The organism is Paraburkholderia sediminicola (assembly GCF_046027355.1).
Lineage (GTDB): Bacteria > Pseudomonadota > Gammaproteobacteria > Burkholderiales > Burkholderiaceae > Paraburkholderia > Paraburkholderia sediminicola_B.
This window is the reverse complement of the sequence record NZ_JAQQEK010000003.1, coordinates 341335-399005: the sequence shown is the minus strand read 5'-3', so window position 1 is coordinate 399005 and position 57671 is coordinate 341335. Positions and strand designations below refer to the sequence as shown.

Annotated in this window: 37 protein-coding genes (2 of these 37 only partly in view); 19 read left to right on the top strand and 18 right to left on the bottom strand. The window is 63.6% G+C overall.

The features are described from left to right. The 5 genes in view from PQR42_RS07640 to tssJ are tightly spaced (at most 15 nt apart) and all read left to right on the top strand, a layout consistent with a single transcriptional unit that may run on beyond the window. On the top strand, window positions 1-2225 hold the 3' portion of the coding sequence (locus PQR42_RS07640) for an ImcF-related family protein (protein ID WP_408383180.1). It extends 1657 nt beyond the left edge of the window; 2225 of the gene's 3882 nt are visible here — the last part of the coding sequence; its start codon lies beyond the left edge, outside the window; it ends in the stop codon at window positions 2223-2225. 12 nt (window positions 2226-2237) lie between these two features. Beyond that, window positions 2238-3821 carry a type VI secretion system protein TssA gene (gene tssA / locus PQR42_RS07635; RefSeq protein ID WP_408383648.1) on the top strand — a complete coding sequence of 528 codons (1584 nt, stop codon included), beginning with the start codon at window positions 2238-2240 and terminating at the stop codon, window positions 3819-3821. A 15-nt stretch (window positions 3822-3836) separates the two neighbouring features. Next, entirely contained in the window at window positions 3837-5663 is a 1827-nt protein-coding gene (gene tssF / locus PQR42_RS07630; protein ID WP_408383181.1) for a type VI secretion system baseplate subunit TssF, read from the top strand. After that, complete coding sequence (tssG, locus tag PQR42_RS07625) at window positions 5660-6766, top strand: type VI secretion system baseplate subunit TssG (RefSeq protein ID WP_408383183.1); 1107 nt, start codon at window positions 5660-5662, stop codon at window positions 6764-6766. Before tssF ends, tssG begins: the two co-directional genes overlap by 4 nt. Window positions 6767-6781: 15 nt before the next feature. Next, window positions 6782-7321: a type VI secretion system lipoprotein TssJ gene (gene tssJ, locus PQR42_RS07620; RefSeq protein ID WP_408383185.1), complete on the top strand. Its 540-nt coding sequence runs from the start codon at window positions 6782-6784 to the stop codon at window positions 7319-7321. A 113-nt stretch (window positions 7322-7434) separates the two neighbouring features. Here tssJ and PQR42_RS07615 read toward each other — a convergent pair whose 3' ends face one another. Then, window positions 7435-9201: a cyclic peptide export ABC transporter gene (locus PQR42_RS07615; RefSeq protein ID WP_408493602.1), complete on the bottom strand. Its 1767-nt coding sequence runs from the start codon at window positions 9199-9201 to the stop codon at window positions 7435-7437. Between the two features lie 279 nt (window positions 9202-9480). On the opposite strand from PQR42_RS07615, the gene PQR42_RS07610 reads away from it, so the two are divergent. The 4 genes from PQR42_RS07610 (at window position 9481) to PQR42_RS07595 (ending at window position 26640) form a co-directional block, all read left to right on the top strand. Continuing rightward, entirely contained in the window at window positions 9481-19164 is a 9684-nt protein-coding gene (locus PQR42_RS07610; protein WP_408383189.1) for a non-ribosomal peptide synthetase, read from the top strand. 63 nt (window positions 19165-19227) lie between these two features. Further along, a complete protein-coding gene (locus tag PQR42_RS07605; protein WP_408493601.1) occupies window positions 19228-24240 on the top strand; it encodes a non-ribosomal peptide synthetase in 5013 nt (1670 codons plus the stop codon). A 114-nt stretch (window positions 24241-24354) separates the two neighbouring features. Further along, complete coding sequence (locus tag PQR42_RS07600; protein ID WP_408204462.1) at window positions 24355-25725, top strand: lysine N(6)-hydroxylase/L-ornithine N(5)-oxygenase family protein; 1371 nt, start codon at window positions 24355-24357, stop codon at window positions 25723-25725. 72 nt (window positions 25726-25797) lie between these two features. Next, window positions 25798-26640, top strand: a complete 843-nt coding sequence (locus PQR42_RS07595; protein ID WP_408383192.1) for a N(5)-hydroxyornithine transformylase PvdF — start codon at window positions 25798-25800, stop codon at window positions 26638-26640. A 70-nt stretch (window positions 26641-26710) separates the two neighbouring features. Here PQR42_RS07595 and PQR42_RS07590 read toward each other — a convergent pair whose 3' ends face one another. Continuing rightward, window positions 26711-28426: an MFS transporter gene (locus PQR42_RS07590; protein ID WP_408383194.1), complete on the bottom strand. Its 1716-nt coding sequence runs from the start codon at window positions 28424-28426 to the stop codon at window positions 26711-26713. A 127-nt stretch (window positions 28427-28553) separates the two neighbouring features. Here PQR42_RS07590 and PQR42_RS07585 point away from each other — a divergent pair, with 127 nt between their 5' ends. Then, entirely contained in the window at window positions 28554-29492 is a 939-nt protein-coding gene (locus tag PQR42_RS07585) for a LysR family transcriptional regulator (protein ID WP_408383195.1), read from the top strand. Here PQR42_RS07585 and PQR42_RS07580 read toward each other — a convergent pair. Further along, entirely contained in the window at window positions 29489-31672 is a 2184-nt protein-coding gene (locus PQR42_RS07580) for a TonB-dependent siderophore receptor (RefSeq protein ID WP_408204466.1), read from the bottom strand. The genes PQR42_RS07585 and PQR42_RS07580 overlap by 4 nt on opposite strands. A 411-nt stretch (window positions 31673-32083) precedes the next feature. Here PQR42_RS07580 and PQR42_RS07575 point away from each other — a divergent pair, with 411 nt between their 5' ends. Further along, window positions 32084-34312, top strand: a complete 2229-nt coding sequence (locus PQR42_RS07575; RefSeq protein WP_408383197.1) for an NADP-dependent isocitrate dehydrogenase — start codon at window positions 32084-32086, stop codon at window positions 34310-34312. 91 nt (window positions 34313-34403) lie between these two features. On the opposite strand, the gene PQR42_RS07570 is transcribed toward PQR42_RS07575, so the two are convergent. From PQR42_RS07570 to PQR42_RS07545, 6 genes are all read right to left on the bottom strand, one after another. Beyond that, window positions 34404-34634: a hypothetical protein gene (locus PQR42_RS07570; protein ID WP_408204468.1), complete on the bottom strand. Its 231-nt coding sequence runs from the start codon at window positions 34632-34634 to the stop codon at window positions 34404-34406. Window positions 34635-35028: 394 nt separating this feature from the next. Further along, window positions 35029-35847: an alpha/beta fold hydrolase gene (locus PQR42_RS07565; RefSeq protein WP_408383199.1), complete on the bottom strand. Its 819-nt coding sequence runs from the start codon at window positions 35845-35847 to the stop codon at window positions 35029-35031. A 202-nt stretch (window positions 35848-36049) separates the two neighbouring features. Next, on the bottom strand, window positions 36050-36643 hold the full coding sequence (locus PQR42_RS07560; protein WP_408383201.1) for a hypothetical protein: 594 nt from the start codon (window positions 36641-36643) through the stop codon (window positions 36050-36052). A gap of 139 nt (window positions 36644-36782) precedes the next feature. After that, window positions 36783-38111, bottom strand: coding sequence for a DUF3443 domain-containing protein (locus tag PQR42_RS07555; RefSeq protein WP_408383203.1), 1329 nt, complete (start codon window positions 38109-38111; stop codon window positions 36783-36785). Window positions 38112-38140: 29 nt separating this feature from the next. Next, complete coding sequence (locus PQR42_RS07550; protein WP_408383204.1) at window positions 38141-38647, bottom strand: DUF2844 domain-containing protein; 507 nt, start codon at window positions 38645-38647, stop codon at window positions 38141-38143. 158 nt (window positions 38648-38805) lie between these two features. Next, window positions 38806-39699, bottom strand: a complete 894-nt coding sequence (locus PQR42_RS07545; RefSeq protein WP_408383206.1) for a LysR family transcriptional regulator — start codon at window positions 39697-39699, stop codon at window positions 38806-38808. A gap of 99 nt (window positions 39700-39798) precedes the next feature. On the opposite strand from PQR42_RS07545, the gene PQR42_RS07540 reads away from it, so the two are divergent. The 3 genes from PQR42_RS07540 to PQR42_RS07530 are packed head-to-tail and all read left to right on the top strand — an operon-like array spanning window position 39799 to window position 42803. After that, window positions 39799-41103, top strand: a complete 1305-nt coding sequence (locus PQR42_RS07540) for a CitMHS family transporter (protein WP_408383208.1) — start codon at window positions 39799-39801, stop codon at window positions 41101-41103. Between the two features lie 25 nt (window positions 41104-41128). Continuing rightward, window positions 41129-42487: an acyclic terpene utilization AtuA family protein gene (locus PQR42_RS07535; RefSeq protein ID WP_408383209.1), complete on the top strand. Its 1359-nt coding sequence runs from the start codon at window positions 41129-41131 to the stop codon at window positions 42485-42487. Window position 42488: 1 nt separating this feature from the next. Further along, a complete protein-coding gene (locus PQR42_RS07530) occupies window positions 42489-42803 on the top strand; it encodes an AtuA-related protein (protein ID WP_408383211.1) in 315 nt (104 codons plus the stop codon). 25 nt (window positions 42804-42828) lie between these two features. Here PQR42_RS07530 and PQR42_RS07525 read toward each other — a convergent pair whose 3' ends face one another. Next, window positions 42829-43257: a substrate binding domain-containing protein gene (locus tag PQR42_RS07525; RefSeq protein ID WP_408383213.1), complete on the bottom strand. Its 429-nt coding sequence runs from the start codon at window positions 43255-43257 to the stop codon at window positions 42829-42831. Here PQR42_RS07525 and PQR42_RS07520 point away from each other — a divergent pair. Both PQR42_RS07520 and PQR42_RS07515 read left to right on the top strand, forming a co-directional pair. Continuing rightward, complete coding sequence (locus PQR42_RS07520; RefSeq protein ID WP_408383215.1) at window positions 43242-43610, top strand: MFS transporter; 369 nt, start codon at window positions 43242-43244, stop codon at window positions 43608-43610. The genes PQR42_RS07525 and PQR42_RS07520 overlap by 16 nt on opposite strands. 230 nt (window positions 43611-43840) lie before the next feature. Further along, window positions 43841-44950 (top strand): alkene reductase, encoded by a 1110-nt coding sequence (locus tag PQR42_RS07515; RefSeq protein ID WP_408204479.1) that lies wholly within the window; start codon window positions 43841-43843, stop codon window positions 44948-44950. Between the two features lie 124 nt (window positions 44951-45074). Here the strand turns inward: PQR42_RS07515 and PQR42_RS07510 are convergent, their stop codons facing one another. The 5 genes from PQR42_RS07510 to PQR42_RS07490 form a co-directional block, all read right to left on the bottom strand. Next, window positions 45075-46091 (bottom strand): LysR family transcriptional regulator, encoded by a 1017-nt coding sequence (locus tag PQR42_RS07510; protein WP_408383216.1) that lies wholly within the window; start codon window positions 46089-46091, stop codon window positions 45075-45077. A 13-nt stretch (window positions 46092-46104) separates the two neighbouring features. Then, on the bottom strand, window positions 46105-46689 hold the full coding sequence (locus tag PQR42_RS07505) for a TetR/AcrR family transcriptional regulator (RefSeq protein WP_408204481.1): 585 nt from the start codon (window positions 46687-46689) through the stop codon (window positions 46105-46107). Between the two features lie 78 nt (window positions 46690-46767). Beyond that, window positions 46768-47889 carry a Gfo/Idh/MocA family protein gene (locus tag PQR42_RS07500; protein WP_408383218.1) on the bottom strand — a complete coding sequence of 374 codons (1122 nt, stop codon included), beginning with the start codon at window positions 47887-47889 and terminating at the stop codon, window positions 46768-46770. An 81-nt stretch (window positions 47890-47970) separates the two neighbouring features. After that, window positions 47971-48717 (bottom strand): SDR family oxidoreductase, encoded by a 747-nt coding sequence (locus PQR42_RS07495; protein WP_408204483.1) that lies wholly within the window; start codon window positions 48715-48717, stop codon window positions 47971-47973. Window positions 48718-48975: 258 nt separating this feature from the next. Then, the gene (locus PQR42_RS07490; RefSeq protein WP_408204484.1) at window positions 48976-49686 is read right to left on the bottom strand and encodes a FadR/GntR family transcriptional regulator; all 711 of its coding nucleotides are present in this window, start codon (window positions 49684-49686) and stop codon (window positions 48976-48978) included. A 425-nt stretch (window positions 49687-50111) separates the two neighbouring features. On the opposite strand from PQR42_RS07490, the gene PQR42_RS07485 reads away from it, so the two are divergent. The 3 genes from PQR42_RS07485 to kdgD all read left to right on the top strand — a co-directional run bounded on the left by PQR42_RS07485 (window position 50112) and on the right by kdgD (window position 53920). Beyond that, entirely contained in the window at window positions 50112-51443 is a 1332-nt protein-coding gene (locus tag PQR42_RS07485) for an MFS transporter (RefSeq protein WP_408204485.1), read from the top strand. A 132-nt stretch (window positions 51444-51575) separates the two neighbouring features. Then, window positions 51576-52925, top strand: a complete 1350-nt coding sequence (gudD, locus tag PQR42_RS07480) for a glucarate dehydratase (protein ID WP_408204486.1) — start codon at window positions 51576-51578, stop codon at window positions 52923-52925. 77 nt (window positions 52926-53002) lie between these two features. Then, window positions 53003-53920, top strand: a complete 918-nt coding sequence (gene kdgD / locus PQR42_RS07475; protein ID WP_408383220.1) for a 5-dehydro-4-deoxyglucarate dehydratase — start codon at window positions 53003-53005, stop codon at window positions 53918-53920. A gap of 152 nt (window positions 53921-54072) precedes the next feature. Here the strand turns inward: kdgD and PQR42_RS07470 are convergent, their stop codons facing one another. From PQR42_RS07470 to PQR42_RS07460, 3 genes are all read right to left on the bottom strand, one after another. Then, window positions 54073-55581 (bottom strand): MFS transporter, encoded by a 1509-nt coding sequence (locus PQR42_RS07470; protein ID WP_408383650.1) that lies wholly within the window; start codon window positions 55579-55581, stop codon window positions 54073-54075. A 301-nt stretch (window positions 55582-55882) separates the two neighbouring features. Beyond that, a complete protein-coding gene (locus tag PQR42_RS07465) occupies window positions 55883-56338 on the bottom strand; it encodes a type II 3-dehydroquinate dehydratase (protein ID WP_408383222.1) in 456 nt (151 codons plus the stop codon). A gap of 61 nt (window positions 56339-56399) precedes the next feature. Beyond that, window positions 56400-57671 carry the 3' portion of an MFS transporter gene (locus PQR42_RS07460; protein WP_408204489.1) on the bottom strand. The gene runs 105 nt beyond the window's last position, so the window shows 1272 of its 1377 coding nt (coding positions 106-1377); its start codon lies beyond the right edge, outside the window — the gene reads right to left on this strand; its stop codon occupies window positions 56400-56402.

The following is a 57671-nucleotide window of genomic DNA, read 5'->3' as shown; positions in this document are numbered from 1 at the left end:
ATGCAACCCTGAGCGAGGGCGCGTGGCAGGACCTCCGCCAGCGTCTGATCACGTTCTACGCAAACCACCTCGCACAACGCGAGGCAGCAAACGGCCCGTCGCTCGCGATCACTCCCGACGCGGGACTCGTCGCTGGGGCACGCCAGACGGTGATTAGCGTGAGAGGCATCCAGAACTCGACCGATTCGACCTATCAGCAAATTCTTGACGACGCAAAACCCAAGTATCCGCCGGTCTCGCTCGCGACACTGCTGGCAGACACCAGCAGCCGGGGCCTCTTCAACACGACGGCCACGGTGCCCGGCGTCTTCACGCGGACCGCCTGGGAAGAGCGCATGTCAAAGGCAATCGACGAAGCGGGCGAACAGCGCACCGTCGCTGGCGACTGGGTGCTGTCGGATACCAGAAGCACAGCAACGCCAACTTCATCGCTAAAAGCCGAACTGCAGCAGCGCTACTTCGACGACTACGCCCGCGCATGGGAGCAGTTCCTCAACAGTGTCCGCTGGCAACCCGCCACGACGCTTTCGGGCACCGTCGACCAGTTGACGCTGCTGGCCGATCCTCAGCGCTCGCCGCTCGCATCCCTGATGAATGTGGTCGTGTATCAGGCAGGAGCGGGCGCGACTACGCAGTCGCTGTCCGACACGCTGATCAACAAGGCGCAGCAATTGGTCGGCGCCGCCGAATCCGCCGCCGGGGCGAAAACCCCGTCAAAAGCGGCCCAGCCGCAGAACACCGCGCCGCTTGCGTCCGCATTCGGTCCGCTCCTGCGCCTGGCCGGCAGTGATCTGGTTGCTCCGATGAACACCCACGGCAACACCACAGCCGCAGCACAAGCGGCCACCACGAGCGAACTCAGCGTGCCACGCTACATGGAACGCGTCACCGCGATGCGCCTGAAGCTGCAGCAGATCATGATGGGCAATGATCCGGACGCGATGTCGCGTGCGGCCGCACAGGCGGTGCTGCAGGGCAGGACCTCGGATATCGCCGACAGCCGCGACTACGCGAGCCGCGTGGCCGCGAGCCTCGGCCAGCAATGGGCGGGCTTCGGTGACCTGTTCCAGCAGCCGCTCGACCAGACGTGGCAGGTCGTGCTGCAGCCGGCGGCGTCGAGTCTGAACGACACGTGGCGCACCGGCATTGTCGCCGACTGGAACCGGAACTTCGGTGGCCGCTACCCGTTCGCCGACTCCGACAACGACGCATCGCTGCCGGAAATGGGCCGCTTCATGCGCCCCGACAGCGGCGTGATTACCCAGTTCGTGACGACGCAGTTGGCGGGCGTCGTCGAGCGGCAGGGTGACCGCTGGGTGCCCGCGCAGGGATCGGGCCATCACTCGCTAACCATCGACCCGGCCTTCCTCACCGCGTTGAACGCACTCATGCGCGTTTCGACCTCGCTCTTTCCGTCTGGCGATGCGCGCGTGCGCTTCGAACTGCGGGCGGTGCCGACGCCGGGTGTCACCGATATGACGTTCGTGCTGGCAGGCCGGGAACTGCATTACTTCAACCAGAAGGAAGAATGGACGCCGTTCATCTGGCCGGGCGATGCGCTGGAGAACTTTTCGCGGATCGAATGGCAGACGCAGGAAGGTGGACTGCGATCGGCGCTCGATAAGCAGGGCCGCTTCGGGCTGATCCGGCTGCTCGAACGCGCGACGGTCACTCCGCAGGACAACGCGCGCTACCTGCTTGCCTGGACACCGGATCAGAGTCAGGGCCTTCCGCTGACGGTGCAGTTGCGCAGCGAAGCGGGCGAGGGGCCGCTCGACATGCTCGCGCTGCGGCATTTCTCCTTGCCGCAGCGGATTTTCCTGACGGGTTCGTCGCAAGGTGCACGTAGCCAAGCACTCGGCGGCCCGCCGCCGCTGTCCGCCGCGATGCTGGAATCCGCAAGGCTTGCGGAGGTGCCGCTTCCTCTTGGCATTCCCGGCGGCGCCAGCCAAGGCAGCCATGTAGACACCGTCTTCACGGATGCAAGTGCCCGTCAACCTGCAGCGGCCAGTGCTCCAGCGCAGACCCGGCTGCTCACGCCCAAAGTCACGGAAAGCCAGGCGAAGCCTGCGGCCAGCGAGGCAGCGGCGACGTCGTCGACGGCGGCGTCGACGGAATCCAGCGAGGGAAGACCGCTGTCTGATTCGAAACCGCCTCGGGTCGGCCAGCTTAAAGCGGGGCGGAGCAATGCGAGTCGCCTGCTGGCCGATGCGTTTGCTTATTGAGGTCAATCGGTGCTGACTCATTTCGTCAAGAATCTGCTGGGTACGAACCCAGCTCCTTCGTCGCCACCCGCACGAGCCGATGTCTGGTCGTCGTGGCTCGTGCCATTTCCCGGTGAGATTCCATGCGGGCGCGATCCCGGCTACGAGGATGCGTTCTTCAAACTGAAGGACGAAGCAGCGAAGCTCACGGGCATCGATGACGCCCTGATCGTGCGTTCGTGCGAGCAGCTGATCAGGGAAACGGGCAAGGATCTGCGCGTGGCCGGCTACTACACGTTCGCGCGATTGCGCCAGGATGGGCCGGCAGGCTTTGCGGACGGACTGGAATTGATCGCGGCGCTGGCCGGCCGCTTTGGCGTCGCGTTGCTGCCGGCACGTGCCGAAACGAAGAAGGGTGCGCTTGAAATTCTCGCAACCACGCGGATGGTCGATCTGCTCGAAAGCCGAGGCGAGTTCGCGCCGGTGGACCTCGAGCGCGCGATCGCGGCGCTCGATCTTCTCGTCACGCATACCGGAGAGTGGCCTGAAGCAGCGCGCCCGAACTTGCAACCGCTAGTCGCGCGCTTTGCACGACGCAACAGCGAGTCGCCGCGCAGTGCCGATCAGGAGGCGGACTCATCCCAGCAGCCAGCGCAAGGTGCCACGGACAAAACCAGCGGCACCGTGTCTTCGACGCGCGATTTGCTGGATCAGGCACGCACGATGGCGACATGGCTGCGCGATCAGGAAAACGGCTACCTGCCATCAGTGCGGCTCGTGCGCAGCGTGCGCTGGGACACACTGCACGAGGTGCCACCCGCCGACGCGCAGTTCCGCACGCGCCTGCTTCCTCCGCGCACGGAACTGCGTCAGCAGATGAGGCGGCTCGTGCTGCAGAAACATTGGCACGAACTGCTAGAACGCGTCGAAGGGGCATTCACGGAAGGCGTGAATCACCTGTGGTTCGACTTGCAGTACTTCCAGCACGTCGCGCTCGACCATGTCGGCGCACCGTATGACGCCTGGCGCGAACTGCTGCGGGCCGACTTCGCACTCTTCCTCGAACGCCTGCCCGGCATAGAGCGTCTCGCGTTCAACGACGGCACGGCGTTCGCGGATGACGCCACGCTCGAATGGATCGCGCGACACGCGGTCGTACGCGACCTCGAAGCGGGCGAGACCGTCGCACCGTTGCCGGTCTCGGCCGACAGCGACGATGGCGCGACCGGCGACTGGCCCGAGATCGAGGCACAGGCGAGGGATCTTGCCGCACGTCAAAGTCTCGAGGCGGCGTTTGCGTGGCTGGAATCCCTGCCTGGTGTCAAGACCGAGCGTCAGCGCTACCTGCAACGTTTCGTCATGGCGCGCCTCGCCGATCACGCAGGCCGCATCGATGCCGCCCTGCCGTTGCTCGCCGAACTCGACGCCGCGACACAAAACATACCGCTCGTGCGCTGGGAGCCCGCGCTCGCCTTTGAGGTGAAGCACCATCTGATCAAGGCACTCAAAGCCATGAGCAGCCGCAAGGACGCCGACAGGCCGACGCTCGCCCGACGTATCGACCAACTTCGTGGCGAGCTGACCGTGCTGGATCCCGCGCGAACCCTCGCGCTATAACAACAATGAGTTTCCATGGACCAAGACGATTCGATCCTGCGCTACTACGAAGCGGAAATGCGTTACCTGCATGAGGCCGGTAAGGAATTCGCGCGGGCGCATCCCGACCGCGCACGCATGCTCAATCTCGATCGCGTTGGCGATCGAGATCCTTCCGTCGAACGCCTGTACGAAGGCTTCGCATTCCTGACGGGGCGTTTGCAGCAGAAGCTCGACGACGAACTGCCGGAGCTGACCGAGGGGTTGGTGAGTCTCCTGTGGCCGCACTATCTGCGCATGATTCCATCACTGTCGATCGTGGAACTGTCTCCGCTCGCCGAAAAGCTGCAGAAGACCGAAACGGTGGCGGCCGGGGTGCCGGTGCGCTCGGCGCCGATTGTGACGCCGCCGACTGCTGGCATCGCAGGCACGACACCGAAAACCGTGCAATGCCTCTATCGCACGACCCAGGCGGTGACACTCCAGCCTCTACGTCTCACGGACGCGGGACCGGACGTGCGCCACGATGGCTGCTCGGTGATCCGGCTGCGCTTCGGGATCGACCACTCGGCGCGGCGTGAAGCCACCGATCTGTCAAGACTGCGCCTATACCTGAATGCGGATCTGCCGACGGCGTTCGCCATGCACCTCGCGCTCACGCGTCAGGTCGAATCGATTTCCTGGCGCATTCACGAGGCACACGAGAACCGCGCGGCCGGCGAAGCACGACTGCTTGAGGGCGTGAGCATCATACCCGCGGGCTTTTCCACTGAAGAACGCTTGTGGCCAAAAGCCGAGCCCGCGTTTTCCGGCAGTCAACTCCTCCTCGAATATTTCACTTTTCGCGAGAAGTTTCTGTTCGTTGATCTGTGTGGTCTGGATGTCACCAAGCTGCCGGCAAACGCGTCCAGCTTCGAACTGGAGATCGTGCTCAAACACGCTTACCCGTCCGACCAGCGTTTCACCGCGGAGAACGTGCGGCTCTTCTGTACGCCGGTCATCAACCTGTTTCCGCTCGACGCCGAGCCGATCGACGTGAATCACCACGAGACGGAATACCGGGTCGTCGCCGCCGGCCACCAGGGGGCCCATGTCGAAACCTACTCGGTCGACGCGATCGAGTCGTTCGATCATGCCAACGCCGAGCGTTACGAGTATGTACCGTTCGCGACGTTCCGGCACCGTGGCGGGATGTTGCGCCATGAGGCACCGGAGCGGTACTTCCATACGCGCGTCAGGCAGGGCGTGACAGGCCAGCATGACACGTGGGTCATCCTCGGCGGCCACGCGTGGGAGTCGATGGAGGATCTGCCGGCAGAAAACCTGTCACTGCGCGTGTCGGGCACGAACGGCATGCTGCCGAGAAAGGGCCTGCGCGAAGCGAGCATCAACCAACTCGGTGAGAGTACGCCGAACGTGGCGGCCGTGCGTAATCTGGCGGCGCCGACGCTGCCGCTCTATCCGCCTACAGGCGACCGCTTCCAGTGGCGGGTGCTATCGCATCTCGCGCCGAACTTCCTGTCGATGATGGACGCGGAAGTGCTGCGCGGTGCACTGGCGCTCTATGACTGGACCAATGATGAGCTGAACCGCCGCCGCCTCGCGGGCATCCTGCACGTCTCGGAGGAACTACTGGAGGAGGTCTCGGGTGGTTCGGTCGAACGGGGTGTGCTGATCGAGGTCACGCTCGACAGTCACGCGTTCGCGGGCGAGGGCGACGTGATGCTGTTCGGTGAACTGTTGCACCGGTTCTTCGCGCTGTACGCGGAAATCAACCTGTTCACCAAGCTTGCGATTGTGAGCCTGCCGTCGCAGCAACGCACTGAATGGCCTCGCAGCAAAGCGCTGCGCTCCCCGCTATGAAACCGGGAGATCCGCCCAACCTGGAGCCGCTGGTCGCATCGCTGCTCGCACGCGCTCCGTTGATGAACTTCATGCAGTTATGTCAACTGCTCGAAATGCGCGTACCGGAGCAACCGGGCTTTGGGACGCGTGACACGCCGGAGCACGAGCCCGTGAGATTTCGCCCGCGAGCTCGCGTCGGATTTCCAGCCGGCGAAATCGCCTCAGTCGAGTGTGACGAGGAGGGTGTCACGTACGGACCCAACGCCCCGCCGACCGTGCGCACGACATTCATGGGCCTATACGGCGTGGATGCGGCGATGCCTTCGTACATGATCGACGACATCGTGCTGCGAACCGAAGGACACGACGCGCTCGAAGCGTTTCTCGATCAGTTCAATCACCGGATCGTCACGCTGCTGTACCGCGCGTGGAAAAAGTACCGCTATCCGATCGGCTTCCGTCCAGGCGGCACCGATGCGCATTCACGCAAGCTGCTGTCCCTGGCGGGCTTCGGCTGGGGGGAGAAGCCCGCGCGCGCCGGGCTGCCCGACTCGCGCGTGCTGGCGCTGCTGGGGCTGCTGATCCAGCGTACACGTACCGCTGAAGGTCTTGCCGGGGTCATCGCACTCGCCGTGCCCGGTGTCGATGTTCGTGTCGACGAGTTTTTCCCGACCCTTAAGGGCGTCGGCAAGCCTCAACCGCTCACGTCTGCGGGCAGTGCTGACAGCGCACAAAGCGAGGGCCGGCGCCGGGGCCTCGGTGGCGGCTACGTGTTGGGCACGCGCCTCAGGTACCGAAGCCGGGCCGTTCGCGTGACATTGCGGCCAGCGAGCGTGGAGCAGGCCCACGACCTGTTGCCCGGAGCGTGGCTGCACCGCGAGTTGATGGCCTTTATCCGTCTGTACGCCGGGACGAAGGCCGACGTGTTCCTGCGCATGGAAGTGTCGTCGCGAATCGCACCCGCGCCGAGAATCGGCACAGCGGCCGAAGGCCCGGCGCCGCGGCTTGCCTGGACGACGATTCTGCCTTCAGACGAAGAACGTTTGATCACTATTCCGCTCGGTTGCTACGAAGCGTTTCCGGCGCCGGGGCCCAATCCGATCCTCGCGTCGCGTGCCTGATTCTGGAGTACCTCTATGCCTATCCACTTGGCCACGATAATCACGACCCTCCTTGCCGCCAGTCTGCTGCTCAGCGCATGCGGCGCATGGCAGACCGTGTCGGACTCGACTTCGAGCGCGTATCACGCGGTCTTCTACAGACAGGTCAAGGTGCTGAACGTCGATTTGACCGCGCGCGCTTCGGTCAACCCCGATGAAGCAATGCGCTCGACGTCAGTGGCTGTGCGTGTGTACCAGCTCAAGGATCGCAAGCTCTTCGACAAGGCCTCGTATGACGATCTGCTGAAAAACGACAAGACCGTGCTTGCGCAGGATCTGCAGGCCAGCATTGCGACGGTGGTCAGCCCCGGCGCTTCAGCAAGCGTGTCGCAGGCGATGCAGCCCGACACGGAATACGTGGGCGTCGCCGCGTTCTATCGCGCTCCCGATTCGAATGGGACCTGGCGTCGTGTGATCCCGAAGAAGAAGCTGTCGGCGGATGCGCCGCTGAAGCTGGAACTGGTCGGCAGGGAACTGGTTGAAAGCGCTGATCCTGTGAAATCAAGGCCGGAATGATGATTCCCTGGGCGACCGTTCGAGCGCCCTCGCCATACGTTTGCGGCCGAACGGTCTGATGGCGCGCGGTCGCCGGCACCCTGAGCTGCTACCTCGGCCCGGCCATCATCCCATCACCCCATCGTCCCATTAGCCACTACCGGGCTCAGCACCGCTTGCGCCGAACCATGCGTCTCACTGACGATACTGCCATTCTCCAGCTTCAACACCCGATCCGCGAGATGGAAGTACCGGTCGTCATGGCTGATCACCAGCACGGTTTTACCGCGCGACCGCAGTTCCGGGAGCAGTTGTTCATAAAACACCGCTTTGAACTGCGGGTCTTGATCCGCGGCCCATTCGTCGAACAGATAGAACGGCCGATCTTCCAGATACGCGACGACCAACGCCAGGCGTTTGCGCTGCCCGGTGGAAAGCGCTCGCGTGGAGAACGCACCATTCACGACCTGCACCTTGTGATCGAGCGCGAGCTTCGCGACCAGCGCGTTGGCGCGCGCATCCGCCTGCGCGCGCGAGGCGTCGTTCGGATCGACGATGCCGAGCAGCGCGTCGAACAGATGGAAATCGTTGAACACGGCCGTGAAGCGCTGACGATACGCGGCGCGCTCGGCAAAGCCGACCGGCTTGCCGTCCAGTTCGATCGTGCCGTCTTCGGGTTCGTAGAGTCCGGTGAGCACTTTCGCGAGCGTCGTCTTGCCGCTGCCGTTGCCGCCGACAATAAACACCAGTTCGCCCGGCCTGAACGTCAGATTGACTGGCCCGACGCGGAACATCCGCTCGTCACGCTCATGAAAGTACGAGTGCGTGACATTGCTAAGCGTAAGCGTGCGGTACGGCGCATGCGAAGCGTTTTCATCGGGTGGCGGCGAGGTGCGCAGCGCACCGAATTCGCCCATCACCTTCTCGATGCGATCGAGCGAGACGCGCGCCGCATTCAGCGTCGGCACGTTGTTGAGCAAACCGTCCAGCGGCAGCAGCATGAACAGGAACACCACCACGTAGCCCGATGCCGACGGCGCACCGGCGTGCACGCCGAGTGCCGGCCAGAACGCCGCGACGCCCAGAAACACATAAAACAGGAACACGATCCAGCCGACGCCGACCGCATAGGCGCTGAACGCCTTGCGCCGATGGTCACGCACTTCGTCGATGGCCGAGCCCAGCTGGCCGTCCACGAACTGACGCGAACGCGCCTGATGCAGCTTTAGTTCCTTCGCGCCGGTGAAGAGCGCGCCGAGATAGCCGAACAGTTTGTCCTGCGAGCGGCCCGCGGCTTCGAGCGAGGCGATCGCGCGCTTGTCGCTGGCGTGGTAGCCGAGCGAGCCGACCAGGATCGCAGCCACCGCGAGCAGGCAGACCGGCCACGACAGCCACGCCAGATAACCGAGGCAGCCGAACACGATCGAGCCATGCATCACCAGATTGGGCAGCGCGAAGAACAGCATCGATACGTTGGTGGCGTCGTCGGTCAGTACGGACTGCACGGGCGCCGCGCCGATTCGTTCGACATCGCGCAACTCGGCCTCGGCGACGCGCCGCGCGACGTGTTCGCGCAACTGCGCCATCGTGTCCTGCGAGAGGCGCGCGAACAGCACGCCGGTGATCACGCGCGTGACGAGAGCGACGACCGCGCACAACGCGAAACGCATCGCGAGCGACATATCGACGACGCCCGTTTGCGACAGCGCACGGCTCAAGGTCGCCACGAGCAGCACGCTGGCGATGCCGTTCAGCACGCAGGCAGTCAGCGCGATCGCGAAAGAGCCACGAGAACGCTTGAGCAGCGCCACGATCAGGCGCATGGCGGGTTTGCCCGCGGAGTTGGAGGGAGGTGAAGCAGACGAGGGTGGCGCGTCGTAGCGCTCGTTGGCAGCGGTCATCGGCAATGTGTCGCAGTGGGTCGCAATGGATCGGCGAATGGCGGCGCATGCGGGCAGGCGGCCATTCAGCGGGGCGCAAAGACACGCCCCTCGCTTGATAGACGAATGGCCGAAGCAAACATTTACCGTGCGCGTTCATCCGCCACATCAAAAAGATGCAGTCCAAATAAAAACACCTACGCGGTAAAGATTTGCGAGCGCGGATCGTCACACCAATGAAGCGGCCCATTGCGGCCTGCGACTTGGCCAAGGCGGCCAGTTCTAACGGATTTCATGCCCATGACGAACTTCCCGATTGCGTTGCACCACCAGATCCGCGCCATGGCGCGCATCGATCCCGATGCGCCCGCGCTGGCGTCTTTCACGCCATATACCGTGCGGCTGACGCGCGGCGAACTGGATAGCCGCGCGGCGCGGCTTGCCGCGCGACTGCGCGCGGCGGGTGTGACGACTGAAGTGCGCGTGGGGGTTTGCGTCGCGCGATCCTGCGATCTGTTCGTCGCCTTGCTCGCTGTATTGAAGGCGGGCGGCGTGTTTGTCGCGCTCGATCCACGGCATCCGGCGGCGCGCCTCGATTGGGTCGCACGGGATGCGGGGCTCATGCACGGCATCGTCGACGGTTCCGCCGATGCGGCAATGCGCGCGCGTTTCGCGCAATGCTTCGACGTCGCAAGCGCTGCTGCGACAGGTGCGACGGCGCCTCGTTTCGACGGCGATGAAGAAGACACGCCGGTGCATCCGCGCGCGGCGGCCTACATGATCTACACGTCGGGCTCGACCGGCACGCCGAAAGCCGTGGCCGTCGAACATGGACCGCTTGCCGCGCATGGTGAAGCGCTCGCCGACTCGTTGCCGATCGGTGCCAATGATCGCGTGCTGCATTTCGCCTCGGTCAATTTCGATGTTTCCATTGAGGCATGGTTAGTACCGCTTGCCGTCGGCGGTAGCGTGGTGATCAGCGACCCGCCGCCGTTCGCGCCGGAAACCACGCATGCGTTCATGCTGCGTGAAGGCATCACCAATACGACGCTGCCGCCGGCTTATGTGCGCGAGTTCGCGAACGTTTGCGAGCGTCTCGGCGTGCCGCCTTCGCTGCGCACGCTGCTGTTCGGTGGCGAAGCGATGTCGCAAGACAGTTTCGACGAGATTCGCCGCGTGTTCCCGTCGGTGCGTCTTGTCAATGGCTACGGCCCGACCGAGGCGGTGATCTCGCCGATGTTGTGGCCCGTCGATCCGGGCATGAGGCCGGCGCTCGAGGACGGTAATGGTTTTGCGTCGCTGCCGATCGGCTGGCCGATCGGGCGGCGCGTGGCGCGCATCGACGGCGCGGCGCAACAGGGCGAAAGCGGCGAACTGCTGCTCGGCGGCGTCTGTCTCGCGCGTGGCTATCATGGCCGCGCGGCGCTGACGGCTGAACGCTTTCTGCCGGACCCGAGTGGCGAACCGGGCGAACGTATCTATCGCACTGGCGACCTCGCGCGTGAACGCGCGGACGGCTCGTTCGATTATCTCGGCCGCATCGACGATCAGGTTCAGGTGCGCGGCGTGCGCGTCGAACCCGTCGAGATCGCGGCTTGTCTGCTGACGCATCCGGCGGTGGCCGACGCGGGTGTGCTGGCCGAATCTGCTCATGGCCGAACGCAACTGATCGCGTGCGTCGTGCTGCAAGACACTCTCGACGACGCCGCGCTGCAAGCGCATCTCGCCGCGCATTTGCCGCAGGCCTGGATGCCGCATCGTTTGGTGCGCTTCGAGCGTCTGCCGTATACGTTGAACGGCAAGCTCGATCGCGCCGCATTGCGCGACTTCATTGCCACGATGCCGGCTGTCGTCGATGCGAATCACGTCGCGCCTGGAACCGCCACCGAAACGCGCCTCGCCGCGCTTTGGCAAACCCTGTTGAGCGACCCGGCGCCGATCGGCTGCGGCGACCGCTTCTTCGCACGCGGCGGTGACTCGCTCGCGGCGATGCAATTGCAGGCGGCGATCCGTATCGAATGGCGCGTGAATTTGCGGCTCGACACATTGTTCGACGATCAACCGCTCGAAACGCTGGCGCGTCTGATCGACGCCAGTGAGACTGAAACGTCGATGGGTTCGCATGCCATTACGGTGGTGCAGACTGCCGACGCACCGTTCGTCGACCGCGCTGCGTCGTTCGCGCAACAGCGGTTCTGGGTACTCGCACAAACGCAGGACGCTGGCGCGGCCTATCACGTTGCCGTGCAATGGGATGTGCAGGGCGCACTCGATATCGGCACGCTGCAACGCGCGCTCGATTGTTTGATCGCGCGTCATCAGGCGTGGCGCACGACGCTGGTCGAGTCCGACGACGGCATCGTCGTGCAGCGCATTCACGCCCGCTTGGCAGTGCCAGTCGCGCAAATCGATTTGCGTGCCTGCGGGGAGGCCGAGTGCGCGTCGCAACTGGCGGAATTGACCGAACAGCATGTCGGCGCGGCGTTCGATCTGTCGAAAGGTCCACTGGTGCGCGCCGCGCTCGTGACGCTCACTGACGACACGCAACGCTTCCTGTTGACCACGCATCATTCGATCAGCGACGGTTGGAGTTCTCGCTGCGCCTTCGACGAACTGCGGGCCGCCTATGCCGCTTTCGCCATGGGAAGCGAGCCGCAATTGCCCACGTTGACTGTCCAGTACGCCGACTACGCGCAATGGCAACGCGACTGGCTCGCGGCCGGCGAAGGCGAAAGGCAACTGACGTATTGGCGCGCCGCGTTGCGCGATGCACCCGAAGCGCTCGCATTGCCGCTCGACCGGCCACGCTCGCCGGAGCACGACTATCGCGGCGGCCGCCTCGCGCTGCGTTTGCCCGCAGCGCTATCCGAAGCCGTGCGCGACATTGCGCGACGCGCGCAGGCATCGCCATTCACGGTGCTGCTCGCCGCCTTCGACGCCTGGCTTTACCGATTGACCGGCGCGACCGATGTCGTCGTGGCCGCGCCGATCGCGCATCGGCAGCGCGCGGAGACCGCGCCGCTGGTGGGTCTCTTCCTCAACACGCTCGCGCTGCGCGCACGTGTCGCGCCGGACCAATCGTTCGCTGAATTGCTCGACGGCGTGCGCCGTTCCGCGTTCGATGCGTTCGCACATCAGGATGTGCCGTTCGATCAGGTGCTCGACGCCGTCAAGCCGCCGGTGCGGCGCGGCGATGCCTGGCTCAAGGTCAAGTTCGCGCAGCAGTTCGATCTTGAACTGTCGGCTGAGTTGCCGGGCGCTTCGGTACGCATGTCGCCTGGTTTGGATCTCGCCGCCCGTTTCGACTACGCGCTCGATTTCACCGATGACCCGCGCGGCATCGAACTCGTCGTCGCCTATGCGCTCGACGGCATCGACGAAGCGACCGCTCACGCGTGGCTGCACAGCTACGCCGCGCTCGTCGCCGATGCCGTGCGCGATCCGAAGCGCGCGATTGCCGAACTGGATTGCGCGGATAGCGCAGAATATCGAGCCGCGCGACGCGGCCGGCAGTTAAAGCCTGCGGCCGACAACATCCTCGCGCTGTTCGCGCGGCATGCGCGTGAAACGCCGCATCGCGTGGCGCTCGCGGATGCCGACACGCAACTCACTTACGCCGAACTCGATGCGGCGTCGGACCGTATCGCGTTTGCCTTGCGCCAACGCGGGGTGGACGTGGAGCAGCCGGTGGCCATGTGTATCGAGCGTTCGGTGCGCTTTGCCGTCGCGCTGATTGGCGTGATGAAGTCCGGCGCGTACGTCGTGCCGCTCGATCCTGCCGCGCCGCATGAGCGTCTCACTGCTTCAGTCGACGCGTGTGGCGCGCGGTGGTTGCTGACAACGAGTAAGGACGTCACGACTGTAGGCGCAGCGACCGCGCTCGATTTCGATACGCTCACGCAGGCTTCATCGCCAGCGAGCGTGGGTGACGCAACCGCAACCGCATTGCACACGCCGCTATTGGCGAGCCAAGCCACCTACCTGATCTTCACGTCCGGTTCGACGGGCACGCCGAAAGGCGTTGTCATCTCGCATGGTGCATTGGCCGACTACGTCGAAGGCATGCTGGATGAACTCGCATTCGCCGCTGACGCGTCGATGGCAATGGTCTCCACCGTCGCCGCCGATCTCGGTCATACGACGCTATTCGGCGCGCTGTGCTCGGGCCGCACGCTGCATCTATTGCCCGCGCAATGCGCATTCGATCCCGATCGATTCGCCTACGAAATGCGTACGCGCAACGTCGGCATTCTCAAGATCGTGCCGAGCCACCTGCACGCGCTGCTCGACGCGCAGCATCCGGCTGACGTGCTGCCCGCGCATGCGCTGGTGACCGGCGGCGAAACGCTGCCGTGGTCGCTGGTCGAGCGGATCGCGGCACTGAAGCCGGCCTGTCGCGTGATCAATCACTATGGCCCGACCGAAGCAACGGTAGGCGCATTGACGTGCGACACGTCTTCGCCAGCGCAAGCCGCATTGCATGCGCTGAGCGCACACGCCGTGCCGCTCGGTCTGCCATTGCCGAACGCCTATGCCTGCGTGCTCGACAGCCAAGGCGCCAGCGTGCCGCCGGGTGCAATCGGTGAGTTGTATCTCGGCGGACCGGGTTTGGCGCGCGGTTATCTGAATCGCGCCGCCGCGACCGCCGAGCGCTTCGTTCCGAATCCATTCGCGCCGGGCGAGCGTCTCTATCGAACGGGCGACCGCGTGAGACTGCGCGCCGACCGTCGGCTGGATTTTCTGGGCCGGCACGATGATCAGGTAAAGATTCGCGGCTACCGCGTCGAGCCCGGCGAGGTCAGTGCGGCACTGCGAGCGCTCGACGGTATCGCCCAGGCCGAAACGCTTGCCGTGGAGCATGAAGGGCGTTTGCGTCTGGCATCGTTCGTCGCATTGACGAGCGGTGCGCGTTTTGACGAACCCGCGTTGCGCGCGGCGTTGAGCGCGCGTTTGCCGGACTACATGGTGCCGGCCGTGTTGCAGCATGTCGCCGCGTTGCCGGTGACCGCCAACGGCAAGGTGGATCGCGCGGCATTGCGGGCGCTGGCGGCTGCACCGGCGTCGTCGGTGGCCGCGGGCGATGCGCCGCAAGGCGCAACGGAAGAAACCCTTGCCGCCGTCTGGAAGGATGTGCTCAAAGCCGAACGCGTGGGCCGCGACGACAACTTCTTCGAGCTGGGCGGCGATTCGATTCTGGTGTTGCAGGTAATCGCCCGTTCGCGCAAGCGCGGCGTGCGCTTCACACCGAAGCAACTGTTCGATGCGCCCACGCTCGCGCAACTCGCGCGTGTCGCGACGACGGTGGACGTTGCTGCGCAGCCTTCATTGGGCGCATCGAAGGCGCAAGCCGCGCCATCCAAACCTGAGCAAGCCGCCACGCTCACACCCGCGCAACTGCGTTTCTTCGCACTGGATATTCCGCGGCGTGGTCACTGGAATCAATCCATCGAACTCGACACGCAAGCGCCGTTCGACTTCGACGCGTTCGCGCGCGCTTTCGAAACGTTGCTGACGCACCACGACATTTTCCGCCAGCGTTTCATGCGTGTGGGTTCGCAAGGTGAATGGCGGTTGACTCTGGCCGAGCGCGCATTCGACACACTGCCGCTCGCCGCAGTTTCCGCACGCGACGAAGCCGACGCACTGGCCCAATTCGACGCGTTGCAAAGCACGCTCGATCTGACGCACGGCCCGCTCGTCTGCGCATTGGCCGCGCTGCTGCCCGACGGCACGACGAAGCTCTATCTCGCGATCCACCACATCATCGTCGACGGTGTGACGTGGCGTGTGCTGCTGGACGACCTCGACGCCGCCTATCGCGCCGCTTGCGAGCGTCGCAGCGTGCGCCTTGCGTCGACGGGAACGCGCGCGCAGGAATGGGCGGCGCGGCTCGCACGCGCCTCGCTCGACACCGCGAACTCGCCGTTTGCCACCGAAATATCGTATTGGGCCGCGCTCGCCGCGCCCTACGACGATCTGCCGCTCGACCGTCCGCAAGCCAAGGCGGCCAACGCCGACGCGCAATCCGTGATCCAGACCATCGGCGCCGATCTGACGCGCGCCGCGTTGACAGAAGCGAATGCCGCTTACCGCACGCAGATGATCGAACTGCTGATCGCGGCGCTGGCGCAGTCGCTCGACATGCCCGTGTGCCGTATCGAACTCGAAGGCCACGGCCGCGAGGCCTTGTTCGACGACGTCGACGTCAGCCGCACGCCCGGCTGGCTCACGAGTCACTATCCGGTGCAGTTCACGGTTGAAAGTACGCCGGCGGCCACGCTCTGCGCGGTCAAGGACACGCTGCGCGCAGTGCCGAATAAAGGCCTCGGCTTCGGCGTGCTGCGCCACTACGGCGACACGGCGACGCGCGCCGCGCTCGCCGCCGTACCGCGCCCGCATGTGACGTTCAACTATCTCGGCCAGTTCGACGCGCCGCGCGATGCGGCGCTTGTGCCACGTTTCGGCGGCGCGGGACAAGAACGCGATCCGGCGGGTCCGCTCGGCAACGCGTTGGCGATTCACGCCTATATCGACGGCGACGCCACGCGCACGCTCAAGGTCCATTGGGTCTACGGCACGACGCAATTCGAGCGCGCCACGGTGGAAGCCATCGCGCAGCGCTTCGAAAGCGCGCTCGCGAAATTGAACGCCGCATGCGCGGCGCGTCTCGCGCAACGCGGCGGTGGTGCAACGCCAGGCGACTATCCGCTCGCGCGTGTGCGCGGCTTGACGCAGGCCGCGCTGGAGCGCGTGCCGCTCGATTTGCGCACCATCGACGACATTTATCCGCTTTCGCCGATGCAGCACGGCATTCTGTTTCATTCGCTGTTCGCGCCCGAGCAATCCACCTACGTGAACCAACTGGTCGCGACGCTGATCGAGCCGGACGTGGAACGCCTGCGCGCGGCATTCGAAGCCGCCGTGCCACGTCACGACATTTTGCGGACCGGCTTCACGCCGGATGAAGCGACGCCGATGCAGATCGTGCATCGCCAGGCGCGCATACCGGTTGAGATTCTCGATTGGCGCGAGCACGGCACGGACGCGCATGATGCATTCGAAACGTGGCTCAGTGCCGACCGTGCGCGCGGTTTCGATCTGACCTTGCCGCCGTTGATGCGCGTTGCGCTGATCCGCATCACGGACGACGCATGGCGTCTCGTCTGGACGCGTCACCATTTGCTGCTCGACGGCTGGAGCACGGCGCGTTTCTTCGCTGACGTGTTGCGCGACTATATCGAGCCACCGCGTCCGCAACCATTCGCGGCGCCCGCGAAGACGCGCTATCGCGACTTTATCGCGTGGCTGGCCGCACGCGACGCCGACAGCGAACGCGCGTTCTGGCTGCAACGTCTCGCGCTGCTGGACGAACCGACGCTGGTTGCCGAACGTGAGTCCGCAAGCCACCGCGAGCCGCAACATCTCACGCGGCGTAAGTCACTTGATGCGGCGACGATGGCACGTCTCACCGACACCGCGCGCCGTCTGAAGGTCACGGTCAACACGATGGTGCAGGGCGCGTGGGCAATCGCGCTGCAACGGATGACGCATCACACGGCCGTCGCATTCGGCGCGACCGTCGCCGGCCGTCCCGATGCGTTGCCGGACGTCGACACCGTGCTGGGGCTTTTCATCAACACGCTGCCGGTGATTACTGCGCCGCTGCCACAACGCCGGGCATCGGCATGGCTGCATGATTTGCAGCGCGAGAATGCTGCGGCCGCGGAGCACGCGCATACGCCGCTGTACGAAATCCAGCAATGGGCTGGTCAAGGCGGTGGCGCGTTGTTCGACACGCTGGTTGTGTTCGAAAACTATCCCGTGGATGAAGCATGGCAAGGACGTGACGAGCGCGCGCTCAAGCTGCGTGAGTTGCGCAATATCGAAGCGACCGATTTCGCGCTCACGTTGGTGATCGAAGCGGGCACGACCCTCACGATCGATTACGGCTACGACGCCGCACAACTCGATGAAGCCCGCGTCGTCGCGTTACATCGTGCGTTTGCCGCGTGCCTTGCGGGCTTGATCGCCGATCCGGACGCACCGCTCGGCACGATTTCGATTTCCACCGCCGACGAGCTGGCCGCGCTGGGCCGCTTCAACTCGACCACGCAAGCGTGGCCGCACACGCAGCAGCAGGCGCTGCATCGCCAGTTCGAACAGAAGGCGGTGGCGTCACCCGATGCGATCGCGCTCGAATTCGTCGACACGCATGGACGCACGCAGCAGATGAGCTACGGCGAACTCGATGCGAACGCCGATCGCGTCGCCGCTTCGCTGATCGAAGTAGGCGTGCGCGCGGACACGGCAGTGGCGCTGTGCATCGAGCGTTCGTTCGACATGGTCGTGGCGCTGATCGGCGTGCTCAAAGCGGGTGCGGCTTACTTGCCGATCGATCCGGACTATCCGCCGGACCGCATCGCGTATCTGCTTGACGACGCGAAACCCGCAGTCGTGCTGACGCAGCCGCATCTGCTGGAACGCGTCGCGGCAGCGGTCGAAAGCACAAGCGTAAAAATCCTGACCGTCGACGCATTACGCGGCGCCGACTTCACGCTCAGCGCTCCCGTGGCAGTCGCGCCCGATCAGCTCGCTTACCTGATCTACACGTCCGGTTCAACCGGCAAGCCGAAGGGCGCGGGCAATACGCATCGCGCGCTGGCGAACCGCATTGCGTGGATGCAGGACGCGTATCGACTCGACACCAACGACGTCGTACTGCACAAGACACCGTTCGGTTTCGACGTATCGGTGTGGGAGTTTGTGTGGCCGCTCGCGGTCGGCGCGAAGCTCGCGATTGCGGCGCCCGGCGACCATCGCGATCCGGCTCGACTCGTTGCAGCAATCGAAGCACACCGTGTCACGACGCTGCATTTCGTCCCGTCGATGCTCGCGGCCTTCGTCGCCCATCTGGAAGACTTCCGCGCGGCGGCGCGCTGCGCGAGCATCGAGCGAATCATCGCCAGCGGCGAAGCGCTCGCGCCGGAACTGGTGGCGCGCGTCGCCAAACAATTGCCTCACGCGCGGCTCTACAACCTCTACGGCCCGACCGAAGCCGCCATCGACGTTTCGTACTGGACGTGCGATGCGCGCGATGCCGATGCGGCGTCCGTGCCGATCGGTCATCCGATTGCGAATCTGCAACTGCACGTGCTGGACGCGGCGTTGCAACCGCTGCCGCAAGGGGCGATCGGCGAACTGTATCTGGGCGGCGTGGGACTGGCGCGCGGCTACCTCGGCCGCGCCGCGCTGACGGCGGAACGCTTCGTCCCCGATCCGTTCTCGCGCGGCGCGCGGCTCTATCGAACCGGCGACCTTGCACGCCGCCGCTCGGACGGCGCGCTCGACTATCTCGGCCGCATGGATACACAGGTGAAATTGCGTGGCCAGCGTATCGAGCCCGGCGAAATCGAAGCGCTGTTGCGTGCTGCACAGGGCGTGCATGACGCCGTGGTCATCGTGCGTGACGAGCAATTGATCGGCTACGTGGCGTGCGGCGCGGACAACTCGCTCGACACGCAAACGCTGTTCGAGGATTTGCGCGCGCAACTGCCGTCGTACATGGTGCCTTCGCATCTGATCGCGATGGATGCGCTTCCGGTCACGCCGAACGGCAAATGCGACCGTCACGCATTGCCGGCTCCCGTGCGCGGCGCCGCCTCAGAAAATGCCCTTGCGTTACCGGCCACCGACACCGAGCGCGAACTCGCCGAAATCTGGAAACGCGTGCTGCGCGTCGACACGATTAGCCGCGACGACGACTTCTTCGCGCTGGGCGGTCATTCGCTGCTGGCGACGCAAGCCAACGCGCAAGCGAATCTGCACTGGACACTGATCCTGCCGCTACGCACCTTGTTCGACGAACGCACGTTGCAGCGCTGCGCCGCCGCGATCGATCGCGCGCTTGCCGAGCGCGACGCGCACGGAGCAGGCGATACCGTGAGCGCGATCGATGCACTCCTCGACGAATTCGAGCTGCAATAAGCCCAATACGCCGCCCACCATGTCGACCCGTCGACCAGCCGACCCGTACTGAGACAACCCAGCATGACCACAGCCAAACCGGATCTGCTTTCCCTCGCGTCACGCTTCGCGCTGTTGCCGGATGCGCAGCGCAAGGCCTTTCTCACGAAGCTCGACGCCGCCGGCATCGACTTTCGCGTGCTGCCGATTCCACCGCGCGCCGAGCGCACCGCGAGCGTGCCGGCTTCGTTCGCGCAAACGCGTCTGTGGCTGCATGCGCGGATGATTGACGAACCGGCGGCATATCACATCACCGAACGCCTGCGGCTCGACGGCGCGCTCGATGCCAATGCGCTGCGTCTTTCGTGCGATGCGCTGATCGCGCGCCACGAAGCGCTGCGCACGACCTTCACCGAAAGCGGCGACGGCGTGTTGCAGACGGTGCACGCGCCGTCGCGTTGCCCATGGCACGCGAGCGACTTGAGCGCGTTGCCCGCCGATCAGCGCGAGGCGCGTGCCGCCGACATCGCACGGACCGACGAAGCAAAGTCCTTCGATCTGTCGCTCGGGCCGCTGATGCGCGCGCACCTGATTCGTCTCGACGCGACCACGCACTGGCTCGCGCTGACGACGCATCACATCGTCTCCGACGGCTGGTCCGCCGACGTGATACTGGCCGAACTGGCATCGTTTTATCGCGCGTATGCGAAGCGCGAAGCGGTGTCGCTCGCGGCGTTGCCCATTCAATACGCCGACTTCGCGCTATGGCAGCGCCGCTGGCTCGACGCGGGTGAACGGGAACGTCAGTTGGCGTTCTGGCGCGAGCGGCTGGATGCGAATCGCGACGTGCTGATGCTGCCGGGGTCGGCGCCGCGTCCGGCGCAGCGCAGCGCGCGTGGCGCACGGCATCGTTTCGTTCTCGATGCCGCGCTCGCGCAGCAAGTGAAGACACTGGCCAATGCGCAACGCGCGACGCCATTCGCCGTCTTGCTGGCGGCACTGAGCGCGTTGCTCGCGCGCTCGTCGGGTGAAACGCAGATTCAGCTCGGCGTGCCCGCGGCGAATCGCGAACGCGGCGAAGTGGCCGGGCTCGTCGGCTTCTTCGTGAACACGCTCACGCTTGCGACGCCGATTCCCGCGACGCAGCCATTCGCCGCGTTGGTCGGCGCGACGCAGCAAACGCTGATCGATGCCCAATCGCATCAGGACATGCCGTTCGAACAGGTGGTCGAAGCGCTCGGCGTGGTGCGCAGCGCGAGTCATCATCCGCTGTTTCAGGTGATGGCCGCTTATGGCGCGCGGCGCCGTCTGCCGTCGCTCGCGGAAGTGCGCATGACGGAATTGCCTTCAGGCGCGCCGTTTGCCAAGTTCGATTTGACGCTGAGCTTCGAGGAACGGGACGACGGTTCGATCGATGCGTACTTTATCTATGCGCTCGATCTGTTCGACGCCGATGCGATAGAGCGCCTCGCCGCGCGATTCATCGAGTTGCTGTCGAATGCGACGGCAGCGCCTGCGACCGCGGTTGGAGATCTGCAATGGCTGCCGCAAGCGGAGCGCGCACAACTCGACGCATGGAATAGCACGGCGCTCCCGTATGAAACGGCATTCAGGCCGGTGCATCAGCGTGTGGCCGACCACGCCAGCGCGCGGCCGGACGCGCGCGGCGTCGCTGATATGCATCGCTCGCTCACGCGCGGCGAAGTGGATGCGCAAGCCGCGCGTTTGGCACAACGACTTGTCGCAGCAGGCGTGAGTGCGGAGATGAGGGTCGGCGTGGCGTTGAGCCGGTCGGTGGATCTGCTGGTTGGTCTGATCGCCGCGCTGAAAACGGGCGGTGCGTTCGTGCCGCTCGACCCGAGCCATCCGCGTGAGCGCCTCGCGCAGATTCTCGACGATGCGCAAATCACGCACGTCATCACGGAACGCGCGAGTCTCGCCGCGTTGCCGGAGTCGGATCGTCTGCGGTTGTGGCTGATCGACGAGGAACCGCAGGCTGACGCGGATGTCGAGTTGCCGCGCGTGTCGCCGCATCAGGCGGCGTACGTGATTTATACATCCGGTTCGACGGGCAAGCCGAAGGGCGTGGTGGTCGATCACGGTTCGTTTGCACTACATTGCGCGGCGATCGCGGAACGCTATGGCGCAGGCGAGCGTGACGTGTTCCTGCTGTTCCAGTCGGTCAATTTCGACGGCGCGCATGAAGGCTGGTTCTCGCAGTACATGTACGGTGCGGCCGTGGCTATCACCGCGGACACGTTGTGGCCGCCCGCGCAAACCTGCCGGATGATGGTGCGCGAAGGCGTGACCATGACCTACGTGCCGCCCGGTTGCGCAACGCAACTCGCCGAGTGGGCGCTCGCGCACGGTGCGCCGCCGAGCTTGCGTTCGCTGACGGTGGGTGGTGAAGCCACCTCGCGTGAAGCGTTCGCGCTGATGCGCCGGGCGTTTCCGAATGCGCGCATCGTCAACGGCTACGGGCCGACTGAAACCGTCATCACGCCGATGCTGTGGATGTTCTATCCGACCGACGACACCGCGAAGCTCGCGGACAGCGCCTATCTGCCGATCGGCACGCTGGTCGGCGCGCGTTCCGCGCATGTGCTCGATGCGCGCTTGAACCCGCTGCCGGTCGGGGTGATCGGCGAGTTGTATCTGGGCGGTGAGGGCGTGGGTGTCGCGCGCGGTTATCTCGACCGGCCGGCGCTCACGGCCGAACGCTTCGTGCCCGATCCGTTCGGCGCGCCGGGCGCGCGGCTCTATCGTACGGGCGACCTCGTCAAGCGGCGCGCGGACGGCGTGTTCGACTTTATCGGCCGCGTCGATCATCAGGTGAAGCTGCGCGGCTTGCGGATCGAACTGGGTGAGATCGAAGCACAGCTCGCCGCGCACGATGACGTGCGCGAAGCTGTAGCGATCGTACATGGCAAGGGCACGCAAGCGGCGCTGGTGGCGTATGTCGAATTGAGCGCCGAAGCGCGTGAACGCAGCACGCGCGCGGATGCGGCCGAACTCGACGCGCATTTGCGTCATACGTTGCCCGACTATATGGTGCCCGCGCATATCGTCGTGCTCGACGCGTTGCCGCGCAATGCCAACAGCAAGGTGGACCGCGCCGCGCTGCCGGAACCGCAGCGTGTCGCGCGTGCCTATCAGGCGCCCGCAGCGGGGCTCGAAACCGCGCTTGCGCAGATTTTCCGCGAAGTGCTGGGCGTGGAGCGCGTCGGCCGCGCCGATCATTTCTTCGAACTCGGCGGCCATTCGCTCGCGGCGGTTCGCGTGGCGACGCGCGTGGCCGAGCGGCTCGCGCGCGATGTGCCGGTCCGCACGCTCTTCGAAGCACCGACGCTCGCGCAATACGCGCAGCGGGTGATGGCGGCGGCACGCAGCGAGGCGGTGGCCGATGCGGGCAACGAAGCTTTGAGCGGCGCTTCGAATTCACACCCCATAGCGGACGCGAACGGCGTGCTGCCGCTTTCTTCCGCGCAATTGAGCTTGTGGTTCCTGTGGCGCTCGCAACCGGATAGCGCGGCCTACAACATTCCTGTCGCGCTGCGTCTGCGTGGTGCGCTCGATGTCGATACATTGCGCGAAGCGTTTGCTCAAGCGGCCGCGCGACATCCGGCGTTGCGTGTGCGGCTCGTTGAACGTGAAGGTCAATTGCCGGGCCAACGAGTCGGCGGTCCGACGCCGTTTGAATTGCCGGTGGTGGACCTGTCGGGCGATCCGGCTGATGCTCTCCGCGAGAGCGCCGCTGTCGCACTGACGGACGAAGACGCGCTCACGCCATTCCATCTGCTCGACGATGCGCCGCTCTGGCGTGTGCGCTTGTTGCGCCTTGCCGAGCAGGATCATGTGTTGTCGCTGGTCGTGCATCACATCGTGTCGGACGGTCAGTCGATCGATCTATGGCTCGATGACGTGCGCACCACTTATGTCGCAATCGTGCGAGGCGCGTCGCCGAGAGCTTCGGTATTGGGCTCGGCTTCGCATCAGGATCTGGTCCTGCCGATCGCCGCGTCGCGAGCGCGTTTATCGTTCTGGCGCGATGCGTTGGCCGATGCGCCGTCACACGTGCTGCCGTCGCCGTCGTCGGGTCGCGCGGCGTCGCCGAGTTGGAGCGCCGGCCGTCTCGCGTTCGAATTCAGCCCGGCGCTCGTGCGCCGCGCCCGCTCGATGGCGCTCGAAGTTCACGCGACCTTGCCCATGTTGCTGCACGCCGCGCTGAACGTAGCCTTCTATCGGGCGACGGGCGCCACCGATCAACCGGTCGGCGTTCTCGCCTCGACGCGCGAACTGACCGGCGAGGCTGCACGCCGCGCGCTCGGACTCTTCATCAACGCCGTTGTCGTACGCACGCGTCTCGCGAAAACCGACACGCCGGCAACGCTGCTCGCCGAAGTCCGTGACGCCGCGCTGGCTGCTTATGCGCACGCGGACACGCCTTTCGCCGATGTGGTCGCGGCATTGCGCGCTTCTCGCGCCGAAGCCGGCAATCCTTTGTTCTCAGTGATGTTCAATTACCTGCGCCCGGCCGGGACAGCGGAACGCGACTGGGCCGGCCTCACGCTCGACGATTTCAACGACGTGCGGCATCGAGTCGTGTTCGAACTGGAACTGGATGTAGTCGAGCATGCCGACGGACGCGTGACTGGCGCCTTCTCGTACGCGAACGAGTTGGTGGACGGCCGCTTCGTCGAGGTACTGACCGCCGACTATCTGGACGTGGTGCAGCAATTCGTGGACGCGCCGCATGAACAATTGGGTGCTTCGGCGGCGCGCTTTGCATTGAAGTCCGCGAGCCTTGCGACCAGCGCGCAGACAAACGCGACCTCTCACGACGAAGCATCGCAGCGCGCCCAGGCGCTCGAACGCGTCTGGAGCGATCTCTTCGAAGGCAACACGCCCGCGCATCACGACGACCTGTTCGAAGCGGGCGCGAGTTCGTTCGATGTCGTGCGCTTCGTCGATGCCGCGCGAGCCGCCGGTCATGCACTGGAGATCGCCGATGTGTTCGCCGCACCGACCTTCGCGCAACTGGCGGCGCGGCTCTTTGCGCGGGCATCGAACGTCGCCGAGTTACGGGACGGCGCGTGAACCGCGTACGAAAGCCAGCAAAAAACGCAGTCAAGAAAAACCGCATTAATCACGAAAGATTTTCACCGGCCCGCGCATCCGGCGCGCCGGCTTCCACCGATAAGGACCTGCGACATGCACAGAGACACCGTATTTGATCTGATCGGAATCGGCTTCGGACCGTCGAATCTGGCGCTTGCCGTGCGCCTCGCCGAAGAGGCCGGCGTGTCGGACCTCGCGCATTGCTTCATCGAGCGTCAGCCGGAATTTGGCTGGCATCGCGGCATGCTGCTCGACGATTGCCGGATGCAGATTTCCTTCCTCAAGGATCTCGTGACGATGCGCGATCCGAAGAGCCGCTTCACGTTCATCAACTATCTGTACGAACGTGGACGTCTGGCGGATTTCGTCAACCTGAAGAACTTCTATCCGACGCGCGTGGAGTTCCACGATTACCTGAGCTGGGTCGCGGCGTCGTTCGACGATCGCGTGAACTACGGTCAGACCGTGACCGGTATCGAAGCGGTCAAGAGCGCCGCCAACACGAACGACGTCGAAGCGCTGCGGGTTTTCTCGCGCGATAGCGAAGGCCGCGAGTGGCAGCGCGTGACGCGGGCGCTGTCAGTCGGCATCGGCGGCGGTCCGCAGGTGCCGGAGGCTTTCGCCGCGCTTGGCACGCACAACATCGTGCATTCGTCGCAGTATCTGACTTCCATCGACCACGTGGTCGGACCCGCGGGCGGCTCACGAAAACGCGTGGCGGTGATCGGCGCGGGACAGAGCGCGGCCGAGGTGTTCGTCGATCTGACGCGCCGCTATCCGCACGTCGACGCGAGCCTCATCATCCGCTCGAGCGCGCTGAAACCCGCCGACGACAGCCCGTTCGTCAACGAGATTTTCAGCCCCGCCTTTACCGATATCGTCTACGCGCAGCCGCGCGACGGCCGCCGTTCGCTGATCGAGCGCTTTCGCGACACCAACTACGCGGTGGTCGACCGTCCGCTGATCGAGCAGATCTACGAAATGCTTTATCTGCAGAACGTGTCCGCCGATCCGCGGCATCGGCTGCTGGCGAACACCGGCATCGAAACGGCAGTGCGCACGGCGGGCGGCCAGATTGAACTCACCTTGCGTGACCGTCTGAGCGGCCACGCGCGCGCCGAGCAATTCGATGCGCTCGTGCTCGCGACGGGATATCGCCGCGACACGCATTTCGACTTGCTGGAAGGGCTTGCGCCGCATCTGGGCGATGCGCTCGCGCAAGGCAACGTCGAACGCGATTACCGGCTCGCCACACCTGCGAGCTTCAAACCGCGCATTTACCTGCAGGGTTGCTGCGAAGACAGCCACGGGCTGTCCGACACGTTGCTGTCGGTGCTCGCGCTGCGCTCCGACGAAATCGCCGCTTCGCTGGCACACCACACATCGCAAGACCGGTCGACCGGCCGGACGCAACAAGCACAAGAAAACGCGACGAGCGCGGGCCGCATGGCTTTCGCTCTTTGATAAAAGCGGCCGCTTCAGCCGCAGAAAAACCTGGTCCTGGCGTGCCACGACTCACACACATAGGAAACTACTATGCCGAAGAAGAAACTCGTTTACATCTGGTCGCTGAGAAACGCTGCCGCCGACAAGGCCGGCCAGGACATTGCATATCAAAGCGGCACGCGCTACATGAAGTCGGTGCTGGAGTCGCTCGTCGAGGCGCTCAATGATACCGAACTAGGCGACCAGTACTCGCTCGAAAAGGTCATTTACGACGATGACGCCGGGTCCAGCGTGGATCGCGAGAAGCTGAAGGAATATGGCTTCGATTACGAGCCGGGCAAGCGCTGGTTCTATCCGCCGAATCTGCGCGTGCAGGGCAAGCCGGTTAACGATCTGCTGCTCGCGATTCCATCGACGTATCGGCGAGAGCCGCTCGATGCGCCCGGACGCCCGGCAGGCAAAAGCGCCTTTGAAAAGCATCTGCTCGATACGCTGGTGGAGTTGAAGGCCGATATCGTCGTGCTGGACGGCCTGCTGATCATTCTCGATGAACTGGTGCGGCCGGGTGCGCCGTTCTATCGCAAGATCGTGAATATCCATCCGGGCGTGACGCGCGCGGAATCGCCGTACGAGCGGCGCGGCGCGTATGCGACGCTCGATGCGCTCTACGGCGCGCGCGGCAAGAAAGTAGTCAACTGGAAGACGATGGAGACCGTGACGGTCGAACCGCTCTATCTGACAGGCGCATCGTTTCACTATGTCGACAACGGGATCGATTCCGGTGAGGTGATTCACGACGTGTTGAATACCGAAATCGATAAGGACGATACGATCCTGGAGCTGCGCTGGAACAACTTTAACCGTAGCCTTTTCCCGGCCTTGAACGAAGGGCTCGCGATGATGGCTGGGCAGTCGGTACAAGTCGAGGCCTGAGGGAAGACGCGGCGCGTGCGCCGCTCCGAATATCACTCGCGTGCGCTCGCCGCCGTCGACGAAGTGCTGTTCAGCACGGGTCGCATCGGGCTGGTTGCTGTTGCTGCTGCACAGTCGTGTGCTTCTTGACGCTCAGTTTTCGCGACGCGCTGCCAGAAATCACGAAGCTGAGCGCAGCGAGCACCCACACGCCGATTCCACCGTAGACCATCACCCAGCCGAAGCCCTGCATCAACGCGGCATGCACGACGCTTCCTGACGGATCGATTTGCGCCAACGCTGGAATCGCTGTTCTAACCGCTTCTGCATCGCCCGCCGCGATTTTCTCCGCCAGCCTGCCGAGCGGCGCGGTGTCAAGCGTCTTCGGCAATCGCGTCTTCAGGTTAAAAAGAATGCCGCCGACCAGGATCGCGCCCATCAACGCGATGTTGATCGCAAGCGTAATCATCCGCGCGCTCATATCGATGCCGGACGCCATGCCTGCGCGTTCCGCGGGAACCGCGGCGGTCGTCGTGTTGGTGACGGGCGTATTCGTGAGGCCGAGGCCCGCGCCGGCGACGACGCAACCGGGCAACATGGTCCACACGTCAGCATGCGCGGCGCTGCCGCCGTATCGCATCAGCATGAAGCCGAGGCCGATCGTGAAGAGGCCCGCAGGTATGGCGATTCCCGAACCATAGCGCAATGCGAGACGTTCGCCGAGCGGCGGAAACAGCAGCGTCGGCAGCGTGTAGGCGAGCAAGGCGAGTCCGGCGCTCACACTGTCATAGCCGAGGCCGATCTGGAAATAGATCGGCAAATAGATCATGAACGGCCAGAAGCTGAAGTTCATGCCCGCGGAGCCCATCAAAGCGCCGGAAAACTGCGGAATCTTGAACACGGAAAAGTCGAACATGGGGCGCGCGCTGAGTTTCTCGGCAAACAGAAAAGCCACGAACGCGACCAACGTCGCCGCGATGATGAAGAGCGCACGCGGATTGCCGAAGCCGAGCGCCGGGACCTGCGTGATGAAATACACGAGCCCGAACACCGCGAGCGACAACGTGACGATGCCGGCAACATCGAGTGTATGCGCGTGCGGGTCGCGTGATTCCTGCACGCCGCTGAAGACGAGCATCAGGGTCACCACAGCGAGCAGCGCGTGCACCCAGAAGACCCATTGCCAACTCGACAGCGCCACGATCGCTCCGCCGATGATCGGCCCAAAGCCGAGTCCGATGCCGAAGATGATGCCCCACGCGCTGAATGCGCGAGCGCGTTCAGGGCCTTCGCTGAACTGATGCGATAGCACGGCGACCTGGCATATCAACATCGCGCCGCCGCTCGCGCCTTGCAGCAGACGCGCGACGATCAGCGTCGGCACGCTTTGCGCGAGTCCGCAGATCAACGAGGTGATGCCGAACAGCGCGATACCGATCACGAAGATGCGTCGGCGGCCGAAGCGGTCGGCCAGCGTGCCGGTCGCCATCAGGACGGTGGTCACTGCGAGCGTGTACGCATTCATGATCCACTGCATGCCTTTGAAGTCGCCGTGCAGCACGCGCTCGAGCGTCGGCAGGATCACCGGCACGCTGGAGATTTCGAGGCCGAACATCAGCGACGCAAGGCACACCGCGCCCAACGCCAGCGTGTTTTTGCGAAGCGAGAGGAAGGTGGCCGGTTGCGGAGTTTCGCTCGCGACGGTTCGTGCGGGGCGCGCCTCGCGCGACACCGGCCGATGTTCTGCAGCCGCGGCCGCGCGGGGCCGTTCTTCGCGCCGTGGCGGCGCGATCGGATCATTGGACATGGAAATTCACCTCGTTAGTCGATGGGCTTGCCCACCACGGACTGTGTAATATAGGGGGAATTTCTGTCCCCATTGACGCATGAAAATCCCAGCAATGTGTCTTATTGGGAACCAATAAGGCAAAGGTATGAGCGACATCCTCGATGGCGTGACGACGTTCGTGCGCGTGGTGGAAACGGGCAGTTTTGCGCTGGCTGCGGAACGGATGAACCTGACGCGCTCGGCGGTCGGGAAAGTGATCGTGCGGTTAGAGAAGCGCCTTGGCGTGCGCCTGCTCAATCGCACGACGCGCAGCCAGAGCCTCACCGAAGACGGGCAGGCCTACTACGACCGCTGCGTGCGCGCGCTGGCCGAGCTCGAGGCCGCCGAGGCGGATCTCGATTCGGGACGCCGCGAGCCCAAAGGCCGATTGCGCGTCAGCGTGCCGCAAGCTTTCGGTCACTACTGCGTGGCGCCCGTGTTGCTCGGCCTCGCGCGCAAGCATCCGCAATTGAAGATCGATATTTCGATTACCGACCGCTTCGTCGATGTGATCGAAGAGGGTTTCGATCTCGTGGTGCGCGTGGGACCGCTGGCCGACAGCGTGAGTCTCGCCGCGCGCAAGCTCGGCATGCAGCACGCGAGTATCGGCGCCGCGCCGGCTTATCTGGCACGTCATGGCACGCCACGCAACGTGGACGAATTACGCGGCCACGCCGTGATTGCCTACTTGCGGGCAGGGTCGGCACAGCCGTGGGATGTGGTAGACGTCGACGGGCAAATCCGCCGCGCGCAGGTTCAGCCGCAACTCGGTTTCGACGACATGAAGGGGATTGTCGATGCCGCTCTCGCCGGCTTCGGCCTCGCGTGGCTGCCGAGTTGGCTACTGGCCCGTTATGCGCAAACAGGCGAGCTGGTGACGGTGATGGAGAATTGTTTCCGGCCTGCTCAGGAGATTCACCTGGTGTGGCCGAAGAGTCGCTATCTGGCGCTGAAAACGCGCTGTGCGATCGATGCGCTGGTCGCGGAAATTCCCGCCATGATCGGGGCGCCCGCAGCGGGCGCCCCTCATTCACGCGATGCTTAGAACTGCAGCGTTGCGCTGGCCACGGCAGTGCGCGTCGGCGACGGCGCCACGTAGTAGCCCCAAGCAGTCGTCCAGTAACGGCGATTGAACAGGTTGTTGATCCCCGCGCGGAACGTCACGTCCTTGCCGGCGATCTTCGTCTCATACCGGCCGCTCAGATCGAACGTGGTATAGGCGGGCACGAACTGCGTGTTCTGCGCGTCGACGGCCTGGTTGCCGACGTACTTGCCGCCGAACGCCAGCGTCAGCGGACGCAGATACGACGGGTTGTATTCGATGCGGCCCGTCACCGTGAAGCGCGGCGCGCCATAGATGCGCTTGCCTTCCACGGTCGGATCGTCCACGTCCATGGCCTTCGTGTCGAGCCACATCACGCCGCCCAGCACGCGCCATTCGCTCGTCAGCGCAAGCCAGCCGCTCGCGTCGACGCCCTGGTAGCGCTTGGTGCCGTCCTGCACGAAGATGTTGGCGGAGTTCGTGTAGTTGTAGCCCTGATCGACGCGGAACAGCGCGAGGTTGGCGCCCCACTTGCTGTGGTCGGTTTTGAAGCCGACTTCATACTGCTTGCTCTTCAGCGGACCGAACGTGTCCGGATAGTTGAGGTTGGTGTTCGAAGCCGCGCCGCCCTGTTCCAGCGACTCCACGTAGCTCGCGTACAGCGTCGAATACGGATCGGTCTTGAACATCAGCGCGAAGGTCGGCGTGACCGGGTCCGCCTGGTATTGCGATGAGACGGCGCCGCTCGGGTCGTACACGTGCTGCTGGTATTGCGTGTAACGCACGCCGACCAGCGCCGACAGACGCGACGTCAGTTGCACGGTGTCGCTCGCGTACACGGCGGCTTGCGTGGTGCGCTGCTGACGGTACAGGTCCGAGCCGATGCTGACTTCGTCGTTGGTCAGCAAGGTGCTGGCGTACAGATTGCCGTTGCCGAGGAAGTAGCCTTCGTTCCAACCCGTGCTGTTGCTGTACTCGCTGGTTTGCGTTTCGAAACCGGCGCCCACCACCACGTCGTGCTTGATGCTGCCCGTGTTGAAATGGCCTTGCACCATGCCGTCGACGTTCTGATAGAAGTAGCGCGTCATGGCCGCATACAGCGTGTTCGAGTAGTTGCCCGCGGCGTCGGAGACAAACAGGAAACTATCCGAATTGGTGCGGTTTTCCTTGGCGAAGCGGTACTTCAGGCTCGCGTGCCAGTTTTCGGAGATGCGGTAATCCAGGCCCGTGCCGAACGAGGCCATCTCGGTCTCGTAGTAGTTCTGCGGTTGCGTGAGCGCGTGGGTGACTTTGCTCGCGTCGGGAATGCCGCCGGCGTCGGCGCCGAACATCAGGCCGAACAGCGTGCCGTTGGTTCTGCGCTTCTGGTAGAACGCGTCGGCGCTCCAGGTCAGATCCGGCGTGATGCGGAAGTCGAACGCCAGCGAAGCGACCTGGCGGCGCACGTGACCGTGGTCCTCGGCGGTGTTGCCGTCTTCGTTGACGAGGTTCAGGCGATAGCCGAAACGGTCGTCATTGCCGAAGCGGCCGCCCAGATCGACCGCCTCGGTGAACACGCCGGCCGACCTGTAGCCGACCGTGATGCTGCGGTACGGCGTGTCGGTGGGGCGCTTCAACACGTAATTGACGATGCCGCCCGGCGAGCCGAAGCCGTACATGAAGCCCGACAGGCCCTTGAGCAATTCGACCTGCTCGAACGGTTCGAGCGAGAGGTCGGTATCCCACGACGGGAAGGTCTGACCGTCCATCTTGATGCTGTTCAGCGTGTCGATCGGCATGCCGCGCACGGTGAACATCGAATTTTCGCTGATCGCGTTCTCGCTGATCACCGACACGGCCGGATCGTACTTGTACAGATCATTGGCGGTCGTCGCGAACAGATCCTGCGCTTCGTCGCTCGTCACGACGTGGGTCGAGAACGGTGTGTCCACCTGCTTGCGCGAACCCAGCGCGCCTGCGCTGACCGTGTCGGCCTGCGCCACGGTGGTGTCTTTTGCCGCCGAGACGCTCACGGCCGGCAGCGTCGCGCCGGCGTCGCTGGCCGCGACCTGCGCCCAGCCCGAAGTCGACAGCGTGGAAAGCGTCAATCCGACGCTGGCCAGAAGCCCCGCGCTCAGCAGCGAGGGAGTGCGGCGTTGGCCGCGCACAAACGCCGGTCGGCCGGCGACAAAGAATTTCTGCATGTTGTTCGAATTGGACAGAGTGACGCTCGTCGCGCACCAGAAGGGTGCGAAACGGCTTCATGGATGCGAGTGGTTAAGTAATCGAAGTGTAAGAACGCAAGTGCGTCTAAATGGTAATGCATCTGATTCGCATTAACAATATATTTGTTCCGAGTCTTTAGTCATCTATAAGACATCTGTCATAAGACAAGGAAAAATTGGCCCAAAGCCTTACCTGGCGGGGCTCGATCCCGTGGAGAGTGTTTCCGGGATATGTTTGTTTAGCAGCGAGTAGAGGAAAACACGCATATACTCACGGTCTGGCCGTAGAAAGTAGTGCCGTGCGTCGCGCCGCCTTGTTGTTTTGCCGCAACGCGCCGATCGGCACCACTCAACGCTCTGTCTAACACTTCACCTAGCAAAGCACCGAACATGTCCACACCGCCGAAGATCATCTACACCCTGACCGACGAAGCGCCTGCTCTGGCGACCTACTCGTTGCTGCCGATCGTGAAGGCGTTCACGCGCTCGTCCGACGTGATCGTCGAGACGCGCGATATTTCGCTTGCCGGCCGGATCATCGCTGCATTTCCCGACTACCTGAGCGCGGAACAGAAGGGCTCCGACGATCTGGCGGAACTGGGTGGACTCACCACGCGTCCGGAAGCAAACATCATCAAGCTGCCGAACATCAGCGCGTCGGTGCCGCAACTGAAGGCCGCGATCACGGAACTGCGCGATCAGGGCTACAAGCTGCCGCCGTATCCGGACGTCGCGAATACCGACGCCGAAAAAGACGTCAAGGCTCGCTACGACAAGATCAAGGGCAGCGCCGTCAACCCGGTGCTGCGCGAAGGCAATTCGGACCGCCGCGCGCCGCTGTCGGTCAAGAACTACGCACGCAAGCACCCGCACAAGATGGGCGCCTGGAGCGCGGACTCGAAGTCGCACGTCGCGCACATGAGCGGCGGTGATTTCTACGGCAGCGAAAAATCGGCGCTGATCGGCGCAGCCGGTGCGGTGAAGATCGAACTGACGGCCGCCGACGGCTCGAAGACGGTCCTGAAAGAAAAGACGGCCGTGCAGGCAGGCGAGATCATCGACGCTTCCGTGCTGTCGAAGAACGCGCTGCGCAGTTTCATCGAAGCGGAAATCGCCGACGCGAAGGCGAAGGGCGTGCTGTTCTCGGTACACCTGAAGGCCACCATGATGAAGGTGTCGGATCCGATCATCTTCGGTCACGTGGTGTCGGTGTTCTACAAAGACGTGCTGACCAAGCACGCCGACGTGCTGGCGCAAGCCGGCTTCAACCCGAACAACGGCATCGGCGATCTGTACGCGCGCCTGAAAGACCTGCCGGCTGAAACGCGCGAAGCGATCGAAGCCGACGTCAAGGCGCAATACGCACAGCGTCCGCAACTGGCCATGGTCAATTCGGACAAGGGCATTACCAGCCTGCACGTGCCGAGCGACGTGATCGTCGACGCGTCCATGCCGGCCATGATCCGCGAGTCGGGCAAGATGTGGGGCGCGGACGGCGCGCTGCACGACGCCAAGGCCGTGATCCCGGACCGTTGCTACGCGGACGTTTATCAGGCAGTGATCGAAGACTGCAAGAAGCACGGCGCGTTCGACCCGGTCACCATGGGCACGGTGCCCAACGTCGGCCTGATGGCGCAAGCCGCTGAAGAATACGGCTCACACGACAAGACCTTCCAGATCCCGGCAGACGGCGTGGTTCGCGTGACGGATGCTGCCGGCACGGTGCTGATCGAGCAGCCGGTCGAAGCGGGCGACATCTGGCGCATGTGCCAGACCAAGGACGCGCCGGTGCAGGATTGGGTCAAGCTGGCGGTCAACCGCGCCCGCGCGACCAACACGCCTGCGGTGTTCTGGCTTGACGCGGCTCGCGCGCACGACGCCCAGATCATCAAGAAGGTCGAGCAATACCTGAAGAACCACGACACCAACGGTCTGGACATCCGCGTCATGACGCCGGTTGAAGCGACGAAGTTCTCGATCGAGCGCATTCGCGCCGGCAAGGACACGATCTCGGTCACCGGCAACGTGCTGCGCGACTACCTGACCGACCTGTTCCCGATCATGGAACTGGGCACGAGCGCGAAGATGCTGTCGATCGTTCCGCTGATGGCAGGTGGCGGCATGTTCGAAACCGGCGCGGGCGGTTCGGCGCCGAAGCACGTTCAGCAACTGGTCGAAGAAGGTTTCCTGCGTTGGGATTCGCTGGGTGAATTCCTGGCGTTGGCCGCGTCGCTCGAACATCTGAGCAGCGCGTATCACAACCCGAAGGCGCAGGTTCTGGCCAAGACGCTGGATCAGGCAACCGGCAAGTTCCTCGACAACGACAAGTCGCCGGCGCGCAAGGTTGGCGGTATCGACAACCGTGGCAGCCACTTCTACCTCGCGATGTACTGGGCGGAAGCACTGGCCGCGCAAACCGAGGACGCCGCGCTGCAGGCGCAGTTCGCGGGCGTGGCGAAGGCACTGGCTGAGAACGAAGCGAAGATCGTCGAAGAGTTGGGTGCGGCACAGGGCAAGCCGGTGGACATCGGCGGTTACTATCGTCCGAATGTCGAACTGACGAGCAAGGCCATGCGCCCGAGCGCCACGCTGAACAAGATCGTGGACGCGGTTGCTTAAGATTCTGAAGTAAGCGGTAAACATGACGATGGCGCTCTCGAGAGCGCCATCGTCGTTTTTACTCCAACGTGAGCAGCGGCCATACCGGCCATCACACGTGAACGATTTCCCAATCGCTGAGCTTCTCTGGGATCTCAAGCGTCGACGTGTCGTCGCCTTCCGAGAGATGTGGGCAGGTCAAGCCGCGTGCGAGGTCGTCCGCCGCCTGCTGCGGGCTGGCGAATTCACCGAGCGTTTCGTTGCCGTAGGTTGCCTCCCAACCGTCCTGGCCCGGCAAAATGTAGAAAGCACCCTGATTCGAACCGAAGCGAAAGCCTTTCATTTTTAGTCTCCCAAGTGCCATTTAAAAACCGCTGTGCCGGGGCGGCTTCGTTTCAGAGGTTGGGATTCTTCAGACAATGTTTCCGTCTCATCCCACTCCACCGACTACTGAAGCGCCGGCTCTTGTAAAAGAGTCTACGTCAGCAGGCAGTGGCGCAAGTGGTTGTTAGATGGTTCGTTCTGTCTAAAAATATCGTTTTAATATATAGGCTTACAGCTTGTGTTTCACGATGTGCAACGTGGGGCGACATTGCGAAATGCCGAATTTGTGCCACGCACCACGATTTTTTACGAAGCGCTCGATCGTTCCACATCGTGAAATTTCGAGGGTTCCGATGCGGTTCTCGCGCCGGTCGCAGAATGGCCAACCGGCGTGGCGGACGCCGCCGTCCCGATCAGCCCGCGATCCGGCGCAGGAAATCGAGCATCACGCGGTTGAATTGCGCCGGTCGTTGCAGCGGCGCGAAATGGCTCACGCCGGGCAGCAGAATCAACTCCGCGCCGGGAATGCTGCGAGCGAGATAGTCGGCGTGTTCCAGCTTGATGAACTCGTCGTGCTCGCTTTGCACAATGGCGACCGGCACATCGACTTGAGCCAGATCGTCGGCGGAATAGTTGGGCTCGGTTTTCATCATCGTGCTGACCGCGCCGACAAATGCCTCGAAGTCGTCCGGCGTCGCCGATAGCTGCGCGTAGTCCTTGGCATGGCGGCTGAAGCAGCGCTCGATCACAGGCGTCGGCACGAACGGCTTCGTGCCGCTCGGATCCATGTTGCAGCCGAAGAAAAACACACCCGCCACCCGCTGCGGCGTGGTGCTGCCCAACACCATCGCGACGCAGGCGCCGTCGCTCCAGCCCACCAGCGCGGCGCGGTCCAGTTGCAAGGTGTCCATGACGGCGAGCACGTCGGACGCCATCAGCTCGTACCGGTAGGGCCGTGCGTCGCGGGTGCTGCGGCCGTGGCCGCGGCTGTCGACGACCACCACGCGATGCCCCGCGCCGAGCAGCGCGGGAACCTGGTAGCCCCAGTTGCCGCTGTGTCCAAGGCCGCCGTGCAGCAGAATCACCGGCGCGCCGGCGCCATACGACGCGTACCAGATTCGCGCGCCTTCGTGCTCGACGTAGCCTTCGTCGCTCGGGACCGGCAGCGGCGCCGAGCCGTGAGCTTCGAAGTGTTCGAGGTCGTCGTCGTGCGGGTTGGTGGAGGGTTCCATTGCCGTTGTCTCCGCTGTGTCGAACAGAGTTGGCGCTTCAGCTGTCGACCGGAGTTCGCGCTTCAGCGCATTACTCCGGTCCCATTGAGAGCACCAACTCTGGTCCCATGCAACAAGGTTGCCTTGGGGATTCGCTAGATTGCCAGCGTTGCGGGCGGGAGATCAACAGACCTACGAGTTTTTGCGTGCCGACAAGGCCCTGTCACTGCATACCGGACGACTCGTAACTCACATCCGAGACCACCCCATTCGGGTCGATAGTCACGATCAGATCACGCTTGGAGAACTTGAGATTGAACGCCGAACCGCTCGTCGTGTGGTACGCGTAGACGAGGGCTTGGCCATTCTTGTCCTGGATGATCGGATAGACAGCATAGCCAGCGGGTCTGCCCAGCAACGCAATGACCTGATCGCGAGTCGTCTTGCCTTTGACGATGGCCGAGCGCTTCGACGCGTCGAACGTACTCGCGTCATCCTTGAACGTGGAAACGAATACGTTCGATACCATCACGTCCTTCCAGAATCCCAGTTCCAGCGAGCGCGCTGGTATCACGCCGGTTTCGAGCGGCGTGCCGCCGGTAGATGCATATGCGTAAGACAGCAGCGTGACGCCTTCCTCATTCTTGGTGACGGTGCTCTGGCGGAACGGACTGCCGTACTTTGCTCGCGCGTCGGCCATAGTCGTTTTGCCATTTTGCAAAGCCGCATCATCGGGACGGACGAAGTTCGTGCCGGCGCAGCCACTCAGGATGCCGACGAGAGCGGCACTCAGGCAAATCATTGCAATCTTGTTCATAAAGTCCCCCGGGACAACGCAAAAAAGGCGTGCGGTCTGCACTGTTTTGATTGCTGTTCTATCAACGAGCTTCACATGTCCCGCGAACGGCGGATATCGACGGCATTCACGACAAACCACCGAGCGGGACCATCGACCCTCAGCTCGAAACGTAAGCCACATACGGCCCCGTACCACCCCCCGCCGACGCGCGGCCCGAAATGCCGTAATACACATGACGCCCGTAAAAGAACGGCAAACCGAGGTCAAACTGCCGGGTCATATAGATCCCGAGGTTGTTGAACGCGTTATTCCCCGATGCGCTCAGCGTCGCGCCGTTCGCGATATTGAAGCCGAGCGTCACGCTTGCCGGATTGGTCCCCGCCAACGTTGAGGTACGGCCCACGGTCGCGGACGGAATGTAGTATCCCGACGACGCGTCGCGCGCGATCGTCGCATCCGGAAAGAACAGCACTGTCGAGCCCGAATCGAAGAACGTCTGCGTGAATACCGTGCCGCCATAAGTCGACGTGAAGTCGCCATTCAGGTCGGTTCGGAAAAGCGGCGCGCCCGTGCCGTTCAGCACGTTATTGGCCTGCGTGTCGATGCCGAACACGAGCGTGCCTTGAGCCGTCGCGCTGCCGCTATCGGACACCTGCGCCATTTCCAGAATCACACCGTTGTTGTCCTGCGGGAATCGCGCGACCGGGTTGCTGATCTGTTTTGCGAGCGGCACCGAGGTGGCATTGCCGACATTGGTGTAATAGAACTGCGAGAGCGTCGTCAGGGCGCACTGCGAGCCGCAGTCCGTCGGGCTCACGCCGATGCCGAGAATACCGTTCGCGCCGAGATCGGCTGCGGTGGCCAGTTGCCGGCCCACCTGGCATTCGCTCGGCGCGGCAATGGTCAGCGCCGAATCGCCGATCACGTGGATCGGCACCGACGGGGCAATCTCGCTCGACAGCGCGATGTCCGCGAGATGCACCGAACCCCATGCATAGCCGCTGCCGAACAACGCGCATTCGGCGAGCGGCAGGCCGCTCGATTGATCCGTTTCGGCAGTGAGCGCGCTGAATGTGGAATTCGGGATCGCGGAGCGCACCAGACGCAGCCCGAACGACGCTGTATCGACGATCACGTTCGGGATCGTCGTGCAACTCGCGCTCGCGTTGGAGCCGGGGGCGCAGATCTTGACGCTGACCATCGGCTGGTTGTGAATGCCCGTTCCGCTTACGGTCACCGACATCGTGTTGCCGGCGCCGGCCGGCGTGGGCACGGCAGACGCGTCGACGGCGAGCACGTTGGGTGTCGAGTCGCTGATAAGGGGATTGGACGTCGTGTCACCCGGGGCCGCCGGCGCACTGGCGGCAGCCGGTGCATTAGCCGTCGAATTGCTGCTGGAGCCACCACCACCGCCGCCGCAGCCGGCAAGATTGAGCGCCAACCCGAGCCCGAGCGCCGCGGCAATAATCCTTGCGATTTTGCGCACTGTTGTTCTCTCTCTAATGATTTTATGAGTTACTTGATATCGTCAGCGCTCACACCTTGCGGCAGCGCTTGCGGTAAATAGGCGCGGCCCACGAACGCGCCCATATGGCCGCCGGTCTCCACGACCAGCGCCGACTGATGCACCACGGCGGGTCCGTAGCCGCCGCCTTGCGTGGCGTGAGCATCGGTGAGCGCCTGGACATAAGTGGGGAAGTAAGTGGCGAGCAGCGTCTTGAGCGGCGGCATGGTCGGGCCTTCCCAGCTCAACGCGAAGACCGTATTGCCCGCGCTGATGTACTCGCTCACCACGGTGCCGGATGGCAGCGTCGTCTGGCTCACGGTGTAATTCGCCGACGCCGCACTGCCGCTAGCGGCGAAGCGCGCCACCGCCGCGCTATTCTGGCTGGCCGCCCCTGCGCTCGTGCTGCTGGCCGTGATCGGATAGGTCGGCGCGCCGCCCAATGCGGCATATGCCGGAGCGGCCAGCGCGAACGACGCTGCGGTCACCGCGAGCATTCGAAATTGACTCATTATCATTTTTTCGTTTTCGAAGTTTTTGAAGAATACGCGCGAACGGTTTTTATCCTCGAGTTCGCGCGAAGCCGATATTAGCGCGAGCGTGTTTGATCAAATCAGACGATTAATGGTGATAATCGGGCTCTGTTTGAAAATGAAAGGTAAAGCGCATCCGCTGATCAATCCTCGCCGAGCTTCTCGATCAGCATTGCAACGAAAGTTTCCGTCACGGGCGGCATTGTCCGGCCGCGCTTCTTGATGAGGGCGATTGGGCGCGTGAACGCGGGATCGTCGACCGCGCGCACGATCAGTTCGGGCTCCGCCCGGACTTCGCGGGCTGATGCCGGCAGGATCGTCACGCCGAGTCCGGCGCGCACCATCGCGACCGCTGTCATCATGTAGGTCGGCTCGCACGCGATCTCCGGCGTGCAGCGAGCATTCGCAAAAGCGCTGTCGACCACCGCGCGCACGCTCGTGCCCTGGGCGGTCAGCACGAGCGGCGCGGCGGCGAGATCGGCGAGCGTGATGCGCCGCCGCCGGGCAAGCGCATGCCGCTTCGGAAACACGGCAACCAGCCGGTCGATGCCCGCATGCAGTACCTCGAAGGCGCCATCGTCGAGCTGGCCGCCGGTCAGCCCGATGTCGACCTCCTCATTGCGCACCAGCGTATTGACCATGCTGGCGACCACGTCGCGCACATGAAAGCTCACGCGCGGCACGGCCTTCTTGATGTCCTGCACCAACTCAGGCAACACGCTGGCCGCGAACGTGGGCAGGCAAGCGATCCGCACGGTGCCGCTCGCGCCTTCGCCGAGCGCGCGCGCGTCGATCAGCACATGCTCCATGTCATGCAGCGACTTCTGCAGGAGCGGCAGCAGTTCACGGCCGGTCGGCGTGAGCGCGACATTGCGGCTGTTGCGGTCAAAGAGGCGCAGGCCGACCGTTTCTTCGAGGCGGCGAATCTGCACCGTCAGCGCCGGTTGCGACAGATGCAGCCGCGTCGCCGCGCGCGTGAAGCTGCCCGTTTGCGCGACGGCGATAAACGCGCGGATGTCCCGAAGATTCAGATCCATGATGGTTTGTAATTGCTGCGATCAAATCATTTCAATTGATTTATAGCCGCTTCGAACTTACGCTGGATCGCAGTAAAAAACAATCTCGGAGACAAGCACATGCTGCCATTACTGGGGCTCGCTACCATCGTCGTGCTGCTCGGCGCGATTCTGTCGAAACGCATGTCGCCGCTGGTGGCGCTCATCATCGTGCCGATCGCGGCGTCGCTCATTGGCGGCTTCGGCTTTCAGACCAGCAAGTTCGTGATCGATGGCCTCAAGAGTCTCGCGCCGGTTGTCGGCATGTTCGTGTTCGCGATTCTTTACTTCGGCACCATCACCGACGCGGGCACGCTCGATCCGATCATCGACCGCATTCTGCGCGCGGTCGGCACGCGGCCCACGCGTATCGTGATGGGCACCACGCTGCTCGCGTTGCTGATCCATCTGGACGGCTCCGGCGCCGTCTGCTTTCTGGTCACGATTCCCGCCATGCTGCCGCTCTACGATCGCCTGAAGATGGACCGGCGCGTGCTGGCCGCAGCGGTTTCGATGGCGGCCGGCATCAACTTTCTGCCGTGGACGGGGCCGATGATTCGCGCCTCCGCCTCGCTGCATCTGCCGATTTCCGCTCTGTTCAATCCGCTGATTCCGGTGCAGGCGATCGGCCTCGTGTTCGTGTTCGGCATGGCGTTCTGGCTCGGGCGGCGCGAGGAAAAGCGCCTCGGCCTCACGGCCGCGAGCGGGTCGGTGCCGATGCCCAAACGTGAACTGACGCCCGAAGAACAGGCGCTGCGCCGGCCGAAGAACTTCTGGTTCAACATCGTGCTGACACTGGTGGTGCTCGGCACGATGGTCGTGATGGGCGAGAAGATTCCGCCGGCGATCATGTTCATGGTCGGCCTGTGCATCGCGCTGATGGTGAACTATCCGAACGTCGACATGCAGCGCAAACGGGTCGACGCGCATGCTCGCGCGGCCTTGATGATGGCCGGGATTCTGCTCGCGGCCGGCGTGTTCACCGGCGTGATGCAAGGCAGCGGCATGCTGAAGGCGATGGCGCAGTCGGCGGTCGGTTTCGTGCCGCCCGCGATGGCCAGTCATATTCCGGTCGCGCTCGGCTTGCTGTCGATGCCGCTCAGCATGTTGTTCGACCCCGACTCGTTCTATTTCGGCGTGCTGCCGGTGATCGCCGAAGTGGCCGGCCAACTCGGCGTGCCCGCCGTGCACGTCGGCCAGGCGGCGTTGCTCGGCCAGATGACCACTGGCTTTCCGGTTAGCCCGCTGACACCGGCCACTTTCCTCGTGGTCGGCCTGTGCGGCATCGATCTCGCCGATCATCAGAAATTCACGTTCCCCTTGCTGTTCGGCGCGTCGATCGTCATGACGATTGCCTGCGTCGCGCTGGGAATATTCTCACTGTGAGCTTCACTGAACGGATGTGACCAGCATGACAGCCACTCAATCTCAACGGACCGTGCGCATCGGCGCGGGCGCCGGTTATTCCGGCGACCGTATTGAACCCGCCGTCGAACTGGCGGAACACGGCGCGCTCGATTACCTCGTCTTCGAGTGCCTCGCGGAACGCACGATTGCGATCGCGCAGCAGGCGCGCAGCAAGGACCCCGAACTCGGCTACGACCCGTTGCTCGAAACGCGCATGAAGGCGGTGCTGCCGGCCGCGTTGGGCAACGGCGTGCGGATCATTTCGAACATGGGCGCGGCGAATCCGCTTGCGGCGGCGCGCAAGACCGCGGAGATCGCACGCTCGCTCGGCCTTGGCGACGTGAAGATCGCCGCGGTCACCGGCGACGAAGTGCTCGACGTCGTTCGCCAGGGCGATTTCTGCTTCGTGGAATCCGGCGAGCGTGTGGCCGACTACGAGGATCGGCTCGTGTCCGCGAACGCGTATCTCGGCGCGAGCGCGATTGTCGATGCGCTCGCGGCCGGCGCGCAGATCGTTTTGACCGGACGCGTGGCCGATCCGTCGCTGTTCGTCGCGCCGCTGATTCACGAATTCGGCTGGCGCATGGACGACTGGCAGACGCTCGGCCAGGCGACGGTGATCGGCCATCTGCTCGAATGCGCGGGGCAAATCACCGGCGGCTATTTCGCGGATCCGGGCTTCAAGGATGTTCCTGAACTGGCGAGGCTCGGATTCCCGATTGCCGAAGTCGGGCCGGACGGCGCGGTGGTCATCACCAAGCTCGCGCAAGCCGGCGGACGAGTCACGGAGGCGACCTGCAAGGAACAACTGCTGTACGAGATTCACGATCCGCAGCGCTATCTGCAACCGGACGTGGTCGCGGATTTTTCACAGGTGCGCGTCGCGCAGGAAGCGCCGGATCGCGTTCGCGTGAGCGGCGGACGAGGCACGTCGCGTACGGATACGCTGAAGGTGTCGGTTGCTTATTTCGATGGGTATATCGGGGAAGGGCAAATTTCCTATGGCGGTCCCGGTGCGTTGGCGCGCGCGCGGCTCGCACTGGATATCGTGCGGGAACGGCTCGTGTTGACCGGTGTGGAGACGCGTGAATTGCGCTTCGATCTGATCGGCGTGAACGCATTGCATGGCGAAACGGCGGCTGCCGATTATGCCGAGCCTTATGAAGTGCGTGCGCGAGTGGCGGGGCGCACGGCTTCGCTCGCGCAAGCGGTGCAGATCGGTAACGAGGTGGAGACGCTTTACACCAATGGTCCGGCGGGTGGGGGTGGCGTCACGAAGTCGGCGCGCGAAGTCGTCGCGGTGCAATCGGTTTTGCTGCCGCGCGAGTATGTGACGCCGGCGTTTTCGATGGTGGAGGCGTGAGATGAAATTACGTGAGCTGGCTCATTCGCGTACCGGCGACAAAGGCAATACGCTGAACATCTCGGTGATTTGCTATGACGCGTCGCACTACGATCATCTGCGAGCGGTCTTGACGCCGGAGCGCGTGAAGGCCCATCTCGGCGATGTCGTGCATGGCGACGTCGTGCGTCATGAACTGCCCGCGATTGCCGCGTTCAACTTCGTGCTCGGCAATGCGCTCGGCGGAGGCGTGACGCGTTCGCTTGCACTCGATGCGCACGGCAAGTCGCTGAGTTCGGCGTTGATGGATCTCGATGTCGAGGCGCCTGCCTCGTAGTGCGCTTATGCGTTTGCGGTCGCCTTCAGGCGTCCGCTTCTTCCCAAGGCGGCACCGGCTGCCACGCCTCAATCAACTCATCGATAAAACGCCGCACCTTCGGCGTCAGATGTCGGCGCGTCGGATAGATCGCGCGAATCGGCAGCGCCTCTGCTGCGAACGATTGCAGCAGCGGTTGCAAGCGGCCCTGGCGGATCTCGCTCGCAACCCGATAGTTGGGTAGATTGATGATGCCCACGCCATTCACCGCCGCGCCGATCAAAGCCTCGGCGCTGTCCATCTTCAACCTGCCGCCGGTTTCCACCACCTGTTGCTCGACGCCGGCTAAGAGCCACGGTTGCGGTCGTCCCAGGCTGACGAATTGCAGGCACTCATGGTGCGCGAGATCGAGCGGCGCGACTGGCGCGCCGCGTTTCGCCAGATAAGCCGGCGACCCTGTTGCTGCTGGCCGCATCGAACGTGATCTCGGCGCTTGCGCCGAGCTTCGCCGTGATGCTGGTGGGCCGCGCATTGCTGGGCGCGAGCCTCGGTGGGTTCTGGACCGTCGCGCTCGGCGCGATCCCCCTGAGCCTAAGCATCTGGATGCAATGGAGTTCGCCGGACCGCCCTGAAGCGGGGTCGTCGATGTTCGTCAGCACCGTGCAGACCTCGATCGCGCTCGGGTCGCTGGCGGGCGGCGCGGTGGTCGATCACCTCAGCATTGCCTCGACGATGCACTTCGGCGGTTTGCTCGCCGTGCTGAGCCTGCTCGTGATCATGACGTTCAGCACGCGTCACGCGAGCCTGAAGCACGTGCTCGACAAGTAGCCGGCGCTGTTGAAACACAGTTGCCGCGCCATCGAAACAATCGGTGATGGGTGTGCAGTCCAGCAGGCGCAAGGGTTTCGGCGCATTGCGGACTGCAGGCTCCCAAGTCTTCGGAGCCGTGGCCCGTTTTTCTTAACGACCCGCGCCTATAGATTGTCAATCAACGCCAGACAGCGCGCGCAGCGCTCGGCGGCGATCATTCACCGGATCATCTCGAGAAAGAAAACATCATGAGCAAGCTCTTTACGTCAGTCAAAGTAGGACCTTATGAATTCGCGCACCGCGTCGTGCTCGCACCGCTGACCCGCATGCGTGCCGAAGACGGCGCGCGCCCCGGGCGTCTGATGGCCGAGTATTACACGCAGCGCACCACTGCAGGCGCATTGCTGATCGGCGAGGCGACGATTGCCGCTGTTGAAGGCAACGGCTACCTCGGCGCGCCCGGCCTTTACGACGACAGCCAGATCGCCGGCTGGCGCGTAGTCACCGACGCGGTGCACGCGAAGGGCGGCAAGATCTTCCTGCAGCTCTATCACGCGGGACGTCAGTCGAACGCTGAGTTACAGCCGGAAGGACGCCGGCCGGTGGGCCCGTCGGAAGTGCTGCACGGCGGCGTCGCTTATACAAAAGCCGGCTGGATTCCGAACACGCCTAACCGCGCATTGGAGATCGATGAAATCGCCGGGATTGTGGAGAGTTTTCGCACGGCGGCTGAACGTGGCGTGAAGGCAGGCTTCGACGGCGTCGAATTGCACGCCGCGAATGGCTATCTGTTCGACCAGTTCCTGCAAGACGGCAGCAACAAGCGCACGGATGCCTATGGCGGTTCGTTCGAGAATCGCGCGCGCTTTCTGATGGAAGCCACCCGCGCGGTGATTTCCGTATGGGGCAGCAACAAGGTTGCCGTGCGTCTCGGACCGAGCGGATCGTGGGGCGATATGTCGGATAGCGATCCGGTCGGTCTCTTTAGCTACGTCGCGGCCGAACTGGCCAAGCTCGATCTCGCGTATCTGCATCTGATCGAGCCGCGCATCGCCGGCAATGTCGAAGATGAAAGCCGCAATCCGGATCCGGTTGCCGCGCAGACGATCCGCCAGCACTACGCGGGGACGATCATCGCCGCAGGTGGCTTCAAGGGCGATTCCGCCGAAGCGATCCTCGCCGATGGCGACGCCGATCTCGTTGCGTTCGGCCGCGATTTCATCGCCAATCCGGACCTGCCGGAACGGTTGCGCCGCAAGCTGCCGCTCAATACGTACGACCGGCCGACGTTCTTCGGCGGCACGGAAGTCGGCTACACGGACTATCCGTTTTACGAGGAAGAGGCGGTGAGCGCATAAGCTTGCTGATGGCACGAAGCGGATGTTGTGAAAGCCGGCGTGTTCAGTGCGTTGCTGAATACGCCGGCTTTTTCGTGCGGGGCGATACGCGTTGAAAAGTGCCGAAGGCCGACAGGCATCACACTCAAGCGCGGCCGGCGCCACGCGCCGCCGCAGCGGAAACCGGAAACAGATGCTCGCTCAAAAAATCGACGAAGACCCGCGCTTTAGGCGAGATCTGACGCCCGGACGGCCACAGCGCGCGAAACACGGTAGGTGTATCCGTGTACGGTTGCAGCACGGCAACCAGCGAGCCTCGCGCGAGCTGCGCGCGTATCGTGAAGTCGGGCACGCAGGCGAGGCCCAGGTCCTGTTCGGCAAGCATGGTCAAAGGCTCGACGGCGGTGGCGATGGCCGTCGTCGGAAGGTCGATGTCCAGCATCTCGCCATCGCGGATCAATGGCCAGCGGCGCAGTCTATTGGTGGTCGGAAAACGATGTTGAAGGCACGCGTGGTCGCGCAGTTGCTCTGGTTCGCCAGGCACGCCGCGCTGCGCGAAGTAAGCCGGCGAGCCGACGATCACATGCCGGTACGTGCCCATGGTGCGTGTGACGAGCGTGGAGTCGATCGCATCGCCGGTGCGGGTCACGACGTCGAAGCCTTCCTCGATCACATCGACCATGCGGTCGGAGAAGTCGATATCGAGCACGATGTCCGGGTACGTCTTCATGAAAGCGGCGATCACCGGCATCATCAGCGTGCTCACCATCGGCATGCTGACGCGCAGCAGTCCGCGCGGCGCGGCATTGGCGAGCGCCAGTTCGTTCTCGGCTGCCTCGATTTCGCCGATGATCCGCTGGCAGCGCGTCAGAAAGGTTGCGCCCTCGGGCGTCAACGCGATACTGCGCGTGCTGCGGTGAAAGAGGCGCACGCCGAGCCGTCCTTCGAGCCGCGAGATCGCCTTGCCGACCGCCGACGACGAAATGCCCAACTGGCGGCCCGCTTCAGTGAAGCTGCGGGTTTCGGCGGCGCGCACGAACACGTTGAGCGAGCCAAACCGGTCCATTGCGCCTAGCGAAGCGCCGCTCTCACCGTTGACGGTCTGCGCGGGTGCGCGCGCCGTAGCTGCGGCAGGACGACCTGGCTGATTGGGCTGCGTCATCGGAAGCTCCTTATCAGGCCCGCTGCAAAACGCTGGAAAACAGCACTTCCTTGAGATTGACGACCGGCGCCGGATCGCGCTGCGCTTTGGCGAGCAGAAACGCGCCTTGCATCGACGAGACGATGAAGGTGGCGAGTTGCTCGCAGTTCGTATCGGCTCGCACCTCGCGCGCCGCGACGGCGGCCCGCAGGCAATACAGAACGGACTTTTCGATTTCGGCGAAGATCGCATTGAGCCGCGAGCGGATCGCTTCGCTGTCGCCCGAGTCGGCGGCGAAGTTGCCCAGCAGGCAGCCATTGCGCGAATCGTTCTGGCTGATGAGGCGGATATGCACGTCGATGTATTTGCCGAGACGAAACAGCGGTTTCAGTTCGTCGTTGAGCAGCGTCTCGCGCATCTCGGCCTGTGCCCGCTCGAAATACAGTTCGATCACTTCGAGGCCGAATGCTTCTTTCGATGTGAAGTGGTTCGTGAACGAGCCATGCGGCACGCCCGCCGCTTTGACGATGTCCCGCACGCTCGCGCCGTTGAAGCCGAATTCGTGGATGACGCGCATGCCTTCGGCGATCAGCGTGTCTTTGTGTGAAGGTTTCGGCATGGTCGTAAGTTCTCTGGCAATACAGGCGCCCCGCATTGTGTCATGCACAAGTGCGGGGCAGCTGCTAGGTGGACCGCTTCAGTTCACTTCGATATGGCGGCCGCTGTCTGATGATTCTACGGCGGCGTCGAGCAGCTTGTGCAGACGGACTGCATGCTCGAACGTCGGCGCGGTGTGGCTGCCGGTGCGGACGTCGTCGGCGAAGGCGGCGTACAACTGGGCGAGCTCTAACACGGCGGAGGGCAGCTCGGACGGCGGCAGCCGGTCATACGACGCAGGCACTGGCAGCGTCGCGAGCGGCAGGTTGTTGCCATGCGCGCCTTCGATCACGTAGTCGTCGCCGACATTGCCGAACGCCGAGCGATTCGTGATACGCAGATCGCCTTCCGTACCCGTGATGTCGATCTGCACGCCCGAGCCGTTGCGCTTGCCGCCTTCGATATGCACCGACAACACCGCGCCGTCTGCCAGGCGGCCGGCGAGCACGAGTTGATCGGGCGTCGTGGTCGGCATGACTTCGCCTGTCTCCGCGATCGTCACCTGCTCAAACTGATTGATGCTGAGCGCGGCAATGCTGTGCGGCCAACCTGTCGCTTCGAGCAGCATGTCGAGGAAATGGCCTGCATAGATTGCGATCACGCTAGAGAAGTTTTCGGGCGGCACGGTCCAGCGCAGCGATTGCGAACGCAGCGCCTGGAAGTAATTCATGCTCACGTGAATGCGCACCGAGCGCAGCTTGCCGACATAACCTTGCGCGAGCAGATCGCGCACGTAGCGGTTGTGCGGCGCGAGCCGCCGTTGCAGCCCGACGACGTGACGCACATTGGCCTCACGCGCGAGGTCGACCAGTTCCTGCGAGGTGGCGACGCTCGGCGTCAACGGCCATTCGCAGTAGACGTCCTTGCCGGCCGCGATCGCGGCGCGCACACCTTCGGCGTGCTGCGGCGCCGTCGTCAGAACGATGACCAGATCGACTTCGGGGTGCTTGACCAGTGCGTCGAGTGAATCGACGACGTATTTGAAGCCGTAACGTTCGGCGACGCCTTGCGCCGCTTCGCGGCGCTGGCTGAACACAGCGGTCAGTTCGTACTGGGGCAGCAGGCTCAGCACGCGCACGTGCCCGTGTTGCGCCCAGTTGCCTACGCCGACGATACCGACGCGAATCGGCGCGACGCTGGATACTGCGGAATTTTGAGTCATGGAAACACCTGCGCGAGAGCGCGCAATGGAGCCGGCCGGAGACGCGACACCCTGTTTCCGGCCGGCTCAAACAACAATGGATTAGACGCCGGCGAACATGTCATTGAACTGCGTGACGAACGCGGCTTCGTTCGGGCCGGGGTTGTTGCGCAAGGGACGGGCGACTTCGACGATGGCTTCATCAGCGTCCGTGCCGAGTTCGTGCATGGTTTGTTCGATGAACGGCGCAAGCGGCATGGCGCGCGGTTCGTTCTTGCTGTCGAGCAAGTCGGTCTGCACCCACGGCGGCGCGATTTCGACGACGCGCACCGAAGTGTCCTTCAGCTTGTAGCGCAGCGATTGCGTGTACGAGTGGATCGCGGCCTTGGTCGACGAATAGACGCCGGCGATGGCCATCGGCACGAAGCCGAGTACCGACGACACGTTGATGATGGTCGCGTCGCCTTGTTGCTTCAGATGCTCGACGAGCGCGCCCGTCAGGCGGATCGGACCCATCAGGTTGGTGGTGAGCGTGGAGACGATCAGCGCGTCGTCGACCGGTTTGCTGAGGTCGTCGATCTGCATGATGCCGGCGTTGTTGATCAGCACGTTCAGCGACGGGTACTGCGCGATCAGTTGTTGCGAGACTGAGGCGATGCTCTGCGGGTCCGTGATGTCCAGTTCGACCGACTGCATGCCGGGGTTGGCGGCAATCGTTTCTTCGAGATTCGCCTTGCGGCGGCCGGCGATGATGACCTGATTGCCGAGCTTGTGGAACGCTTCAGCGAGTCCGCGGCCGATGCCCGATCCGCCGCCGGTGATGAAAATAGTGTTGCCTGTGAGTTTCATGATGGGTTTCTCAAAGTGGATTCAAGGTCCGCGTCGCTGTCGGCTTGGACAACAACTCGCGATGGGAGAAATATGGACGAACGTATTAAACCCATCAAGCGGCTGGACATGAATGCACTATTCCGCTGCGGCCAACAATACTGCACGGGCAGCGCGGCTTGCGGTCGCAGCGCCCCACCCGGCCTATACCTAAACCAGTACAGTTGTATTTTTTCAGAAGAAAGGAGGGCGGCGCGCAGCCGCCCGCTCGCTGGCGAATCAGTCGCCCGCTTTGCTCAGCTCGTGAGCGCGGCGCAGCCGTTCGCGGCTGTTGCTCAGATGCATGCGCATGGCGGCGCGCGCGTCGTCCGGGTCTTGCCGCTCGATCGCGCGATAGATCATCTGATGCTCGCTGAGCACATTGCGCAGATGCTCGATATGGTCGAGTTCCGCGATCTCCGCGGAGCCGAGGCGCGTGCGAGGACTCACCGCGCGGCCGAGTTGGCTGAGCACGTCGAAGAAATAGCGATTGCCGCTCGCGCGCGCGATCTGCAAATGAAACTCGATGTCGTGCGCGAGCGTATCGGTGCTGCCGCGCTCGAGTTCGGACTCGAAACGCTGCAGCGCGCCGCGGATCTGCTTGAGGTTCTGGTCGGTGCGCCGCGCCGCGGCGAGCGCGGCGGAGGCGGCTTCGACGTCGATACGGAATTCGATGATCGCCATCACATCCAGCATGCTGGAGAGATCGGCGGCGGGCAACTGCATGGATTTTTCCGTAGCGGGCGCCAGCACGAAGGTGCCGATGCCGTGACGCGTCTCGACCACCTTGGCCGCCTGCAGCCGCGAAATCGCCTCGCGCACCACGGAGCGGCTCACCGAGAGCTGCTTCATCATCGCGACTTCGGTGGGAATGCGGTCGCCCGGCCTCAGGGTGCCGCGGCGGATTTCATCGGAAAGGGTGGCCACCACCTTCTCAGTTAGGCTGCTCATTTCTGTGGCTGGTTGATTGTTCGGCTGGAAATGCACACGGCGCGCGTGCGATTTGCGGCGTGTGACGCCTCGGTATAGCCATCATAGCGTTTGTCCGGATAAGAACGATTTGATTCTCGCGTTTGCGATGGTTTGCGGAGATGAGGTTCCGCCTCCGCATGTTGGATGGAGAACGCAATGGTTTTAGTGTCATCAGACATCTTATTTCAGCTCTTGATATTCTTCTTCATGAGGTCTGATCGCCCCGTCAGCGCGGAGTTACAGACATGCTGGCAGGGTAAACACCGCATTGGAATTGCCCAGAAAAACACGGTAGACTGTCATCAGACAACGTATCACGCGTTTCGGGACGGAAGACCGGCCTGTTTGAATGCGCCGCGTTGCGCTCGATCAGGCCGCCTGAGCGGCCGAAACTGGAGACAATCTTGACGCCTGCTCTCACCACCGCCGCCGACCCGCTCGAATCAGCGGTCTCCAAGGTCAAGCGGCACGTGCTGCCGCTGTTTCTGATCATGTTCATCGCGAACTACATCGACCGCGTGAACATCGGCTTCGTCAATTCTCACATGCAGACGGACCTGGGCATCGGCGCCGCGGCGTACGGGCTGGGGAGCGGTTTGTTCTTTATCGGTTATGCGCTGTTCGAGGTGCCCTCGAACGTGTTGATGCAGAAGTACGGCGCGCGCGCGTGGCTCACCCGCATCATGGGCACGTGGGGACTGGTCGCGGCGGCGATGGCGTTCGTCTGGAACGACACCTCGTTCTACGTGCTGCGGTTCCTGCTCGGCGTCGCCGAGGCGGGCTTCTTTCCTGGCGTGGTTTTTTACTTCACGCAGTGGCTGCCGCAGAAGGAACGCGGCAAGGCGGTGGCGGTTTTTCTCGGCGGCTCCGCGCTCGCATCGGTGCTGTCCGGTCCGATCACCGGCAGCCTGCTGTCCATTCGCGGCTTCGGTTTGCACGGCTGGCAATGGATGTTTCTCATCGAAGGCGGCTTTTCGATCGTGCTGTGCGCGGTGAGCTGGACGCTGCTGAAGTCGCGTATTCGCGATGCCTCGTGGCTGACCGCTGAAGAGCAGCACGTGCTTCAGACGTCGATCGCGGCGGAACAGGCCGAGCGCGAGGCGCACGGCGGCGCGCATCTGCCGGCCATGAAGTTGCTAAAGGATCCGCAGATTCTGCTGTTCTGCTTCCTGTACTTCGCGATTCAACTGACCATCTACGCGGCCACCTTCTGGCTGCCCACGATCATCCGCAAAATGGGTGGCCTGTCCGACTTCGAAGTCGGCATGTTCAACGCGATTCCCTGGCTCATCGCCATGTTCGCGATGTACTGCTTCGCGTTGTTGTCGGCGAAATGGCGCTTCCAGCAGGCCTGGCTGGCTGTGGCGCTCGTCATTGCAGCGTGCGGGCTGTTCGCTTCGACTTCGGGCAATCCGGTGCTGTCGTTCGTGGCAATCTGTTTCTCGGCGATCGGCTTCAAGGCGGCGGCGTCGCTATTCTGGCCGATCCCGCAGGGTTATCTGGATGCACGCGTCGCCGCGGCGGTGATCGCGTTGATCAATTCGGTAGGCAACCTCGGCGGATTCTTCGCGCCGGCCGCGTTCGGTTATCTGCAGCAGCACACCGGTTCGATTACCGGCGGCCTGTACGGCCTAGCCGTGGCTTCGTTGATTGCGGCGGCGGCCGGCTTCCTGACTCGCAACCGGCGCGTCAACCACGACGCGCTGCCGGAATCGCTCCAGCATGAAGCTCACTGACTACACTGACTGACACAACCGCCAATCATGCGTCACGCACTTTTCAGTTTCCGTCCGGTGCCCGTGTCGAGCGCGATCGCACAGCGCCTTGATTTCCGCCGCCCGGCTCACTAACTCATCCGGTCCAACATCATGTCCACGAAACCTTCTGAATCGAACGCCACTCCGGTCGTCACTGAACTGCGTGTCGTGCCTGTTGCCGGCCGCGACAGCATGTTGCTCAATCTGAGCGGCGCGCATGGCCCGTTCTTCACGCGCAATATCGTCATTCTGCGCGACAGCGCGGGACACACCGGCGTCGGTGAAGTGCCGGGCGGCGAGAGCATCCGCAAGACCATCGACGACGCGCGTCCGCTCGTCGTCGGTCAGTCGATCGGCAATCTGCAAGCGGTCCTGAACAAGGCGCGCACGCAATTCGCCGACCGCGACGCCGGCGGCCGCGGTTTGCAGACCTTCGATCTGCGCACCACCATTCACGCGGTGACCGCGCTCGAAGCCGCGCTGCTCGATCTGCTCGGCCAGCATCTGGGCGTGCCCGTCGCCGCATTGCTCGGTGAAGGCCAGCAACGCGACGAAGTGGAAATGCTCGGCTATCTGTTCTATATCGGCGACCGTAATAAAACCGACCTGGAATACGCGAGCGGCGCCGATGGCCGCGACGACTGGGAGCGCGTGCGTACCGAAGAAGCGATGACGCCCGAGGCCGTCGTGCGTCTCGCTGAAGCCGCGCAGGCGCGCTACGGCTTCAACGACTTCAAGCTGAAGGGCGGCGTGCTGTCCGGCGACGCCGAGATCGAAGCCGTCACCGCGCTCGCCGAACGTTTCCCGAAGGCCCGCGTCACTCTCGATCCGAACGGCGCCTGGTCGCTGGCGGAAGCGGTGCGCCTGTGCCGCGACCAGCACGACGTGCTCGCCTACGCGGAAGATCCGTGCGGCGCCGAAAACGGCTATTCGGGCCGCGAGGTGATGGCCGAATTCCGCCGCGCGACCGGCTTGCCGACGGCGACCAACATGATCGCCACCGACTGGCGCCAGATGGGTCACGCGATCCAGTTGCAGTCCGTGGATATTCCGCTTGCCGATCCGCACTTCTGGACCATGCAAGGCTCGGTGCGCGTCGCGCAGATGTGCAATGACTGGGGCCTCACGTGGGGTTCGCACTCGAACAATCACTTCGACATTTCGCTCGCGATGTTCACGCACGTGGCGGCCGCCGCGCCCGGCAAGATCACCGCAATCGACACGCACTGGATCTGGCAGGACGGCCAGCGTCTGACGCGTGAGCCGCTGCAGATCGTCGGCGGCAAGGTCAAGGTGCCGCAGGCCGCGGGACTCGGTATCGAACTCGACATGGATGAGATCGAGAAGGCGCACGCGCTTTATCAGCAGCACGGCCTGGGCGCGCGCGACGACGGCGTGGCCATGCAATATCTGATTCCGAACTGGAAGTTCGATAACAAGCGCCCGTGCCTGGTGCGCTAAACCAACGATGATCCGGGCGGCGGCGCGGCTAACCGCGCGCGCTCGCCGTACTTGAAGCCTTAAACGCCATACACGCCATGACTTCACCTCAAGAACTCAAAGCCATCGTTTCCGAAGGGCTGCTGTCCTTTCCCGTGACCGACTTCGACGCGCACGGCGATTTCCGTGCGGATACCTATGCGAAGCGCCTCGAATGGCTGGCGCCCTACGGCGCGACCGCGCTGTTCGCCGCGGGCGGCACGGGCGAATTCTTTTCGCTGACGAAAAGCGACTACACCAACGTGATCCGCACGGCGACCGAGACCTGCCGAGGCAAGGTGCCGATTCTCGCGGGTGCGGGCGGCCCGACGCGCGTGGCGATCGAATACGCGCAGGAAGCCGAACGTCTCGGCGCAAGCGGCGTGCTGCTGATGCCGCATTATCTGACCGAGGCATCGCAGGAAGGCATCGCGGCGCACGTGGAGCAAGTGTGCAGGTCGGCGCCGAACATCGGCGTGATCGTCTACAACCGGGCGAATTCGAAGCTGAACGCGGACATGCTCGAACGTCTCGCGGACCGGTGCCCGAACCTGATCGGCTTCAAGGACGGCGTGGGTGAAATCGAAGCGATGGTGACGATTCGCCGCCGCCTCGGCGACCGTTTTTCGTATCTCGGTGGTTTGCCGACCGCTGAAGTTTATGCGGCGGCTTATAAGGCGCTGGGCGTGCCGGTGTATTCATCGGCGGTGTTCAACTTCATTCCGAAGACGGCGATGGAGTTTTACCGCGCGGTCGCTGTCGACGATCATGCAACGCAAGGCCGATTGCTCGACGAATTCTTCCTGCCATATCTGGCGATCCGCAATCGTCGCGCGGGTTACGCGGTGAGCATCGTGAAGGCGGGCGCGAAGCTGGTGGGCCACGATGCTGGTCCGGTCCGCGCGCCGCTGACCGATCTGACCGAAGAAGAGTTGGCGCAACTCGATGCGCTGATCAGGAAGCTCGGCGCGCAATAAGCAGGCGCTGGATTTCTGCGAATACAACGCAGCCATGCACCTGCGGCGTTCGTCTTAACGGTTGGGACCGGCCGCTGTGATCCGAACGCAATCACAGCGGCCGAAAAGCGCAACGTGGCCCACGCGACATGTGCTCAATCCGGCCAATGCGTTCAACTCTTGCGAAACACCACGTGCGAAATCCGCTGCACGAGCAGCGCGGCCGCCAGCGCCGCCACCGCCGTCAGCCACACGCCGATATGAATCGACTGCACCAACGCGTCGCGCGCCGTGTCGATCAAGGCGAGCGTATTGAGCCCTGACGGCTTCGTATCCGCGATCAGCTTCAGGCGCGACGCCTCATCGATAAGAATGCGCAGGTCGACAAAGCGAGGCCGCCATTGCGACGCGGCCGGCTCGCCGAGCACACTCATCGTGCGCGTGATCACGTCGCGGTAATGATGCTGCACCACGGTCGCGACAATGCTCGTGCCCAGCATCCCGCCTACCATGCGCGTGGATTGCAGCAGCGCCGTCGTGATGCCGAAGCGCTCGCGCCCGGCGATCTCCTGGCCGAACACATTCAGATTGTTGAGAATGAAACCGAGGCCGATACCGACTGCGGCCATCGGCAATTCGATCCACACGTGCGGCGTGTCCGGATTCGCAAACGCCAGCGCGATCGACGCGAACAGCAGCAGCGCGAAGCCGATCGACAGGATCTGCGTCGGCTTCTTCATGTGAATCACGATGCGCGTATTCAGCAGACTGCCAAGCGCGATACAGGCGGCTATCGGCGTGGCGAGCAGGCCGGCCTGTTGCGGCGACAGTCCGAAGCCGCCTTGCAGCAGCAGCGGCGCGAAGAAGATCAGCGAGAACATCACGAAGCCCGACAGCATGCCGAGCGTGAACAGCGTGACGAGTTGCGGGTCCTTGAACAGATCGAGCGGAATGATCGGATGCGTGGCGCGCTTCTCGCAGATCAGCAGTGCGATCGTGCCCACGATCACACAAGCGGCCAACGTGAGATTGCCGGCGGTCAGGCCGTTTTTCGGCACGGCTTCGATAAAAGCCTGCAGACCGCCGAGCACGGCGGCGACCAACGCCGCGCCGAGCCAGTCGATTTTGACTTCGCCTTCATGAGGGCGCCGGAAGCTCGGCAGATGCGCCCAGATGAAATAGAGCGCCGCCGCGCCGACCGGCAAATTGATCAGGAAGGTCGAACGCCAGCCCCAGTGTTCGCTCATCCAGCCGCCGAGCGACGGTCCCGCCGCGGTGCCGATGCCGTACGCGGCCGCCATCACCACTTGCCAGCGCACTCGCGCGCGCGGATCGGGAAACAGATCGGGTATCGACGCGAACGCCGTGCCGACCATCATCCCGCCGCCGACGCCTTGCAAGCCGCGGGCGATGACGAGAAACAGCATGTCGTTCGCGACGCCGCAGAGCACCGACGCCACCGTGAACGTGATGACCGCGGCGATCACGAAACGCTTGCGGCCGAAGTAGTCGCCGAGCCGCCCGAACACCGGCACGGTGACCACCGAAGCCAGCAGATAAGCACTAGCAATCCACGCGTAGTACTCGAAGCCATGCAACTCGGCGACGATGGACGGCAGCGCGGTGCTGACGACCGTCTGATCGAGTGCGACCAGCATGTTGACGAGGCCGATGCCGAGCATGGCGAACAGGGCGTTGCGGAACGGCAGGGCAGTGGCAGTCGGGTTCACGGATCTGAGGGAAAGCTTTGCAAGGTGGACGCTGCGCGGCCGGCGCAGGTCAGGGTCTTGACGACTGATGTCCTCTAGTTGTCTGACCTCTTGGAAGGGATTATACGGGTTTCCCCTTAGCCAAAACTATTCTCTGGAATTTCAGGGCAAAAAAATGCCGTGCGCAGCGGGCACGGCATGGTGGGTGGGCGAGGCGGCAAGGGGCGTTCGAGTTACGCGCGGGCCAGTCGGCCCGCGCCTGCAGCCTGCAGCCTCAACCGAAATTCGGACTTTTCCCGAGTGCCATCGCCATCGCTTGCAGCGCGACAAGATACCCGTTCGCGCCAAGTCCGCAAATCACCCCAGTCGCCGCGCGCGAGACCAGCGAATGGCGATACGTTTCATCGCGTTTGTGAATGTTGGTGATGTGCAGCTCGATCAACGGTCGCTCGATCAGCTTGACCGCGTCGAAAACCGGCACCGACGCGAACGAAAAGCCCGCCGGATTGATGATCACCGCGGCGTCGCGCTCGAACGCTTCCTGCAGCCAGTCGACCATGGTGGCCTCACTGTTGGTCTGGCGGAACTCGCATTGAAGTTCCAGCCGGACCGCGAGCGCCTCCACCTGCTGCTGGATTTGCGCCAGCGTGGTCGTCCCATACAGATGCGGCTCACGCTTGCCGAGCATGTTGAGGTTCGAGCCATTCAGTACATATACGAGTTCAGTCATTGTTCGGTCGCCTGTCTGCAAAAATTCGATGATTCAGTGTCACGCCGGAGCGCCGCGCGTATTACGTGCGATGGCTGTTGCTCACGGCCGCCGGCGTAAAGTCCGCTTCGCCCGTGACGGCCGCCGTCGAGTCGGTGCGGTTCATGTCGATGCCGAGGGTTTCGCGCGCCGTGAGGATCATCACCAGCGAAATCACGTTGAAGACCACGCACACGGCGACGACGCCCCACGGCGAGCCGTTGCACACGGCAAAGAGCCACACGGCCAGCACCGGCATCGGACCGCCCGCCACCAGGTTCGCACCGGTGTAAGCGAGCGCGGAGCCGGAGTAACGCACATTGGTCGGAAACGCTTCGGCGAACGCGACCGGCTGAATGCCGCTTTGAAACTGCGTGAAGCCGAGGAAGAAGCCCATCGCCGCGAGCATCGGTACAAAGCTTTTGGTGTCGAGAATCTGGAAATACACGAAGAGCATCAGCAAGGTCGCGGTCGAGCCGATCGCGAGCGCCTTCTTGCGGCCGATCTTGTCGCTCAGCATGCCGCCGGCAAGCGCGCCGACGATCGCGCAGACATTGGCGCCCATCAGCAGAAGAAAACCGGTTTGCTTGGGGATAGCGAGCGTCTTCGTGATGTAGCTGAGCGAGAACACCACGATCAGGTAGAAGATCGCGGCGGGTCCGCAGAAGAACAGCATCCAGCGCAGAACCGTTCTCCAATGCAGGCGCAATGCATCGCGCAGCGGACTGCCCACGTGCACGACTTCCGTTTTACGCAGCGCCACGAAGGCGGGCGTCTCGCTGACTCGCAAGCGGATATACACGCCGACGATCACGAGAATGAAGCTCAGCACGAACGGGATGCGCCAGCCGTACGAATCGAAAGCCTGCGCCGACATCGTGGACGACAGCAGAAGCAGCACGCCGTTGGCCATGATCTGACTCAGCGGCGAACACAGGCCCAGCAGCCCGGAGTACTTGCCGCGCCGGTCGGCGCTGGCGTGTTCGATCGCCATCAACTGCGCGCCGGTCGACTCGCCGCCCAGCGCGAAGCCTTGCAGAATGCGCAGCAGCACCAGCAGGACGGGCGCCCATACGCCGATGCTCGCGTAGGTCGGCAACAGACCCATCAGCATCGAGGCGAGGCCCATCACCGTGACGGTGCCGAGCATGAGGTTGCGTCGCCCGAGCTTGTCGCCCAAATGGCCGCAGATGATCGCGCCGAGCGGCCGCGCGGCGAGCCCCACACCGAAGGTCGCAAGCGATGCAAGCAGAGCGGACGTCGAGTCCATCGAGGGGAAAAACAGCTTGGGCAAAACCGTGGCGGCCAATGCGCC

Coding starts and splice junctions, on each gene's coding strand:
- tssF (WP_408383181.1), top strand. CDS start 3,837: ATGGACCAAGACGATTCGATCCTGCGCTACTACGAAGCGGAAATGCGT.
- tssG (WP_408383183.1), top strand. CDS start 5,660: ATGAAACCGGGAGATCCGCCCAACCTGGAGCCGCTGGTCGCATCGCTG.
- tssJ (WP_408383185.1), top strand. CDS start 6,782: ATGCCTATCCACTTGGCCACGATAATCACGACCCTCCTTGCCGCCAGT.
- PQR42_RS07615 (WP_408493602.1), bottom strand. CDS start 9,201: ATGACCGCTGCCAACGAGCGCTACGACGCGCCACCCTCGTCTGCTTCA.
- PQR42_RS07610 (WP_408383189.1), top strand. CDS start 9,481: ATGACGAACTTCCCGATTGCGTTGCACCACCAGATCCGCGCCATGGCG.
- PQR42_RS07605 (WP_408493601.1), top strand. CDS start 19,228: ATGACCACAGCCAAACCGGATCTGCTTTCCCTCGCGTCACGCTTCGCG.
- PQR42_RS07600 (WP_408204462.1), top strand. CDS start 24,355: ATGCACAGAGACACCGTATTTGATCTGATCGGAATCGGCTTCGGACCG.
- PQR42_RS07595 (WP_408383192.1), top strand. CDS start 25,798: ATGCCGAAGAAGAAACTCGTTTACATCTGGTCGCTGAGAAACGCTGCC.
- PQR42_RS07590 (WP_408383194.1), bottom strand. CDS start 28,426: ATGTCCAATGATCCGATCGCGCCGCCACGGCGCGAAGAACGGCCCCGC.
- PQR42_RS07585 (WP_408383195.1), top strand. CDS start 28,554: ATGAGCGACATCCTCGATGGCGTGACGACGTTCGTGCGCGTGGTGGAA.
- PQR42_RS07580 (WP_408204466.1), bottom strand. CDS start 31,672: ATGCAGAAATTCTTTGTCGCCGGCCGACCGGCGTTTGTGCGCGGCCAA.
- PQR42_RS07575 (WP_408383197.1), top strand. CDS start 32,084: ATGTCCACACCGCCGAAGATCATCTACACCCTGACCGACGAAGCGCCT.
- PQR42_RS07570 (WP_408204468.1), bottom strand. CDS start 34,634: ATGAAAGGCTTTCGCTTCGGTTCGAATCAGGGTGCTTTCTACATTTTG.
- PQR42_RS07565 (WP_408383199.1), bottom strand. CDS start 35,847: ATGGAACCCTCCACCAACCCGCACGACGACGACCTCGAACACTTCGAA.
- PQR42_RS07560 (WP_408383201.1), bottom strand. CDS start 36,643: ATGAACAAGATTGCAATGATTTGCCTGAGTGCCGCTCTCGTCGGCATC.
- PQR42_RS07550 (WP_408383204.1), bottom strand. CDS start 38,647: ATGATAATGAGTCAATTTCGAATGCTCGCGGTGACCGCAGCGTCGTTC.
- PQR42_RS07545 (WP_408383206.1), bottom strand. CDS start 39,699: ATGGATCTGAATCTTCGGGACATCCGCGCGTTTATCGCCGTCGCGCAA.
- PQR42_RS07540 (WP_408383208.1), top strand. CDS start 39,799: ATGCTGCCATTACTGGGGCTCGCTACCATCGTCGTGCTGCTCGGCGCG.
- PQR42_RS07535 (WP_408383209.1), top strand. CDS start 41,129: ATGACAGCCACTCAATCTCAACGGACCGTGCGCATCGGCGCGGGCGCC.
- PQR42_RS07530 (WP_408383211.1), top strand. CDS start 42,489: ATGAAATTACGTGAGCTGGCTCATTCGCGTACCGGCGACAAAGGCAAT.
- PQR42_RS07525 (WP_408383213.1), bottom strand. CDS start 43,257: ATGCGGCCAGCAGCAACAGGGTCGCCGGCTTATCTGGCGAAACGCGGC.
- PQR42_RS07515 (WP_408204479.1), top strand. CDS start 43,841: ATGAGCAAGCTCTTTACGTCAGTCAAAGTAGGACCTTATGAATTCGCG.
- PQR42_RS07510 (WP_408383216.1), bottom strand. CDS start 46,091: ATGACGCAGCCCAATCAGCCAGGTCGTCCTGCCGCAGCTACGGCGCGC.
- PQR42_RS07505 (WP_408204481.1), bottom strand. CDS start 46,689: ATGCCGAAACCTTCACACAAAGACACGCTGATCGCCGAAGGCATGCGC.
- PQR42_RS07500 (WP_408383218.1), bottom strand. CDS start 47,889: ATGACTCAAAATTCCGCAGTATCCAGCGTCGCGCCGATTCGCGTCGGT.
- PQR42_RS07495 (WP_408204483.1), bottom strand. CDS start 48,717: ATGAAACTCACAGGCAACACTATTTTCATCACCGGCGGCGGATCGGGC.
- PQR42_RS07490 (WP_408204484.1), bottom strand. CDS start 49,686: ATGAGCAGCCTAACTGAGAAGGTGGTGGCCACCCTTTCCGATGAAATC.
- gudD (WP_408204486.1), top strand. CDS start 51,576: ATGTCCACGAAACCTTCTGAATCGAACGCCACTCCGGTCGTCACTGAA.
- kdgD (WP_408383220.1), top strand. CDS start 53,003: ATGACTTCACCTCAAGAACTCAAAGCCATCGTTTCCGAAGGGCTGCTG.
- PQR42_RS07470 (WP_408383650.1), bottom strand. CDS start 55,581: ATGCTCGGCATCGGCCTCGTCAACATGCTGGTCGCACTCGATCAGACG.
- PQR42_RS07465 (WP_408383222.1), bottom strand. CDS start 56,338: ATGACTGAACTCGTATATGTACTGAATGGCTCGAACCTCAACATGCTC.